The sequence below is a fragment of the Blastococcus tunisiensis genome (assembly GCF_900112815.1).
In the GTDB taxonomy this organism is placed as follows: Bacteria; Actinomycetota; Actinomycetes; order Mycobacteriales; family Geodermatophilaceae; genus Blastococcus_B; species Blastococcus_B tunisiensis.
This window is the reverse complement of record NZ_FOND01000027.1, coordinates 1-55,171: the sequence shown is the minus strand read 5'-3', so window position 1 is coordinate 55,171 and position 55,171 is coordinate 1. Positions and strand designations below refer to the sequence as shown.

At 73.4% G+C, this 55,171-nt stretch carries 61 protein-coding genes; 35 read left to right on the top strand and 26 right to left on the bottom strand.

The annotated features are described in order from the left end of the window. The 3 genes from BM142_RS25440 to ctaD form a co-directional block, all read right to left on the bottom strand. A partial coding sequence (locus BM142_RS25440; protein ID WP_139228993.1) for a helix-turn-helix domain-containing protein occupies positions 1 to 267 on the bottom strand: 267 nt, incomplete at its 3' end. 76 nt (positions 268 to 343) lie between these two features. Next, on the bottom strand, positions 344 to 1,600 hold the full coding sequence (serB, locus tag BM142_RS22420; RefSeq protein WP_092203464.1) for a phosphoserine phosphatase SerB: 1,257 nt from the start codon (positions 1,598 to 1,600) through the stop codon (positions 344 to 346). Between the two features lie 156 nt (positions 1,601 to 1,756). Next, positions 1,757 to 3,514: an aa3-type cytochrome oxidase subunit I gene (ctaD, locus tag BM142_RS22415; RefSeq protein ID WP_092203462.1), complete on the bottom strand. Its 1,758-nt coding sequence runs from the start codon at positions 3,512 to 3,514 to the stop codon at positions 1,757 to 1,759. A gap of 216 nt (positions 3,515 to 3,730) precedes the next feature. On the opposite strand from ctaD, the gene BM142_RS22410 reads away from it, so the two are divergent. Next, entirely contained in the window at positions 3,731 to 3,994 is a 264-nt protein-coding gene (locus tag BM142_RS22410; protein WP_092203460.1) for a GlsB/YeaQ/YmgE family stress response membrane protein, read from the top strand. Here BM142_RS22410 and BM142_RS22405 read toward each other — a convergent pair. Both BM142_RS22405 and BM142_RS22400 read right to left on the bottom strand, forming a co-directional pair. Then, on the bottom strand, positions 3,964 to 4,836 hold the full coding sequence (locus tag BM142_RS22405) for a putative RNA methyltransferase (RefSeq protein WP_092203458.1): 873 nt from the start codon (positions 4,834 to 4,836) through the stop codon (positions 3,964 to 3,966). The genes BM142_RS22410 and BM142_RS22405 overlap by 31 nt on opposite strands. Further along, complete coding sequence (locus BM142_RS22400) at positions 4,833 to 5,342, bottom strand: metallophosphoesterase family protein (protein ID WP_092203456.1); 510 nt, start codon at positions 5,340 to 5,342, stop codon at positions 4,833 to 4,835. The genes BM142_RS22405 and BM142_RS22400 overlap by 4 nt, the downstream gene beginning before the upstream one ends. Positions 5,343 to 5,420: 78 nt before the next feature. On the opposite strand from BM142_RS22400, the gene BM142_RS22395 reads away from it, so the two are divergent. Further along, positions 5,421 to 7,013 carry an MFS transporter gene (locus BM142_RS22395; protein ID WP_254791161.1) on the top strand — a complete coding sequence of 531 codons (1,593 nt, stop codon included), beginning with the start codon at positions 5,421 to 5,423 and terminating at the stop codon, positions 7,011 to 7,013. Positions 7,014 to 7,067: 54 nt separating this feature from the next. Here the strand turns inward: BM142_RS22395 and BM142_RS22390 are convergent, their stop codons facing one another. From BM142_RS22390 to BM142_RS22380, 3 genes are all read right to left on the bottom strand, one after another. Further along, positions 7,068 to 8,045: a cytochrome c oxidase assembly protein gene (locus tag BM142_RS22390; protein WP_254791159.1), complete on the bottom strand. Its 978-nt coding sequence runs from the start codon at positions 8,043 to 8,045 to the stop codon at positions 7,068 to 7,070. 95 nt (positions 8,046 to 8,140) lie between these two features. Continuing rightward, positions 8,141 to 9,052, bottom strand: coding sequence for a cation diffusion facilitator family transporter (locus tag BM142_RS22385; RefSeq protein WP_092203452.1), 912 nt, complete (start codon positions 9,050 to 9,052; stop codon positions 8,141 to 8,143). Positions 9,053 to 9,144: 92 nt separating this feature from the next. Then, on the bottom strand, positions 9,145 to 10,050 hold the full coding sequence (locus BM142_RS22380; protein WP_254791158.1) for a M23 family metallopeptidase: 906 nt from the start codon (positions 10,048 to 10,050) through the stop codon (positions 9,145 to 9,147). Here BM142_RS22380 and BM142_RS22375 point away from each other — a divergent pair. The 4 genes from BM142_RS22375 (at position 10,025) to BM142_RS22360 (ending at position 14,610) form a co-directional block, all read left to right on the top strand. Next, positions 10,025 to 10,828: a hypothetical protein gene (locus BM142_RS22375; RefSeq protein WP_092203450.1), complete on the top strand. Its 804-nt coding sequence runs from the start codon at positions 10,025 to 10,027 to the stop codon at positions 10,826 to 10,828. The two genes, BM142_RS22380 and BM142_RS22375, sit on opposite strands and share 26 nt — an antisense overlap. A gap of 270 nt (positions 10,829 to 11,098) precedes the next feature. After that, entirely contained in the window at positions 11,099 to 12,280 is a 1,182-nt protein-coding gene (locus BM142_RS22370) for a zinc-dependent alcohol dehydrogenase (protein ID WP_092203448.1), read from the top strand. Positions 12,281 to 12,472: 192 nt separating this feature from the next. Continuing rightward, on the top strand, positions 12,473 to 13,684 hold the full coding sequence (locus BM142_RS22365) for an MFS transporter (RefSeq protein WP_092203446.1): 1,212 nt from the start codon (positions 12,473 to 12,475) through the stop codon (positions 13,682 to 13,684). Positions 13,685 to 13,719: 35 nt separating this feature from the next. Then, on the top strand, positions 13,720 to 14,610 hold the full coding sequence (locus BM142_RS22360) for an aldo/keto reductase family oxidoreductase (protein WP_092203444.1): 891 nt from the start codon (positions 13,720 to 13,722) through the stop codon (positions 14,608 to 14,610). A 2-nt stretch (positions 14,611 to 14,612) separates the two neighbouring features. Here the strand turns inward: BM142_RS22360 and BM142_RS22355 are convergent, their stop codons facing one another. Genes BM142_RS22355 through BM142_RS22345 form a run of 3 tightly spaced genes read right to left on the bottom strand, consistent with a single transcriptional unit; the run spans position 14,613 to position 17,786 of the window. After that, the gene (locus BM142_RS22355; RefSeq protein WP_254791156.1) at positions 14,613 to 15,872 is read right to left on the bottom strand and encodes an MFS transporter; all 1,260 of its coding nucleotides are present in this window, start codon (positions 15,870 to 15,872) and stop codon (positions 14,613 to 14,615) included. Then, positions 15,869 to 16,462 carry a TetR/AcrR family transcriptional regulator gene (locus BM142_RS22350; RefSeq protein ID WP_139228992.1) on the bottom strand — a complete coding sequence of 198 codons (594 nt, stop codon included), beginning with the start codon at positions 16,460 to 16,462 and terminating at the stop codon, positions 15,869 to 15,871. The genes BM142_RS22355 and BM142_RS22350 overlap by 4 nt, the downstream gene beginning before the upstream one ends. A gap of 10 nt (positions 16,463 to 16,472) precedes the next feature. Next, complete coding sequence (locus BM142_RS22345; RefSeq protein ID WP_092203440.1) at positions 16,473 to 17,786, bottom strand: D-arabinono-1,4-lactone oxidase; 1,314 nt, start codon at positions 17,784 to 17,786, stop codon at positions 16,473 to 16,475. 120 nt (positions 17,787 to 17,906) lie between these two features. Between BM142_RS22345 and BM142_RS22340 the strand changes: the two genes are divergently transcribed. Both BM142_RS22340 and BM142_RS22335 read left to right on the top strand, forming a co-directional pair. Continuing rightward, positions 17,907 to 19,142, top strand: coding sequence for an amino acid deaminase/aldolase (locus BM142_RS22340; RefSeq protein ID WP_092203438.1), 1,236 nt, complete (start codon positions 17,907 to 17,909; stop codon positions 19,140 to 19,142). A gap of 142 nt (positions 19,143 to 19,284) precedes the next feature. Continuing rightward, positions 19,285 to 20,121 (top strand): DUF4190 domain-containing protein, encoded by an 837-nt coding sequence (locus tag BM142_RS22335; RefSeq protein ID WP_092203437.1) that lies wholly within the window; start codon positions 19,285 to 19,287, stop codon positions 20,119 to 20,121. A 56-nt stretch (positions 20,122 to 20,177) separates the two neighbouring features. Here the strand turns inward: BM142_RS22335 and BM142_RS22330 are convergent, their stop codons facing one another. Beyond that, on the bottom strand, positions 20,178 to 21,797 hold the full coding sequence (locus BM142_RS22330) for an ABC-F family ATP-binding cassette domain-containing protein (protein WP_092203435.1): 1,620 nt from the start codon (positions 21,795 to 21,797) through the stop codon (positions 20,178 to 20,180). 393 nt (positions 21,798 to 22,190) lie between these two features. On the opposite strand from BM142_RS22330, the gene BM142_RS22325 reads away from it, so the two are divergent. Then, positions 22,191 to 23,651, top strand: a complete 1,461-nt coding sequence (locus BM142_RS22325; protein ID WP_092203433.1) for a transposase — start codon at positions 22,191 to 22,193, stop codon at positions 23,649 to 23,651. A gap of 21 nt (positions 23,652 to 23,672) precedes the next feature. Here BM142_RS22325 and BM142_RS22320 read toward each other — a convergent pair whose 3' ends face one another. The 4 genes from BM142_RS22320 to BM142_RS22310 all read right to left on the bottom strand — a co-directional run bounded on the left by BM142_RS22320 (position 23,673) and on the right by BM142_RS22310 (position 25,213). Then, entirely contained in the window at positions 23,673 to 23,882 is a 210-nt protein-coding gene (locus BM142_RS22320; RefSeq protein ID WP_092203431.1) for a three-helix bundle dimerization domain-containing protein, read from the bottom strand. Between the two features lie 161 nt (positions 23,883 to 24,043). Next, positions 24,044 to 24,469 carry a DUF1801 domain-containing protein gene (locus BM142_RS22315; RefSeq protein ID WP_092203472.1) on the bottom strand — a complete coding sequence of 142 codons (426 nt, stop codon included), beginning with the start codon at positions 24,467 to 24,469 and terminating at the stop codon, positions 24,044 to 24,046. Positions 24,470 to 24,479: 10 nt separating this feature from the next. Beyond that, the gene (locus BM142_RS25435) at positions 24,480 to 24,605 is read right to left on the bottom strand and encodes a hypothetical protein (RefSeq protein ID WP_256381326.1); all 126 of its coding nucleotides are present in this window, start codon (positions 24,603 to 24,605) and stop codon (positions 24,480 to 24,482) included. Positions 24,606 to 24,634: 29 nt separating this feature from the next. Further along, entirely contained in the window at positions 24,635 to 25,213 is a 579-nt protein-coding gene (locus BM142_RS22310; RefSeq protein WP_092203429.1) for a class I SAM-dependent methyltransferase, read from the bottom strand. 38 nt (positions 25,214 to 25,251) lie between these two features. Between BM142_RS22310 and BM142_RS22305 the strand changes: the two genes are divergently transcribed. Beyond that, a complete protein-coding gene (locus BM142_RS22305; protein ID WP_092203427.1) occupies positions 25,252 to 26,313 on the top strand; it encodes a winged helix DNA-binding domain-containing protein in 1,062 nt (353 codons plus the stop codon). Positions 26,314 to 26,317: 4 nt separating this feature from the next. On the opposite strand, the gene BM142_RS22300 is transcribed toward BM142_RS22305, so the two are convergent. Genes BM142_RS22300 through BM142_RS22290 form a run of 3 tightly spaced genes read right to left on the bottom strand, consistent with a single transcriptional unit; the run spans position 26,318 to position 28,430 of the window. After that, positions 26,318 to 26,764 carry a nitroreductase family deazaflavin-dependent oxidoreductase gene (locus BM142_RS22300; RefSeq protein ID WP_092203425.1) on the bottom strand — a complete coding sequence of 149 codons (447 nt, stop codon included), beginning with the start codon at positions 26,762 to 26,764 and terminating at the stop codon, positions 26,318 to 26,320. Positions 26,765 to 26,773: 9 nt separating this feature from the next. Beyond that, entirely contained in the window at positions 26,774 to 28,027 is a 1,254-nt protein-coding gene (locus tag BM142_RS22295) for a glutathionylspermidine synthase family protein (protein ID WP_254791155.1), read from the bottom strand. Position 28,028: 1 nt separating this feature from the next. Then, entirely contained in the window at positions 28,029 to 28,430 is a 402-nt protein-coding gene (locus BM142_RS22290) for a hypothetical protein (protein ID WP_139228991.1), read from the bottom strand. Between the two features lie 128 nt (positions 28,431 to 28,558). Here BM142_RS22290 and BM142_RS22285 point away from each other — a divergent pair, with 128 nt between their 5' ends. The 13 genes from BM142_RS22285 to BM142_RS22230 all read left to right on the top strand — a co-directional run bounded on the left by BM142_RS22285 (position 28,559) and on the right by BM142_RS22230 (position 38,627). After that, entirely contained in the window at positions 28,559 to 29,248 is a 690-nt protein-coding gene (locus tag BM142_RS22285) for an SIMPL domain-containing protein (RefSeq protein WP_092203421.1), read from the top strand. A gap of 25 nt (positions 29,249 to 29,273) precedes the next feature. Next, on the top strand, positions 29,274 to 30,194 hold the full coding sequence (gene ypfJ / locus BM142_RS22280; RefSeq protein ID WP_092203419.1) for a KPN_02809 family neutral zinc metallopeptidase: 921 nt from the start codon (positions 29,274 to 29,276) through the stop codon (positions 30,192 to 30,194). A gap of 11 nt (positions 30,195 to 30,205) precedes the next feature. After that, entirely contained in the window at positions 30,206 to 31,024 is an 819-nt protein-coding gene (locus BM142_RS22275; protein ID WP_092203417.1) for an enoyl-CoA hydratase/isomerase family protein, read from the top strand. Positions 31,025 to 31,266: 242 nt separating this feature from the next. Further along, the gene (locus tag BM142_RS22270) at positions 31,267 to 32,064 is read left to right on the top strand and encodes a hypothetical protein (protein WP_092203415.1); all 798 of its coding nucleotides are present in this window, start codon (positions 31,267 to 31,269) and stop codon (positions 32,062 to 32,064) included. A 3-nt stretch (positions 32,065 to 32,067) separates the two neighbouring features. Beyond that, positions 32,068 to 32,577 carry a phage holin family protein gene (locus BM142_RS22265; RefSeq protein ID WP_092203414.1) on the top strand — a complete coding sequence of 170 codons (510 nt, stop codon included), beginning with the start codon at positions 32,068 to 32,070 and terminating at the stop codon, positions 32,575 to 32,577. Positions 32,578 to 32,601: 24 nt separating this feature from the next. Then, on the top strand, positions 32,602 to 33,237 hold the full coding sequence (locus BM142_RS22260) for a DUF3618 domain-containing protein (RefSeq protein WP_092203412.1): 636 nt from the start codon (positions 32,602 to 32,604) through the stop codon (positions 33,235 to 33,237). 202 nt (positions 33,238 to 33,439) lie between these two features. Beyond that, positions 33,440 to 33,871, top strand: a complete 432-nt coding sequence (locus BM142_RS22255; protein ID WP_254791153.1) for a response regulator transcription factor — start codon at positions 33,440 to 33,442, stop codon at positions 33,869 to 33,871. Beyond that, positions 33,868 to 35,181, top strand: a complete 1,314-nt coding sequence (locus BM142_RS22250) for a sensor histidine kinase (protein ID WP_092203411.1) — start codon at positions 33,868 to 33,870, stop codon at positions 35,179 to 35,181. The genes BM142_RS22255 and BM142_RS22250 overlap by 4 nt, the downstream gene beginning before the upstream one ends. A gap of 307 nt (positions 35,182 to 35,488) precedes the next feature. Next, positions 35,489 to 36,106: a TasA family protein gene (locus BM142_RS22245; RefSeq protein ID WP_092203409.1), complete on the top strand. Its 618-nt coding sequence runs from the start codon at positions 35,489 to 35,491 to the stop codon at positions 36,104 to 36,106. 32 nt (positions 36,107 to 36,138) lie between these two features. Further along, positions 36,139 to 36,768, top strand: coding sequence for a signal peptidase I (locus BM142_RS22240; protein ID WP_217640844.1), 630 nt, complete (start codon positions 36,139 to 36,141; stop codon positions 36,766 to 36,768). Next, positions 36,765 to 37,178, top strand: coding sequence for a hypothetical protein (locus BM142_RS24760; protein ID WP_175527408.1), 414 nt, complete (start codon positions 36,765 to 36,767; stop codon positions 37,176 to 37,178). Before BM142_RS22240 ends, BM142_RS24760 begins: the two co-directional genes overlap by 4 nt. Next, positions 37,172 to 37,849, top strand: coding sequence for a response regulator (locus BM142_RS22235; protein WP_175527407.1), 678 nt, complete (start codon positions 37,172 to 37,174; stop codon positions 37,847 to 37,849). The genes BM142_RS24760 and BM142_RS22235 overlap by 7 nt, the downstream gene beginning before the upstream one ends. A 37-nt stretch (positions 37,850 to 37,886) precedes the next feature. Beyond that, the gene (locus BM142_RS22230; protein ID WP_092203405.1) at positions 37,887 to 38,627 is read left to right on the top strand and encodes a response regulator; all 741 of its coding nucleotides are present in this window, start codon (positions 37,887 to 37,889) and stop codon (positions 38,625 to 38,627) included. 66 nt (positions 38,628 to 38,693) lie between these two features. Here BM142_RS22230 and BM142_RS22225 read toward each other — a convergent pair whose 3' ends face one another. Then, complete coding sequence (locus BM142_RS22225; RefSeq protein WP_092203403.1) at positions 38,694 to 39,401, bottom strand: response regulator transcription factor; 708 nt, start codon at positions 39,399 to 39,401, stop codon at positions 38,694 to 38,696. 191 nt (positions 39,402 to 39,592) lie between these two features. Further along, the gene (locus tag BM142_RS22220) at positions 39,593 to 40,375 is read right to left on the bottom strand and encodes an isocitrate lyase/PEP mutase family protein (protein WP_092203401.1); all 783 of its coding nucleotides are present in this window, start codon (positions 40,373 to 40,375) and stop codon (positions 39,593 to 39,595) included. A gap of 141 nt (positions 40,376 to 40,516) precedes the next feature. Here BM142_RS22220 and BM142_RS25720 point away from each other — a divergent pair, with 141 nt between their 5' ends. Together BM142_RS25720 and bfr are read left to right on the top strand one after the other, a co-directional pair. Beyond that, entirely contained in the window at positions 40,517 to 40,750 is a 234-nt protein-coding gene (locus BM142_RS25720; protein WP_092203399.1) for a (2Fe-2S)-binding protein, read from the top strand. Beyond that, the gene (gene bfr, locus BM142_RS22210; RefSeq protein ID WP_254791152.1) at positions 40,683 to 41,219 is read left to right on the top strand and encodes a bacterioferritin; all 537 of its coding nucleotides are present in this window, start codon (positions 40,683 to 40,685) and stop codon (positions 41,217 to 41,219) included. The genes BM142_RS25720 and bfr overlap by 68 nt, the downstream gene beginning before the upstream one ends. A 100-nt stretch (positions 41,220 to 41,319) precedes the next feature. Here bfr and BM142_RS22205 read toward each other — a convergent pair whose 3' ends face one another. After that, complete coding sequence (locus BM142_RS22205) at positions 41,320 to 42,273, bottom strand: ABC transporter substrate-binding protein (protein WP_092203395.1); 954 nt, start codon at positions 42,271 to 42,273, stop codon at positions 41,320 to 41,322. A 146-nt stretch (positions 42,274 to 42,419) separates the two neighbouring features. On the opposite strand from BM142_RS22205, the gene BM142_RS22200 reads away from it, so the two are divergent. Beyond that, positions 42,420 to 43,358, top strand: coding sequence for a siderophore-interacting protein (locus tag BM142_RS22200; protein WP_092203393.1), 939 nt, complete (start codon positions 42,420 to 42,422; stop codon positions 43,356 to 43,358). Positions 43,359 to 43,415: 57 nt separating this feature from the next. Then, on the top strand, positions 43,416 to 43,622 hold the full coding sequence (locus BM142_RS22195; protein WP_139228990.1) for a hypothetical protein: 207 nt from the start codon (positions 43,416 to 43,418) through the stop codon (positions 43,620 to 43,622). Here BM142_RS22195 and BM142_RS22190 read toward each other — a convergent pair. Beyond that, a complete protein-coding gene (locus BM142_RS22190; protein WP_139228989.1) occupies positions 43,600 to 44,373 on the bottom strand; it encodes a MerR family transcriptional regulator in 774 nt (257 codons plus the stop codon). The two genes, BM142_RS22195 and BM142_RS22190, sit on opposite strands and share 23 nt — an antisense overlap. 110 nt (positions 44,374 to 44,483) lie before the next feature. Here BM142_RS22190 and BM142_RS22185 point away from each other — a divergent pair, with 110 nt between their 5' ends. The 4 genes from BM142_RS22185 to BM142_RS22170 all read left to right on the top strand — a co-directional run bounded on the left by BM142_RS22185 (position 44,484) and on the right by BM142_RS22170 (position 48,608). Continuing rightward, positions 44,484 to 46,328, top strand: a complete 1,845-nt coding sequence (locus BM142_RS22185; protein ID WP_092203387.1) for a hypothetical protein — start codon at positions 44,484 to 44,486, stop codon at positions 46,326 to 46,328. 36 nt (positions 46,329 to 46,364) lie between these two features. Next, positions 46,365 to 46,811, top strand: a complete 447-nt coding sequence (locus tag BM142_RS24755) for a cupredoxin domain-containing protein (protein ID WP_092203385.1) — start codon at positions 46,365 to 46,367, stop codon at positions 46,809 to 46,811. A gap of 10 nt (positions 46,812 to 46,821) precedes the next feature. Further along, a complete protein-coding gene (locus BM142_RS22175; RefSeq protein ID WP_092203383.1) occupies positions 46,822 to 48,126 on the top strand; it encodes a hypothetical protein in 1,305 nt (434 codons plus the stop codon). Positions 48,127 to 48,260: 134 nt separating this feature from the next. Next, on the top strand, positions 48,261 to 48,608 hold the full coding sequence (locus tag BM142_RS22170) for a flagellar FlbD family protein (protein ID WP_092203381.1): 348 nt from the start codon (positions 48,261 to 48,263) through the stop codon (positions 48,606 to 48,608). A 12-nt stretch (positions 48,609 to 48,620) separates the two neighbouring features. On the opposite strand, the gene BM142_RS22165 is transcribed toward BM142_RS22170, so the two are convergent. Beyond that, on the bottom strand, positions 48,621 to 49,163 hold the full coding sequence (locus BM142_RS22165; protein WP_092203379.1) for a gluconokinase: 543 nt from the start codon (positions 49,161 to 49,163) through the stop codon (positions 48,621 to 48,623). Positions 49,164 to 49,263: 100 nt separating this feature from the next. Here BM142_RS22165 and BM142_RS22160 point away from each other — a divergent pair, with 100 nt between their 5' ends. Further along, complete coding sequence (locus tag BM142_RS22160) at positions 49,264 to 50,487, top strand: aminoglycoside phosphotransferase family protein (protein WP_175527406.1); 1,224 nt, start codon at positions 49,264 to 49,266, stop codon at positions 50,485 to 50,487. Positions 50,488 to 50,581: 94 nt separating this feature from the next. Here the strand turns inward: BM142_RS22160 and BM142_RS22155 are convergent, their stop codons facing one another. After that, positions 50,582 to 51,202 carry a hypothetical protein gene (locus BM142_RS22155; RefSeq protein ID WP_092203375.1) on the bottom strand — a complete coding sequence of 207 codons (621 nt, stop codon included), beginning with the start codon at positions 51,200 to 51,202 and terminating at the stop codon, positions 50,582 to 50,584. Positions 51,203 to 51,406: 204 nt separating this feature from the next. Here BM142_RS22155 and BM142_RS22150 point away from each other — a divergent pair, with 204 nt between their 5' ends. Next, positions 51,407 to 51,742 (top strand): hypothetical protein, encoded by a 336-nt coding sequence (locus BM142_RS22150; protein ID WP_092203373.1) that lies wholly within the window; start codon positions 51,407 to 51,409, stop codon positions 51,740 to 51,742. A 142-nt stretch (positions 51,743 to 51,884) separates the two neighbouring features. Here the strand turns inward: BM142_RS22150 and BM142_RS22145 are convergent, their stop codons facing one another. Continuing rightward, on the bottom strand, positions 51,885 to 52,640 hold the full coding sequence (locus BM142_RS22145; RefSeq protein ID WP_092203371.1) for a leucine-rich repeat domain-containing protein: 756 nt from the start codon (positions 52,638 to 52,640) through the stop codon (positions 51,885 to 51,887). Positions 52,641 to 53,579: 939 nt separating this feature from the next. Between BM142_RS22145 and BM142_RS22140 the strand changes: the two genes are divergently transcribed. Continuing rightward, positions 53,580 to 54,530 (top strand): hypothetical protein, encoded by a 951-nt coding sequence (locus tag BM142_RS22140; protein ID WP_139228988.1) that lies wholly within the window; start codon positions 53,580 to 53,582, stop codon positions 54,528 to 54,530. Further along, positions 54,527 to 55,099 (top strand): hypothetical protein, encoded by a 573-nt coding sequence (locus tag BM142_RS22135; RefSeq protein ID WP_139228987.1) that lies wholly within the window; start codon positions 54,527 to 54,529, stop codon positions 55,097 to 55,099. Before BM142_RS22140 ends, BM142_RS22135 begins: the two co-directional genes overlap by 4 nt. Positions 55,100 to 55,171: the final 72 nt, after the last annotated feature.

Below are 55,171 nucleotides of genomic sequence, written 5' to 3'. Positions count from 1 at the left end.
CGACCGGCCAAGGCGGCGGCCGATCGCCCGCAGGGATTCCCCCCGTTCCAGACCGCAGGCGATTTCCTCCCGCTCGGCCAGGTCCAGATATCGGCCGGTCGGCTCGCTCAGTTCGACAGGTGACACCCCGCCACACTCACGGAACCACCGAAATCCACGCGCCTGCGACACGCCTGATCGCTTCGCCGCGGCAACGGTCGGCAGCCCGTCCCGGATCCCGGTCCAGAACGCCCGCCGCTGATGCTGGAGCTCCGCCGTCCTCGCCATACCCGACCCCCACTCAGTCAGGGTGTTGCGACGACCCCCTGAGCCCGGGTTCCCTGATCATGGCGGGGGCGGCGGGTCACTCCGCGTCGAGGACCTCGTCGCGGGTGAAGCCGAGCACCTGCAGCACGGCGTCCAGGTAGGGCTGGTTGAGCGCGGTGTGCGCCTGCTCGCGGACGAACGGCTTGGCGTTGAAGGCGATGCCCAGCCCGGCGGCGTTGAGCATGTCGAGGTCGTTGGCGCCGTCGCCCACGGCCACGGTCTGGTCCAGCGGGATGCCGTACTGCTCGGCGAACCTGGCCAGAGCCCGCGCCTTGCCCGGCCGGTCGACGATCTCCCCGACCAGCCCGCCGGTGAGCTTCCCGTCGACGACCTCGAGGGTGTTCGCCGCCGAGAAGTCCAGCCCCAGGGACTCCGCCAGCGGGCCGGTGATCTGGGTGAACCCGCCGCTGACGATGCCGCAGCGGAACCCGAGCCGCTGCAGCGTGCGGATCAGCGTCCGCGCACCGGGGGTGAGCACCAGGTGCTCGCGCACCTCGTCGAGCACCTCCACCGGCAGACCGGCCAGGACGGCGACCCGCGCGCGCAGCGACTCGGCGAAGTCCAGCTCGCCGTTCATGGCCGCGGCGGTGATCCGGGCGACCTCGGCGGCCCGCCCGGCCCGCGCGGCCAGCTCGTCGATGACCTCGCCGCGGACCAGGGTCGAGTCGACGTCCAGCACGATCAGCCGTTTGCTGCGCCGGGCCAGACCGACCTGCTCGACGGCGATGTCGGCCCCGGTGGCGGCGGCGACGGCCGCCAGCGCCGAGCGCAGGCTGGTCGCGTCGGCGCCGGAGACGGTCAGCTCGAAGCTGGTCACCGGGTAGTCCGACAGCCGCCGGATCGCGTCGATGTTGCCGCCCACGTCGGCGATCGCCCGGGCCGCCCCGGCGACGGCGTCCGGGGGGACGGGGCGGCCGAGCACGATCACGTGGTGCGGCCGGCCGGGCAGCGGCAGCGCGCCCCCGTTCGACGCGCCCTCGACCGCCACGTCCATCCGGGTCTCGGCGGTCACCCGGTCCGCGAGTTCCCGCAGGCGGGCGACGAGCGCCGGCTCCGGCTCGGGCTCGACCCCCTCGGCGGGCAGCGCCGCGACCACCACCCCGAGCACCAGGTGCCCGTGGACGACGACCTGCTCGACGTCGATCACCTCGACCGGGGCGCCGTCGCCGTCGGCGAGCGCGGCGAACAGCCGGGCGGTGACGCCGGGCCGGTCCTCCCCGGTCACGGTCAGGACGGCGCGCGCACCGGAGGGGTGGTCGTCCACCGGGAGGAGGGGGAAGGGCTCGAGCGGCACACGATCATCGTGCCGCACCGCTCCCCCGCTACCTGCACCCGGACCGCGGGGTGCGGAGAGGCCCAGGACCACGACGGTCCTGGGCCTCCCCGGTGCACGGCCTCGTCCCGAGGCTCGCCCCGAGCGTGCGAGGGGTGAGAAGGACGGGGTCCTTGTTCAGGTGGGGTCGGGGTCCTTCGGTCCCTGCCGCGGGCCGGTGCCGTCCACCAGCTCGCTGACGCCGCCGTACGGCGTGTGCCGCTTGCCCGCGTGGGCCTCGTCCTGGAGCCGCTGGACGAGGTGCGGGTAGTGCGCCTCGAACGCCGGGCGCTCCGAGCGGATCCGCGGGATCTCGACGAAGTTGTGCCGGGGCGGCGGCGAGGACGTGGCCCACTCCAGCGAGTTCCCGTGACCCCACGGGTCGTCGCGCACGGCCAGCTCCCCGTACTTCCAGGACTTGACCACGTTGTAGATGAACGGCACGACCGAGGCACCGAGCACGAACGAGAACAGCGTCGAGACCATGTTCAGCGTGGTGAACGTGTCGGTCGGCAGGTAGTCGACGTACCGCCGCGGCATGCCCTCGTTGCCCAGCCAGTGCTGGACGAGGAACGTGCCGTGGAAGCCGATGAAGGTCATCCAGAACTGCAGCTTGCCGATGCGCTCGTCCATCATCCGGCCGCACATCTTCGGGAACCAGAAGTAGATGCCGGCGTAGGCGGCGAAGACCACGGTGCCGAACACGACGTAGTGGAAGTGCGCGACCACGAAGTAGGAGTCGGTGACGTGCCAGTCCAGCGGCGGGCTGGCCAGCAGGACACCGGTCAGGCCACCGAGCAGGAAGGTGACCATGAAGCCGAGCGAGAAGAGCATCGGCGTCTCGAAGGTCAGCTGGCCGCGCCACATGGTGCCGATCCAGTTGAAGAACTTCAGCCCGGTCGGCACGGCGATCAGGTAGGTGAGGAAGGCGAAGAAGGGCAGCAGCACCGCGCCGGTGGCGTACATGTGGTGCGCCCACACGGCCAGCGAGAGGAAGCCGATGGCCAGGGTGGCGCCGACCATGCCCTTGTAGCCGAACAGCGGCTTGCGGCTGAACACCGGGATGATCTCGGTGACGATGCCGAAGAACGGCAGCGCGATGATGTAGACCTCGGGGTGCCCGAAGAACCAGAACAGGTGCTGCCACAGCATGGCGCCCCCGTTCTCCTCCGAGTAGATCAGCGACCCGAGCGTCCGGTCGGCCAGCAGCGCGAACAGCGCCGCGGTGAGGATCGGGAAGGCCAGCAGGATCAGCACGCTGGTGATCAGCGCGTTCCACACGAAGATCGGCATCCGGAACATGGTCATCCCGGGCGCGCGCAGGCAGACGATCGTGGCGATGAAGTTGACGCCACCGAGGATCGTGCCCAGACCGCTCACGGCCAGGCCGGCGATCCACAGGTTCCCGCCCGGCCCCGGCGTGTGGACGACGTTGGACAGCGGCGTGTAGGCCGTCCAGCCGAAGTCCGGCGCCCCACCGGGGGTCAGGATGCCCGACAGCACGATCAGGCTGCCGAAGAGGAACAGCCAGAAGGAGAAGGCGTTCAGCCGCGGGAAGGCGACGTCGGGGGCGCCGATCTGCAGCGGCATGATCAGGTTCGCGAAGGCGAAGAACAGCGGCGTCGCGAACATCAGCAGCATCAGCGTGCCGTGCATGGTGAACAGCTGGTTGTACTGCTCCGGCGACAGGAACTGCAGACCCGGGCGGGCCAGTTCGCCGCGGATCAGCATGGCCATCAGGCCGCCGATCACGAAGAAGGCGAACGACGTGGTCAGGTACATCAGACCGATGGTCTTGTGGTCCGTGGTCCGCAGCAGGTTCGTCAGGCGCGAACCCTTGGTGGCCACGTGGACCGGACTCGGCCGACTCACGATGGGCGCCGGTGCAATCGTCACGCAGCGCAGCTTAGACCGTGCCCGTGCGGCATCTCCGACCGACGACCCAGGCGCGCCGGTCGGTGTCACCCACTGCCCGGTCGGCAGCGAGCCGCACGTCCCACTGTGACGTCGGACACGGTAGACCTGCCGCGGGAGGACGACCAGTGGAGCCGGCCCGATCCCCTACGGTCCTGGCACGAGGTCCGCACGGCGTGGACCAGCGGAGGAGGCCCGGTGGACGTCGGCGGCATCGTCGCGACCCTCGTGATCGGCCTGGTGGCCGGGCTCGTCGCCCGCGCCGTGGTCCCGGGCAAGCAGGACCTCGGCATCCTCGCCACGCTCGCGCTCGGCCTCGTCGGCTCCGTGGTCGGCAACCTGGTCGCCGGCCTGGTCCGGGACGGCGAGGTGCAGTTCGACCTGGGCGGCTGGTGGGCCTCGATCCTCGGCGCCGTGCTCGTCCTGGCGCTCTACGTGTCGGTGGCCGGCCGCCGCCGGTAGGTGGTGACGTCGACCGACACGGTGACGACGACGGGTTCGGCGAGCCCGGCCAGCCCCGCCTCGACCGCCTCGGCCGACGTGTGCCGCGCGTGCGGGCCCATCCCGACCAGCGTGGCCGCCGTCGACCGGGGCAGCGCGAGCTCCCGGCGGTGGACCACCGTCCGGACCGGCTCCAGGTCCGGTTCGAGGGTGGCCGCCAGGCGCGCCGCCTTGTCGGGATCGACGCGCAGCAGGCCCAGCGGCCCGACCAGCTCCCGGAGGTGCTCGCCGGTCGGTGTCACGACGACCAGCCGGCCCTCCGGCCGCAGCACCCGCGCGATCTCCGGCCCGTTGCGGGGCGCGAACACGATCAGGACCCGGTCGACGACCCCGTCCCGCACCGGCAGCCGGGCCCAGGTGTCCGCGACGACCGCGACCGCGCGCGGGTGCGCCCGCGCCGCCCGGCGCGCGGCGTAGGCCGAGGAGTCCAGCACCACGCCCACCGCGCCCGGGATCCGGTCGAGGACGCCGCCCAGGTGGTGCCCGGTCCCCCCGCCGAGGTCGAGCAGGGACGCCGGGACGCCGTCCACCGCGACCGCCTCGGCCACCGCCGCGGTGACGCCGGCGTAGTGCCCGGCCTCGAGGAAGGCCACCCGGTCGGCGACCATGGCCGCGGAGTCGCCGGACGGCGCCCGGTGCCCGGGCGGCAGCAGGGTGACGTGCCCCTGGCGGGCCCGGTCGAAAGCGTGGCCGGCGCCGCAGCGCAGGGCGGCGTCGTCCGCCGTCGCCTCCAGGGGCCGACCGCACACCGGGCAGGCCAGCAGGGCGACCGCGTCCGGGCACAGCGGCGGGCGGGCGCTCACCGCCGCGGGGGGACGGCGTGGAAGGTGACGTCCCGCAGCTGCCCGGCGTCGGCGACGGCGGTGACGAAGGTGCCGTGCGGCTGCCGGCGCCGGTCGGTGGGCGAGCCGGGGTTGAGCAGCCGCAGGCCCGACGGCGCCGTGGTGTCCCAGGGGATGTGGCTGTGCCCGAACACCAGGACGTCGGTGTCGGGGAAGCGGGCGGCGCAGCGCAGCTCCCGGCCGGTGGCGGCGCCGGTCTCGTGCACCACGGCGAAACGGATGCCCTCGATCCCGGCGCGGGCGACCTCGGGCAGCCGCTCGCGGAGCGGGCCGTGGTCGTTGTTGCCGTACACCGCCACGAGCCGACGGGCGCGGGCCTCGAACAGGTCGAGCAGCGCCGGGTCCACCCAGTCACCGGCGTGCACGACGACGTCGGCGTCGGCGATCGCCGACCACAGGGAATGAGGTAGGTCACGCGCACGCCTGGGGACGTGCGTGTCCGAGGTCACGACCAGCGAAACGGGCACGACGACATGGTTGCAGGCCGCTACGTTCTCTCCCGGCCGGCGACCCGGCCCGTTCCGCACGACCCGAGGACTCTTCCCGTGACCGAACCCGTTCCCTCCCCCGCTGCCGCCGCTCCGGCGGCCGCCGACGAGCCGTACGAGAAGCGCTGGCTCGCTCTCGGCGTGATCGCGATGACCGTCCTGCTGGTGATCCTCGACGCGACGATCGTCAACATCGCGCTGCCCGCCGTCACCGCCGACCTGGGCATCAGTGCGGCGTCCCAGCAGTGGATCGTCACCGCCTACACCCTGACCTTCGGCGGCTTCCTCCTGCTCGGCGGCCGGATCGCCGACTTCTGGGGCCGCAAGCGCACCTACCTGGTCGGCGCGGCCGGCTTCGCCGTGGCCTCCGCGCTCGGCGGTATCGCGCAGAACGAGGCGATGCTCTTCGGCGCCCGCGCCCTGCAGGGCGTCTTCGGTGCGCTGCTCGCGCCGGCGTCGCTCGCGCTGCTGACCGTCCTGTTCACCGACCCGAGGGAGCGGGCCAAGGCCTTCGGCGTGTACGGCGCCATCGCCGGCGGCGGCTCGGCGGTGGGCCTGCTGCTGGGTGGGGTTCTCACCGAGTACGCCGACTGGCGCTGGTGCTTCTGGGTGAACCTGCCGGTCGCGCTGCTCGCCATCGTGCTGGCCATCCCGATCGTCCCGGAGAGCAAGGCCCCCGGGGACACCAGCTACGACATCCCCGGCGCGGTCCTCGTCACCCTGGGGCTCGCGTCGGTCGTCTACGGCTTCACCCGCGTGGCCGAGGCCTCGCAGACCAACGCCGTGGAGGCGGCCGCGACGAACGCCGCGGTGGCCGCCCAGGGCGGTCCGTTCGTGACGCCGGCCAGCGGCTGGGCCGACGGCCTCGCCTGGCTGTTCATCGTCGGCGGGCTGGTACTGGTGGCGCTGTTCGTCCTGCTGGAGCTGCGCACCCGCAACCCCCTGCTGCCGATGCGCATCGTCCTCGACCGCAACCGCGGCGGGGCCTACCTCACCTCCACGCTGGTGGGTGCCGGGCTGATCGGGGCCTTCTTCTTCCTGAGCCTGTACTTCCAGCAGGTGCTGGGCTACGAGCCGGTGGTGGCCGGACTGGCCTCGCTGCCGACCACCCTCGGCGTCTTCGTCTCCGCGGGCGCCTCCAGCGCCCTGCTGCCGCGGGTCGGCCCGAAGCCGCTCATGGTCCTCGGTGGCGTGCTGGCCGCCGCCGGCCTCTTCACCCTGTCGTTCGTCGGCCTGGACACCGGGTTCTGGCAGCTGCCGTTCCCCGGCCAGCTGCTGCTGGGCCTCGGCCTCGGGTTCACGTTCGTGCCGTTGTCGAACCTGGCCCTGGTCGGCGCGGGGCAGCACGACGCCGGCGCGGCCAGCGCGATGCTCAACGCGACCCAGCAGGTCGGCGCCTCGATCGGCACCGCCGTCCTGGCGTCGCTGTCGGTGGCCGCGATCAGCGCGTACACCGCTGACGCGATCGCCTCGGGAGCAGACCCGCAGGCCCCGGGCGTCGGCCTGGCGGCCCAGGTCGAGGGGTACACCACGGCGTTCACCTGGGCAGCCGCGCTCCTGGTGCTCGGCGCGGTGGTCACCGCGGTGCTGATCAAGGCGACGAAGGAGGACCTGCCGGCCGAGGGCGACGCCGTCGTCCACGTCGGCTGAGAAGGCGCGTACGACGGGTCCGTCGCCCTCCGGGGTGGCGGGCCCGTCGTCGTCTCAGGCGCTGCTGCGCTCCGACAGCGCCCTGAGTCGGGCGTTGTAGGCCGCCAGCTCGGCGTTCCCGTCGCGGTCGGCCGCCCGGTCCAGCGCCCGCGCCCGCCGCTCGTCGGAACCCATCCACGAGACCAGGACGACGATCAGCACGAGCACGGTCGGCAGCTCGCCGAAGGACCAGGCGATCCCCCCGGCCACGTTCTGGTCACCGAGCGGGTCGATGCCCCACGCCGCCGGCGGGTTCGCGAAGGAGTCCACCAGCAGCGTGCTGGCGATCATCACCGCGACGCCGAAGAAGGCGTGGAACGGCACCGGGACGACCAGCTCCAGGATGCGCATCGGGTGGCTGTGCGGATTCGGCCACGGGTCCTGCGCCATCACCGGCCCGAAGAACAGCAGACCCGTGACGACGAAGTGCGCCAGCATGAACTGGTGCCCGGCCGGGTTGCTCATCAGCGCGTCGAAGACCGGGGTGAAGTAGATGCCGTAGAGGCTCGCGATGAACAGCGGCACGGTGAAGCCCGGCGAGGCGAGGAACCGGGCGACCCGGCTGTGCAGCAGCTCGAGCAGCAGCGCCCGCGGGGCGCCGGCCGCCCCCGTGCCGCGCGGGAGGGTGCGCAGGGCGAGGGTCACCGGCGCGCCGAGCAGCAGCAGGATCGGCGAGATCATCGCCAGGACCATGTGCTGGACCATGTGCAGGCTGAACAGCACCATGCTGTAGCCGTTCAGCCAGGTCCCCGTGACGACGAACACCGACAGGGTGCCGGCCACCCAGGCGAGCACCCGCCACCAGGGCCAGACGACGCCGGTCCGCCGCAGCCGCACGACGGCGGCCAGGTACACCACCAGCCCGACGACGCTCAGCATCGCCACCACCGACCAGCCGTCCAGGTGCGGGAGGAACACGCGGCCCCACGTGGGGGGCTCGTCGGGTACCCACATGCCCGAGTGCTGACCGTGGTCCACCGACTCCTCCTCCACGCCGCGACCGTGCTGCGGACACCACTGTCCCACCCGGCGACGGCCCCGTCCCGGGCCCCGGCCCGAGCGTGCGCAGGGTGGGGAGGACGGGGCCCCTAGTCGTGGACGGGCGCCTCGTGGCCGGCGTGCGCCGCGGCCTCGAGCTGGAACGTGCAGTGCTCCATGTCGAAGTGCTCGCCCAGGCACTCGCACAGCGCGTCGAGGACCCGGCCCCCGTGCCCGGCCGCCAGCGCCTCCTCGGTGACGACGACGTGGGCGGAGAGGACCGGCAGGCCGGACGTGATCGTCCACGCGTGCAGGTCGTGCACCCCGAGGACGCCGTCGACGCCCAGGATGTGCGCGCGGACGTCGTCCAGGTCGACGCCCCGCGGGGCGGCCTCGAGGAGGACGTCGAGCGCCTCGCGGAGGAGGTGCCAGGCGCGCGGCACGACGAGGACGCCGATGACGGCCGAGGCGACGATGTCCGCCGGCGTCCAGCCGGTGGTCAGGATGACGACGGCGGCCACGATCACGGCGACCGAGCCCAGCGCGTCGGCGAGCACCTCCAGGTAGGCGCCGCGCAGGTTCAGCGACGCGTCCTTCCCCCGGTGCAGCACCGCCAGCGAGCCGATGTTCACGACCAGGCCGACCGAGGCGACGACGAGCATCAGGCCGGACCCGATCTCGGGGGGCTCGCCGATCCGGCGCACCGCCTCCACCAGCACGTACCCGGCCACGGCCAGGAGCAGGAGACCGTTGGCGACCGCGGCGAGGATCTCCACCCGTTGCCAGCCGAAGGTGCGGCGGCCGCGCGCGGGCCGCTGGGCGAGGGTCACCGCCGCCAGGGCGAGGGCGATCCCGGCCGCATCGGTGGCCATGTGACCGGCGTCGGCCAGCAGGGCGAGGGAGCCCGACAGAAGCCCTCCGACGATCTCGGCCGCCATGACGGCGAGGGTCAGGGCGAGGACGAAGGCGAGTCGCCCGCGCTGGCCTCCCGCGGCCGTTCCCGGCGCGTGCGCGTGCCCCATGACCGTCCGCCTCCTTCCCCTCCTGCTGCAGTGTGCACCGACGACGACGCCCCCCGCCGGGATCCGGCAGGGGGCGTCGACGGTTCCGCCGCTCAGATCGCGACGCCGCGCTCCCGGAGCCACGGGAGGGGGTCGATCTTCTGGCCGTCGAGACCGCCGACGTGCACCTCGAAGTGCAGGTGCGGGCCCGTGGACTGGCCACGGTTGCCCAGCAGCGCGATGGTGTCCCCGGCCTGCACCACCTGGCCGGGCTGGACCAGGATCGAGTCCATGTGGCCGTAGACGGTGACGTCGCCGTTCTCGTGCTGGATGTAGACGACGAGGCCGAAACCGCTCGCCGGGCCTGCCTCGAGCACGACGCCGTCCGCGGCCGCGTACTCGGGGGTGTGCATGGGTGCGGCCAGGTCGATGCCCGAGTGCATGGTCCCCCACCGCGGGCCGAACTGGCTGGTGAGGCGAGCGCCCTGGACCGGGAGGACGGCCTTGGGGCGGGCGGCCTCCGCGGCCGCCTCGGCGGCGATCCGGTCGGCCTCGGCCTGGGCCTGGGCGGCCGCCGTCTGCTCGGCGTCACGGGCGTTGCGGCTGACCGCCAGGTCCCCGAGCAGTTCCGCGGCCTCGGTGTCGGTGATGGCCTCGGCCGGCGTCTCCTCGATGCCGAGCTCCTCCGCGACGCTGACCGAGTGGCTCATCGTCGCGGTCGCGCGAGCCACGGGCTCGTCGGTCGCGAACGCGCTGATGCCCATGGCGCCGATCATCGCGGCCGCCAGGTACAGCGCCGGACGACGCCGGACCGTCGGCGGACGACGGTGCAGGAAGCGAGCGGTCCGCACCTCCGGGGCGCCGGTCGGGACCGTCTCACCGGTGAGCGCGGGCGAGAGGACGGCCTTCGCCTCGGCCTCGGCCAGGGCCTCGAGGATCTGCGCCGCCGGGACGGTGCGCTTGCGGGGCGTCGGCCGGCTGCGGGCGGGGCGGGTGGCCGTCGCGTCCGGGGCAGTCACTGCTGCGGCGACCGCCGGAGCAGCCGCCTCCGCGGGAGCAGCCGCCGTCACCGGAGCGGCGTCCTTCGCCGCGCCGGCCTTCTGCGCCGGAGCCTTCGCGGCGGGCGCCTTCGTGGTGGGCGCCTTCTCGGCCGCCGTCTTCGCCGTGGGCGCCTTCTCGGCGGCCGTCTTCCCGGTCGCCGTCTTCGCGGCTTCCGTCTTCGCGGCGGCTGTCGTCGCCGTGGGCGCCTTCTCGGTCGCCGTCTTCGCAGCGGCCGTCCTCGCCGTGGGCGCCTTCTCGGTCGCCGTCTTCGCAGTCGCCGTCTTCGCCGTCGGCACCTTCTTCGCGGCGGTCGGCTTCGCGGCGGGCGTCTTCACGGCGGTCGCCTTGGTCGCCGCGGCGACCTTCGCGGCGGCAGCGGCCTTGACCGTGACGGCCTTCGCCGTCCCCGCCCGCTGCACGGCCGCCTTCGCCGTCGCGGCCCGGGCCGACGCGGCCTTCCTGGTGGCGGTGCCGGCTGCCTTCGCCCGAGCCGCCAGCGTGCCGCCGGCCGTGCCCGCGGTCTTCCGGCGCGCGCCCTCCGCGGTCGCCGTCGGGGTGCTGGTGCCGGTCGTCCCGGAGCGCTTCGCCGTCCCCTGGCGCTGCGCCGGAACCGTGCTGGTCGCCGTCTCGGCAGCCGGCCGGCGCGAGGTCCCGCGGGCCGGCGTGGAGGTCGGAGCAGACCCGGTGGCGGGCCCCGGTCCCTCAGCGAGGAGGCGGTCCTGGTCGTGCGAACTCATGCACCTGTACTTCCGTTGACGGGCATTCCACGTGAACTCCCGGGGAGAGGAGCGGGGCCCATGTAAACACGTCGTGATGTTTTCGTGATGTGGGCACCGGGGTATCCACGTGCAGCTTTGTGTCCTGGGCCACACAAAGCCCGCGATGTAACTCTGCATTAGGTAATCGGCAATTGACGGCGAGTGATCGCCACGCAGCGATTTGTTGAAAGTCGAGCGATCCACGTCACGAAGGGGCAGGAGTGCCCCGAAGGGGCCGAACCGCGGCCCGATCGAGGGAGATCCAGACATGCGCGCAGTGACATGGCACGGCCGGGGAGACGTCCGCGTCGACACCGTCCCCGACCCCGTCATCCAGGACCCGACGGACGTGGTCATCGAGGTGACGTCCAGTGGGATCTGCGGGTCCGATCTGCACCTCATCGAGGTCATGGCGCCGTTCATGACCGTGGGTGACGTCATGGGCCACGAGCCGATGGGCGTCGTCCGCGAGGTCGGTGCGCAGGTGACGGAGGTGAAGCCGGGCGACCGCGTCGTCGTCCCGTTCAACATCTCCTGCGGCACCTGCTGGACCTGCTCCCAGGGCCTGCAGTCGCAGTGCGAGACGACGCAGAACCGCGAGCAGGGCATGGGCGCCTCGCTGTTCGGCTACACCAAGCTCTACGGGCAGGTGCCCGGCGGCCAGGCCGAGTACCTCCGCGTGCCGTTCGGCAACACGCTCCCGATCAAGGTTCCGGAGGGGCCGGCCGACGACCGCTTCGTCTACCTCTCCGACGTCCTCCCGACCGCCTGGCAGGCGGTCCAGTACGCCGCGATCCCGAAGGACGGCACCGTGCTCGTCCTCGGCCTCGGCCCGATCGGCGACATGGCCGCGCGCATCGCCATGCACCTCGGCGCCAAGCAGGTGTTCGCCGCCGACGTCGTCCCGGAGCGCCTCGCGCGGGCGCGCGCGCGAGGAGTGACGGTGATCGAGTCCACGAAGCAGGACGACGTCGTCCAGGCCGTCCGCGACGCCACGGGCGGACGCGGGCCCGACGCGGTGATCGACGCCGTCGGCATGGAGGCCCACGGCTCACCGCTGGCGACCATGGCGCAGAAGGCGACCGCCGTCGTCCCGGACGCGATCATGGAGAAGGTCATGCAGGTGGCCGGAGTCGATCGGCTGGCCGCCCTGAACACCGCCATCGAAGCGGTCCGCCGCGGCGGCACGATCTCGCTGTCCGGCGTCTACGGCGGTGCCACCGACCCGTTGCCGCTGATGCGGATGTTCGACAAGCAGATCCAGCTGCGGATGGGCCAGGCCAACGTGTGGCGCTGGGTGCCCGACATCCTGCCGCTGCTCACCGACGAGGACCCGCTGGGCGTCGACACGTTCGCCACCCACCACGTGCCGCTGGCCGACGCCCGCGACGCCTACATGAACTTCCGGGAGAAGAAGGAGGGCCACGTCAAGGTGCTGCTCCGGCCCTGACGTGCCCGGGGCGCCGGCCCTCCCGGCGCCCCGGAGGCTCCTTGTGACCGGACCCACGGCGCCCCGAGGGCATGGCGGGCGGCCGGCGGGGCTTGCCCCCGAGTAGACGAACCATCCCGGCTCCGGGAGGACGACGAGGTCCGCCGGCCGCTCCCCCGCCCGCGTTCCCGCGTCCCTCTGGAGTTCCGCCTCGTGCCTCGCGCGCTGCTCGCCCTCGCCATCGGCGCCTTCGGCATCGGCACCACCGAGTTCGTGGTCATGGGGATGCTGCCCGAGATCGCCGCGGACCTCGGCGTCTCGGTGTCCGCCGTCGGCATCCTGATCTCCGCCTACGCGATCGGCGTCGTCCTCGGGGCGCCCACCCTGACCGCCCTCGGTCTGCGCTTCACCCCGCGGCAGACCCTGGTCGCGCTGATGGTGGTCTTCGTCGTCGGCAACACGCTGTCCGCGCTCGCCCCCGGCTACGGCGCCCTCGTCGCCGCCCGGGTGCTCACCGCGCTGGCGCACGGCTCGTTCTTCGGGGTGGGCGCGGTCGCCGCCCGGCGGCTCGTCCCGCCGAACCGGTCGGCCCGGGCCATCTCCCTCATGGTCACCGGCCTCACCCTCGCCAACGTCATCGGCGTCCCCCTCGGCACGTTCGTCGCGCAGCAGGCGAGCTGGCGGATCGTGCTCGCGGCCATCGCCGGGATCGGCGTGGTGACCATCGCCGGCCTGCTCGCCTGGATGCCCGGCGACGCCGGGGAGCCGACCGACCTGCGCGGGGAGCTGCGCGCGTTCCGCCGCGGCCAGGTCTGGCTGGTCCTCGGCCTGACGATGATCGGCTTCTCCGCGCTGTTCTCCGTCTACAGCTACGTGAGCCCGATCCTCACCGATCTGGGCGGCATCCCGGCCGGCTGGGTGACGCCCGTCCTCGCCCTGTTCGGGGTCGGTTCCACGGTGGGCACCCTCGCGGGCGGGCGGCTCGGGGACCGGTACGGCTTCTCCTTCGTCGCGGTCGGGCTGGCCCTGATGGCCTCGGTCCTCGTGGCCTTCGCCTTCCTGGCCCGGACGCCGGTGCTGGCCGTCACCCTGCTGGTGCTCTTCGGGACGCTCTCCTTCGCGCTCGGGCCGGTGGTCCAGAACGCCGTGATCGACGCCGCGCGGGTGCCGGGCGGGAGCCTCGTGTCGGCGGCCAACCAGGCGGCGTTCAACATCGCCAACGCCATCGGAGCCGCGCTGGGCGCGCTGGTCATCTCGCAGGGGCTGGGCTACACCGCCCCCATGTGGGTGGGAGCGGTGCTGGCGCTGGCCGGCGTCGCGCTCGCCCTCGGCGCCCGCGCCGTCGACCGCCGGGCGATCGCCGCCGGCGTCGTCCCAGTGCCGCCGCTGCCGGTCGGCCGGCTGCAATCGGCCGATGCCGCCTGACTAACTGCTGCGGCCCAGCGGGTAGGGAAGACGCCATGACGGTCATCGGCGCAGAGCGGTCAGGGCAGTTCCCTCTCGGCGGGAGGTCGGTCCACCGGATCGGCTACGGCGCCATGCAGCTGGCGGGACCGCACGTGATGGGCCCGCCGGCCGACCGGGACGCCGCGGTCGCGGTGCTCCGGCGGGCGGTCGAGCTGGGCGTCGACCACATCGACACCAGCGACTACTACGGGCCGCACGTCACGAACGAGATCATCCGGGAGGCGCTGCACCCCTACCCGGACGACCTGGTGCTGGTCACCAAGGTCGGCGCGCGCCGGACCCCCGACGGGCAGTGGCCGGAGGCGCTCTCCCCCGACGAGCTGCGCAGCGCCGTCCACGACAACCTCGAGCACCTCGGTGTCGACGTCCTGGACGTGGTGAACCTGCGGATGCCCGGCTTCGACGAGCCGGTGGAGCGCTCCCTGGCCGAGCCGTTCGGGGCCCTGGCCCGGATGCAGGAGGAGGGGCTGATCCGGCATCTCGGGATCAGCAACGTGACGACGCAGATGGTTGCCGACGCGCAGTCGATCGCGCCGGTGGTCTGCGTGCAGAACCACTACAACCTCGTCCACCGGCAGGACGACCCACTCGTCGACGCGCTGGCCCGCGAGGGCATCGCCTACGTGCCGTTCTTCCCGCTCGGCGGCTTCACGCCGCTGCAGTCGGCTGCGCTCGAGGCCGTGGCCCGCCGGCTGGAGACCACCCCGATGCAGGTGGCGCTGACCTGGCTGCTGGCCCGCTCCCCCAACCTGCTGCTGATCCCCGGGACGTCGTCGGTCGCCCACCTGGAGGAGAACCTGCAGGCGTCGGCGCGCGTGCTCGGCCCGGCGGAGCTCGAGGAGCTGGACCGGATCGGCGGCACCGGGCAGCCCGACCCCGCCTGACGTCAGCGGACCGAGCGGATCCGCCCGACGGTCAGCGCCCCGCAGACCGTGGCCAGCCCGGCGACGGTGAACAGCACGTCGTAGCCGCCGAGCTGGGCGATCAGGAGCCCGGCGAGCAGCGGGGCCAGCGCCTGGGGGGCGACGACGGCGACGTTCATGACGCCCAGCTCCCCGGCGACCGTGCGCGCGTCGGGCAGCACCTGGGTGACCAGCGCCTGGTCCACCGACGTGTAGGCGCCGTAGCCGGCGCCCAGCAGCAGGCCCGCCACCAGGGCGCTGGGCCAGCTCGGTGCCACCACCAGCACGGCGCACGCCGCCGCCTGCAGGACGGCGGCCCCCGCGACGAAGACCCGGCGCCGGCCGGTGCGGTCGGACAGGATGCCCCCGCCCCAGGTCGCCGTCACCGTGGCGACGAGGTAGACGAGCGTGAGGACCAGCAGCGACCCCTCCGGGTCGGCGACCCTCAGCCCGTCGGTGAGGAAGTACAGGAGATAGGTGGTGCCCAGCGCGTTGCCGAGGTTCACCAGCAGCCGCCCGGCGAACGCCCAGGCGTAGTCCGGCGACCGGGCCGGCGCGCGCCAGGTGCTGCGCAGCGCGGCAGCCAGCGACGGCGGCCGGCCGGCCTCGGCCGGGCGGGTGTCCCGCGACCGGAGCAGCCACGGCACCGCCACCACGACGAGCAGGGCGGCGAGCAGCGGGTAGCCGACGCCGGCCTCGCCCCCGACCGCCGTGACCAAGCCGAGCCCCACCACGATGCCGAGGGCCTGCGGCCCGTAGATGGCGGCGGAGACCGCACCGCGCTGCTCCGTCGGTACCTGGTCGGCGATCGTCGCGGTCAGGCCCGCCATCGCCGCGTACAGGCCCAGCTGCGCGAGCAGCCAGGCTCCGGCGACCGCGGTCCAGGATCCGGCGCCCCCGGTCAGCAGCAGGCCCGCGACGTAGGTCAGCACGCCACCGGCGACCCACACCCGACGGCGACCCAACGGGCTGCGGGAACGGTCGCAGAGCGCCCCGAACAGCGGGAGGGCGACCAGGGCGGCGAGGCCGGCGAGACCGTTGACCAGCGCGAAGTCGCGCACCTTGTGGTCCGGGTCGAGCTCGGCGAGCTGCAGCGGGAGCAGCAGCTGGATCGGGGCGAGCTGGGCCGCCCACAAGCCCAGCCAGATCAACCCGAACCGGGCGGTCCAGGCACGCCCCACCGGCGCGGCGGGGGCACCGCCGAGAGCCGGAGGCGGTATCGGGAGGGCCGGGTCGACGGTCACGGCGAGACCGACGAGTTGCCGGTCACGAACGCCTCGATCGCCACGTCCAGCGCGGCGCGGGTGGCGGCGGTGTCGCGGTCGACCAGCCAGGTCGTCGTCGCGCCGTCCACCAGGGTGATCAGCAACCGGGCCAGCTCCGGCACCGGCCGCGCCCACTGCTCACCGGTGAGCTCCGCGGCCTGCTCCAGCAGCCGGCTCGCCGCCACGGTGTAGGCGCGGTACTGCTCGCGGGCCAGCGGCTGCAGCGCCGGGTTGCGCAGGGCGTGGAACGTCAGCTCGAGCATCAGCAGCTCGTGACCGGGCTCCCGCTCGAGGTGCTGGAGGTAGCCGGCGGCCGCGTGCCGGAGGCAGCCGGCCAGTCCCCCGTCGGCGGTCATGCCGGCGGTGGCGGCGCTGAACTCCCGGCCGACGACGCCGCGGACGAGCTCCCGGAGCAGCTCGTCGCGCGAGTCGAACGCGTAGTGGAAGCTCGCCAGCGACATCCGCGCCTCGGCGACGATCGCCCGCGTCGTGCCGGCGGCCAGCCCGCCGCGGGCCATCACCCGCAGCGCCGCGTCGACCAGCGCCGCGCGCCGCTGCTGGACGGGCACCCGGGCCACGTCAGCCGCCGACCGGACCGAGCACGTGCTCGAGGTGGGCGTTGGTGAAGACCCCGGCCGGGTCGAGGCGGTCGCGCAGCGCGGTGAACTCGTCGAAGCGCGGGTACCGGCGGCGCAGCGTGCCGGCGTCCAGGCCGTGCAGCTTGCCCCAGTGCGGCCGGCCCGCCACGGCTCCGGCGATGGACTCGAGGGCGGCGAACCACGGCCCCGGCTCGACGCCGGCGGGGACGTGCGCGGCGATGTAGGCCGTCTCGCGGGCGCTCGCCGTGGACAGCGGGATGTCGTCGGCCGCGGCGACCCGCACCTCCACCGGGAACGCCGCGCGCCAGTCGTTGGCCTCGTGGACGCGGTGCAGCTCGGCCAGCACGGCCGGGGCGTCGGCCCGCGGGACCGCGTACTCCATCTCCTGGAAGCGCACCCGCCGCCGGCTGACGAAGACCCGGTGCGAGTGGTCGGTCCAGGTCCGCGGGCCCAGCGCCCGCGCCGACACGCGGGCCAGCGGGGGGATGAGCGCGGGCACCCGGCGGCCGGCCGCCACCACACCGCCGAACACCGCGTTGGCGAGGACCTCGTCGTCCCAGGCGGCCCGCCAGCGCCCGAGCGGCGCCAGCTCGTCGAGCGGCACGCGGGTGTTGCGCTTGGTCAGGCAGCGGTCGGTGTGCGGGAACCAGTAGAACTCGACGTGGTCGGCCGACGCCATGAACTCGGCGAAGCCCTCGATCAGCTCGGGGAGGCGTCCCGGGCCCTCCTCGGCCCGCAGGGCGAAGGCCGGTTCGGCCTGGAGCGTCACGGTGCTGAGCACACCGAGCGCGCCGAGCCCGATCCGGCCCGCGGCGAAGACGTCGGGGTGCTCGGTCGCCGAGCAGCGCAGCAGCGAGCCGTCGGCCAGCACGAGCTCGAAGCCACGCAATTGCGTGGCCAGCCCACCGAAGCCGGCCCCGGTGCCGTGGGTCCCGGTCGAGAGCGCGCCCGACACGGTCTGCCGGTCGATGTCGCCGAGGTTGGTGAGGGCCCAGCCCCGTGCGGCCAGCTCGGCGTTCAGCCGGTGCAGGGACATCCCGGCCTGCACGGTCACCAGGCCCGCGCCGTCGACGTCCACCATCGCCGCGTGCCGGTCGAGCACCAGCTGGACGTCCTCGGGCCGGCCGATGGGGGCGAAGGAGTGCCCGCTGCCGATGGGACGCACCCGCCGGCCGCGCTCGGCCGCCCGCCGCACCTCGGCCGCGATGGCCTCGACGCCCGCCGGGTGGACGACCTCGATGCCCGCGGCCCGCTGGTTGCCCGCCCAGTTGCGCCAGCTCTCGGTGCGCGGCACGGGTCCCTCCTCCTCTGCTGCCGCGGCGCGGCCCAGCGGGCAGCCTGGCCGCCCGGAGGGATCCGGTCAAGCGACTGAGACAGTTGACCCAGAAGTGTCGGGCACAGGATGCTGCCCGCCATGTACTCCGCGGCATCCCCCGGCCCCGACGACGCCGCGCGTGCCCGCGACCGGCTGGACCGGGCCACCGCCGCCCTCGATCCCCCGCTGGCCGTGCTCGACCTCGACGCGCTCGACGCCAACGCCGCCGACCTGACGCGCCGCGCCGCCGGGAAGCCCATCCGCGTGGCCAGCAAGTCCGTGCGCAACCGCGGCGTCCTCCGCCGGGTCCTCGCCCGCCCGGGGTTCTCCGGCGTGCTGGCGTACTCGCTGCCCGAGGCGCTGTGGCTGGCCGACGGCGAGGACCCGGTCAGCACGGACGTCGTCGTCGGCTATCCCTCGGCGCACCGGGCGGCGCTGCGCCGACTGGCCGCGGACGGGACGGCGGCCGCCCGGGTGACCCTCATGGTCGACTCGGTGGCGCAGCTGGACCTGGTCGACGCCCTCGTCCCGCCGTCGCGGCGACCGCACCTGCGGGTGTGCCTCGACGTCGACGCGTCCCTGCGGATCGCCGGCGGCCGGGTGCACGTGGGTGTCCGGCGCTCACCCGTGCACTCCCCCGCGGACGCCGCCGCGCTCGCCCGCGCGGTGGTCTCCCGCCCCGGCTTCCGGCTGGTCGGCGTCATGGTCTACGAGGCGCAGATCGCCGGGGTGCAGGACGCCCCGGCGCACCGCCCGCTGCGGGGGCTCGCCGTCCGGCGGATGCAGGCGGTGTCCGGCCGCGAGCTGGCCGGCCGGCGGGCCGCCGCGGTCGCCGCGGTCTCCGACGTGGCCGACCTCGAGTTCGTCAACGGCGGCGGGACGGGCAGCGTCGAGCGCACGGCCGCCGAGCCCGCGGTGACCGAGGTCGCCGCGGGGTCGGGTCTCTACAACCCGGTGCTCTTCGACGGCTACCGCGCCTTCACCGGGCGCCCGGCGACGTTCTCCGCCGCCCCGGTCACCCGCGTCCCGGCGCCGGGAACGGTGACCGTGGCCGGCGGCGGCTGGATCGCCTCCGGCCCACCCGGGCCGGACCGGCTGCCGGTGCCGACCTATCCGGCCGGCCTGCGCTGGCTGCCCGCGGAGGGCGCGGGCGAGGTGCAGACCCCGCTCAGCGGAGCCGCGGCCGCAGCGCTCACCGTCGGCGACCGCGTGTGGTTCCGGCACGCGAAGGCCGGCGAGATCTGCGAGCACGTGGACGAGCTGCACACCCTCGCCGGCGACGAGCTCACCGGCACCCTGCCCACCTACCGCGGCGAGGGCCGCTCCTTCGGCTGAGGCCGGCGGCGGGCCATCCGGCGGGTACTCCTGAGGCGGGTGGGAAGCGGCTGCCCGTGTCGCACGCGACCTCCGCGGCAGGATCCGGCCCGGACATACGGTCCCGTCCGTATCCGTGCGCCATCCCGAGGAGCGACCGACCATGTCCTACCCACCGCAGGCCCCGTACCAGCAGGAGTACGGCCCGCCGTCCTACGGCCAACCGGCCGGCCCGCCGCCGAAGCAGGGAGCGGGGCTCGCGATCGCTTCGATGGTGCTCGGCATCGTCGCGCTGCTGCTGAGCTGGATCCCGATCATCAACAACGTCGCCGCGATCGTGGCGATCGTCGGGCTGGGCCTCGGGATCCCGGCCCTGATCCGCGCCCGGCGAGGCACCCACAACGGCGCCGGTATGGCGATCACCGGACTGGTGACCTCCGTGCTGGCCATCGTGCTGGTCATCCTGACGCAGATGCTCTTCGTGAAGGCCATCGACGAGGTGGAGAAGAGCATCGACGAGAGCCTCGCGGAGGTCGAGTCCGCCCCGGCCGAGCCGGGCGCGGACAAGGCCACCGCCGAGACGACGGAGGTCGTGCCGCTCGGGGTTCCGGCTCAGGTCGGTGACTACCAGGTGACCCTCGACGCCATCGAGCTCGATGCCAACGCGACGGTGGCCGCTGCCAATCAGTTCAACGAGCCGCCGACCGGTCAGTACGTCATCACCCAGCTGACGGTCACCTACGTCGGCGCCGAGGAGGGCATGCCCGCATTCGACCTGACCGCGGTCTTCCACGGGACCGACTCCCGTCAGTACAGCGACAGCGAGTGCTCAGCGGTCCTGCCGGACGACGCCATGGACGCCCCCACCCTGAACAGCGGAGGGTCGGACACCTTCCAGTTCTGCATGGACGTCCCGCCGGCAGCCATCCAGGGCGGGCAGCTGTCGATCGAGCCGACCTTGAGCTTCACCGACGAGCGCGTGTACTACGCGATCGGCTAGAGCCGGCTCTGCGCCGCCGGTCCGCGCCTCTCACACGGGCCGGCGGCGCGGTGTCGTCAGCGGGCGCGCTGGACACGGGTCTCGTCGAAGACCGGCTCGGCCGACTCGTAGACCCGGCCGTCGGCGCCGAAGACCACGAACCGGTCGAAGGAGCGGGCGAACCAGCGGTCGTGGGTGACGGCGAGGACGGTGCCGTCGAACGCGGCCAGCGCCTCCTCCAGCGCCTCGGCGGAGAGGACGTCGAGGTTGTCGGTCGGCTCGTCGAGCAGCAGCAGGGTCGAGCCGGAGAGCTCCAGCAGCAGGATCTGGAACCGCGCCTGCTGACCGCCCGACATCGTCCGGAACGGCTGCTCCCCCGCGCCGGCCAGCCCGTAGCGCCGCAAGGCCGCCATGGCCCGCCCCCGGTCCACCCCCGGGCGCCCGGGCTCGCCGTGCCACAGCAGGTCGACCGGCGTGCGGTCCTGCCACTCCGGATGGGCGTGGGTCTGGGCGAAGAACCCGGGGACGACGCGGGCCCCGAGCCGCCAGTCGCCGGTGTGCGGGACGGACTGCCCGGCCAGCAACCGGAGGAAGTGCGACTTGCCCGCGCCGTTGGCGCCCAGCACCCCGACCCGGTCGCCGTAGAAGATCTCCAGGTCGAAGGGCCGCATCAGACCGGTCAGCTCGAGCTGCTCGGCGATCACCGCCCGCACGCCGGTGCGCCCGCCGCGCAACCGCATGGACACCTTCTGCTCGGGCGGCCGTTCCGGTGGCGGACCGGCCGCCTCGAACTTCGCCAGCCGGGTCTGCATCGCGTGGTAGCGGTTGGCCATGTCCGGCGAGTTCGCCGCCTGCTGCTGCAGCGTCCGCACCAGGTCGACCAGCCGCTGGTGCTCCTCGTCCCAGCGCCGGCGCACCTCGGCCAGCCGCTCGTGCCGCGCCGTCCGCGCCTCGTGGTAGCCGGCGAAGCCGCCGCCGTGCACCCACGCCGTGCCGCCCTCGACGGTCACCACCCGGTCGGCCACCCGCGCGAGCAGTTCCCGGTCGTGGCTGACGAACAGCACGGTCTTGCGGGTCTCGAGCAGCCGCTCCTCCAGCCACCGCTTGCCCGGCACGTCGAGGTAGTTGTCCGGCTCGTCGAGCAGCAGCACCTCGTCGGGTCCGCGCAGCAGCGCCTCGAGCGCCAGCCGCTTCTGCTCACCGCCCGACAGCGTGGTCAGCTCCCGGTACTTGCACCGCTCGTAGGGGACGCCGAGGGCGGCGACGGTGACGGTGTCCCAGGTGACCTCGATGTCGTAGCCACCGACGTCGCCCCAGTGCGCCAGCGCGTTCGCGTAGGCCATCTGGGTGGGCTCGTCGTCGTTCTCCATCATCGCCAGCTCGGCGGCCTCGACCGCGTGCCAGGCCGCCCCGACGGCGGGCGGCGCGAGGTCGACGAGCATCCGCTGGACGGTGGTGTCGTCGCGGACCGATCCGATGAACTGGCGCATCACACCCAGACCGCCGGTGCGCGCCACCGAGCCCGCCTCCGGGGCGAGGTCGCCGGCGATGATCCGCAGCAGCGTCGTCTTCCCGGCCCCGTTCTCGCCGACCAGTGCCGCCCGGGCGCCGTCGCCGACGCGGAAGCTCACGTCGTCCAGCAGCACCCGCCCGTCGGAGAGGCTGTGCCGGACGGCGCTCACGTCGACGTATCCCACCCGGACATCCTCCCGGGCCGGGCAACCGCGTTCGCGCGCGGTCGGAACTCATGTAAGGAGCCTCCGGTGTTGATCGCACTGGTGGTCTCGGGTTGCATGAGCGGCCCGGCTGGTCCGGTGGGTGGCGTCGAATGGAGCTCTGGGAGCCGCGTCGTCGAACGGCGTGGGGTCTCGTTGGTCTGATTGCCACCGCTGGCCCGGTCACGGAGTCCCGGATGAGGGAAGTGGGCCCGCCCGGGGAGGTGGGGCCCGCTTGCAGCACATGAGTGGGTGCCGCGATCGGGATCGTCTCGGCCGGCGCTCGTCGCGCGTGGGGCCGTGACCGTTGATCTTCGCGTCGCTCGTCGCGGCCGACCGGAGGCATCGATCCGGGTCGTCAGCGAGGAGGAGCCCATGTCAGCAGAACGTCGCCTGGTCGGAGTGGATCTGGGCATCGCCAGCGACCACACCGTCCGCGTGCTGCGCGGTGATGGCAGCGAGGTCTGCCGCCGGCGGGCCCGACCGACGGTGGAGAGCCTGGCCGCGGTGGAGGCCGCGGCGCTGGCCGGCGCCCCCATCGGCAGCCGGCTGGAGGTGGTGATCGAGCCGACCGGGCCGGCCTGGCTGCCGGTCGCGGTGTTCTTCCTCAACCGCGGGCACCTCGTGTTCCGGGTGGCCAGCGCCAAGGCCGCCGATCTGCGCCGGTTCCTGTCCCGGCACGCCAAGAGCAACGGCATCGACGCCGACACCCTGGCCCGGCTGCCACTGATCGCACCCGAGGGCCTGCAGCCGCTGGAGCTGCCCGGCCCGGAGGCCGCCGCGCTGGACCGCCGGGTGCGGGCCTGCGACCGGCTGACCCAGGAAGGTGCGCTGCACCAGCGGCGGATCAAGGACCTGGTCCGCCAGCTGCTGCCCGACAGCCCACTGACCGGGGACCTGTCCAAGACCGACCTGGCCGTCCTGGAACGCTGGGCAGACCCGCGGGCACTGCTGGCCGCCGGGCAGGCCCGGCTGCTCGTGGTGATCAGCAAGGCCTCCCACGGGCAGCAGGGCGCGGCCCGGGCCGACGCCTGGCGGGCCGCCGCGGCGGCCGCGCTCGAGCTCTACGGCGACCACCCCGCGATCGCCTTCACCGACCTGGCCGCCGAAGTCGCCACCGAGGTGCGACTGCTGCAGGCCGTCCGCGCCGAGCTGGCCGGCCATGCCGCGGCCCGGACGGAGGCCTACCGGTTCACCGACCCGAGCGCGCTGGCCGCCTCCCTGCCCGGGTTGGCCGAAATCGGTGCGCCGACGGTGACCGCAATCATCGGCCGCCCCGGCCGGTTCCGAACCGGCAAGCAGTTCCGCTCCTTCACCGGCCTGGCCCCCAAGGCCAGCGAGACCGGCAACACCGACCGCAAGGGCGAGCCGATGAGCAAGGCCGGCAACCGACTGCTGCGCACCACCCTGATCCGCGCCGCCGACAACGCCCGCCGCCAGGACCCGCAGCTGGCCCGGATCTACTACGTGCAGATGGTCGAACGCGGCGCCGGGCACCTCAAGGCCTGCTGCGTGGTCGCCGCCCACCTGGCCGAACGGCTGCACGCCGTCCTGACCCGCGGCATGCCCTACGTCCTCTGCGACATCGACGGCACGCCGGTCGACCCGGCCACCGCCAAGAAGATCATCGCCGAGCAGTGGACCGTTCCGCTCGAGGTCCGCGCCCGCCGGCGCAGCCGCAAGCCACCTTCCCCGAGGGGCAGGGCGGGGAAGGCCCCTCAGCAAGTCCACGCAGGACATGACAGGTCAGACACCCGAAGGGTCGACAAACGAGGCGGCCTTCCCCGCGACACCAGCGTGCTCGCCGCCGCAACCCCGGTCAAGGCAACGACTTGACCACGCAGCGGCCATAGGGAATCAGTCCAGGGAGACCCGGAGGCGCTGGCGGGCCAGACGCTCGACCAGCTCGGGGAGGGCACCGTCCGGCGAGCCGCGCAGCTCCTCGCGACAGGTGCGGACGACGAGCACGATGGGCGCAGGACCGAGTTCCGGGAATTCCTGCCTCAGCCGCTCGATGGCGGAACGGACGGACGGGTCAGGGACGGTGGGCGGGACGGCCAACGTCATGGACGGTCCTTCGGTGCGCGGCCGCGGTGCGGCGGATTCTTCCCCCCGAGGCCACCCAGACGAGGCGGCCGATGTCGTGCTGGAACACCGTGTCCCGCCCGGCGCACGCGGTCCAGGGACCAAGGTCCCCGCGGCTGTTCGCCCTCGGCGTGGCGCCCCGGTCAGCCGGCGGAGTAGGCGTTGTCCCCGGCCGTGGTGGCGGCCACCGCGTCCCGGACCAGGGCGCCCAGCTCCTCGGTGTCGACCTTCTCCAGCGAGGTGAACCGGATGCAGCTCTTCCCGCAGGAGACCTTCCCCAGCCGGTCGGCGCGCTGCTCGGCGAGGTACCCGCCGTCGACGACGGCGCAGACGTAGAGGGAGAGGTGCCGCTTCTGGGCCGCCAGCGCGATGAGCGGCCACGTCGTCGTCTCCTTCGCCGACCTCGGCCGGTACGGCATGAGCCCGTAGCCGAGCATCGCCGAGGAGCCCATGGGCACCAGCTGCCGGTCGATGCCGGGAGCCGCCGCCTTCACCAGCGCGTCGACCCGGCGCAGCTCGTCCGCGCGTGGGCCGGCCTCGTCGAACCACGCCTCGATCGCGTCGGCCATCGCGATCACCTCAGCCCAGCGTCAGGGAGATCACCGTCGCGGCCGCGGCCAGGATCATGCCGAACACGAGGACCAGGGCCACCAGGCGCCTGCGTCGTTCGGCTCTCGAGCCGCGGGGTCCACCCATCCCGGTCATGCGGCCACGCTACCGCCGCACCGGCCCGTTCAGGAGGCCTTCCGGCCCCACAGCAGGGTGTCCAGCGCGGTGCCGGCCGGGGTCGGCCGCCGCACCTGCTCCAGCCGGTCGACGGCGAGCAGCGCGGCGACCGGCGCCAGCCGCGCGACGCTGTGCAGGATCGCCGGTTCCTGGGGTCCGCCGACACCGGTCTCGACGTTGGCCACGTCGTGCCCCAGGACCAGCAGCCGGCCGCCGAGCCGCAGCCAGCCCACCGCACGGGTCAGGACGGCGACGGTCTCCGGCTCCGGCAGGTGCAGGTAGGCGACGACGACGAGGTCCAGGCTCGCCGCCGGCGCCGTCCAGGTGGTGACGTCGGCGGTCACCCAGCTCACCCGTTCCGCGCCGGGCTGCCCCTCGCCCCGGCCCAGGCCGACGGCGGAGAAGTCCACCGCCGTCACCCGCCAGCCGCGGGCGGCCAGCCACAGCGCGTGCCGGCCCTCCCCCGCCGCCAGGTCCACCGCGTCGCCGGGCGGCAGGTCGCCCAGCAGCTCGGCGATCAGCGCGTTGGGCTCGGCCGACCACTGCTGGCGCTCGGCGTAGCGCTCGTCCCAGTCCTCGGCCCGCATGCCTGGAGTCTGTCGCACCGACCTGCCACGGTGTCGGCGTGACGACGCTCCAGGACATCGGGCTGCTGCGGCTCGCCGCGCAGCACCTCGCCGGGCCCCGGTCCGCGACCCCGCTGGACGCCGTCCGCCGGTTGGCCGCCGTGCAGGCGCAGGACTACCCGGGTGCGCTCGTCTCGGTCGCCCTGCGCACCGCGAGCAGGACGCGGGCGGACGTCGACGCGGCACTGGACGCCGGGGACGTCGTCCGGTCCTGGCCCATGCGGGGCACCCTGCACCTCGTCGCGGCCGAGGACCTGCGCTGGTTCCTGGACACCGTGGGCGTCCGCGCCCTGAACGGGATCGGCAAGCGGTGGGCGAACCTGGAACTCGACGAGGCGCAGGCCGAGCGGGCGCGCGAGACGGCCCTGGCGGCCCTGGCGGGAGGTGGGCGGGCGACCCGCGCCGAGCTGCTCGCCGCGATCGCGGCGGGCGGCGTCCCCGTCACCGGGCAACGCGGCTACCACCTGCTCTGGTACCTCTCCCAGACGGGCACGCTGTGCCTGGGCCCCACCGACGGCGCCGGCGAGCAGCTGTTCGTCCTCCTCGACGACTGGGTCGGCGGCCGACCCCCCGAGCGGGAGGAGGCGCTGGCCGAGCTCGCCCTGCGCTTCTTCACCGGGCACGGGCCGGCCACCGTTCCCGACCTGGTCCGCTGGGCCGGCAGCACCGCCCGCGACGTGCGCGCGGGCCTCGCCGAGGTGCGGGACCGCCTGGAGGCCGTGACCGTCGACGGCACGGAGTACCTCATGGACCCCGGCACCCCGGCCCGCCTCGCCTCGGCACGCGCCGAGGCCGAGGGGGTGTTCCTCCTGCCGGGCTTCGACGAGTTCGTCCTCGGCTACGGCGACCGCACCGCGATCGTGCCCGCCGAGTTCGCCGACCGGCTCGTGCCCGGGAAGAACGGCATGTTCCGCGCGACCGTCGTGCACCGCGGGCGGATCGTCGCCGTCTGGCGCTGGGAGGGGCGAGGCGGCACGCGCGCACCGGCCGTCGAGCCCTTCACCGAGCTGCCGGCCGACGTCGCCGCCGCCGTCCCTTCGCTGGCGGCCGCCCTGCCCTGATCCCTCAGCCGCGACGCTCGAACAGGAAGACCGGGATCTGGCGGTCGGTCTTCTCCTGGTACTCCGCGTAGGCCGGGTAGGCGGCCACGGACCGCTCCCACCAGACCGCCCGCTCCTCGCCGGTGATCTCCCGTGCGACGCCGTCCCAGGGCTCCGGCCCGTCCTGCAGGGTCACCTGGTCGGGGTGGGCCCGCAGGTTGGCCACCCACGCCGGGTCGGTGGGTGCACCGCCCTGCGACCCGACCATCGCGTAGACCCCGTCGTGCTCGACCCGCATGAGCCCGAGCTTGCGGACCTTGCCGCTCTTCGCCCCGCGGGTGCTCACGATGACGATCGGCAGACCGGTGTCGCGGAGGGTGTTGGCCTCGCGCCCCCCGCTCGCCTCGTATCGTTCGACCTGCTCGCGGACCCAGGCGGCCGCACTCGGCTCGTACTCACCCTCCAGTGGCATGACCCGAACCTAGGGCGTCGGCCGGGCGGGCGCCCGCGGAGCGGCGTGGTCGATGGTGTGCGGCACGAAGTAGCTCAGGTTGTCCGTGATCAGCCCGTCGCTCTCCCGGATGCCGAGGCCGGCCGGCTCGCCGTCCACGACCCAGGCCCCGAGCACCGGGTGGTGCGGCCCGTCCACGCCCGGGAAGTCCGGCAGCGGGGCGAACTCCTGCACCACGAAGCCCTCGGTGCCGTACCGGCCCGGCAGCTCGGCGGTGACCACGCCGTCCCGGACGATCGCCACGTTGGCGCCCTCGCGGCCCCACAGCGGCTTGCGCACGTAGTCGCGCCAGGTCGACGGCATCTCGTCGGCGAAGTAGGCCGGGAGCAGGAACTCGCCGAGCACCGGGTCGGTGCCGAACAACTGCCACAGGACCGGCAGCAGGGCCTTGGTGCTCCAGAGCATCTTGTAGGCGGGCTCCACCCACGTCGTCCCGCCCGGGCGCATCCCGTCGGCGAGGACGGCCGGCCCGAACTCGTCCTCGATCAGCCACTCCCAGGGGTAGAGCTTGAAGACGACGTCGAGGTGGCGGCCCTGCGGGTCGTAGAACCGGCCGTCGCCGTCGTCGAGCACGATGTCCTCGACCAGCAGCTCGATGGCCTCGTAGCCGGCCTGGACGACGGTGTCCATGAGGTAGGCGACCGTCATCCGGTCCTCGCCGGACTTCTCCTCGCTGGTCCACGCCAGGTGCACCCGGGGCCGGATCCCGGTGCGGCGCTCCCACTTGAGCAGGTTGCGCTGCCACGCCGCGACGAGCGTGTCGTGCAGCGCGTTCCACTGGTCGCTGCCCTGACCGGTGAACAGGTGCCAGTTCCACTGGGTGACGGCGGACTCGACCAGGCCGGTCGGGGTGTCGGCGTTGAACTCCAGCAGCTTGGGCGGGCCCTCGCCGTCGTAGCGCAGGTCGAACCGGCCGTAGACGCTGGGCGGCTCGGCCTCCCAGGTGCGCCGGATGCTCGGCCGCGCCATCGGGGGGATGCGCAGCCGGTCGAACAGCTCGTTGTCGACGATGTGGTCACCGGCGGCCACGCACATCTGGAACAGCTGGGCCACGGCACCCTCGAGCCGCTGGACCTCGGCCATCGAGAAGTCGTAGAACGGGCCCTCGCGCCAGTAGCTGCGCACCTCGCCGCCGGGCAGGTCGGTCCGGTTGTAGACCAGCCCCTGCGCCTCGATCTCGGCCTGCCAGCCGGGCCGGACGATGCCGCTCTCGATCCGTCGCACCTCAGCTGCCGGCGCCGGTACCGGCCCGGTTCCCGACGCCGCTGCCGATCCCGCCGCTGACCCGCTGGCCCGCGCTCACCTTGCCGGTCGCCGGCAGGCCGGCCCGCTGGCGGGCGACGGAATCGGTGGGGTTGATCCGCGTGCCACCCGGCGGGAGCACGGTGCCCACGGGCAGCCCCGGCCGGAAGCCGCCGAGGTAGAGGAAGAACAGCCCTCCGCCGCCACCGACGCGGTCGTCGTCGCACAGGTCCGCGTCGACGATCTCGCCGTCCTCGTCGGTGCAGTAGGCGACCTGTTCCTCCTCCTCTGCGCCGTCGACCCCGCAGCCGGCCATGAAGCCGGTGGCGGCCGTGGTGAGCACGGTCGTCGTCAAGGCGGCACGGATGCGGTTGGAGACCGCCACGACCACTCCCCCTCCGTCGATGGACCCCGACAGTAGGACGTCCGCGCCGGTGCTGTCCGCGCACTCCCGTACCGCCCGGTGCGGCCGTCTGCCAGAGTCCGTGCGCCGAGCCGTCCGAGGAGGTCGCCGTGAACCGTTCCGCCCCCCAGGTCCCCGCCCCCGGGGCCGGGACCCCGCAGGTCGTCGTCCGCGGCGAGGCCGTGCTCCAGGTGGAGCCGGAGATCGCCGACGTCTGGGTCACCGTCCGCGTCCGGGCCCGCGACCGGCAGACGGCCCTCGAGCGCTGCCGGGCCGCCCAGGAACGGGTGTCGGCGGTGGCGGCCGAGGCCGCCGATGCGGTCGAGAGCCTGGAGACGACCGGCGCATCCGTGCACCTGGAGGTGCGGGACCGCCGGGCGCCCGGCGAGCCGGTCGCCACGGTGTCGACCCGGCTGACCGTCGCCCGGCTGGACGCCGTCGGCGACCTGGTCGTCGCCCTCGGGCGGCTCGACGACGTCGACGTGTCCGGCCCGACCTGGCGGCTGCGCCCCGACAGCCCCGCCGTGGAGCGGGCCCGGCTGGAGGCGGTGACCGACGCCGTGCGCCGGGCGCGGCAGTACGCCGCGGCCTTCGGGGCCCGGGTGACCGGTCTGCTGGAGGTGAGCGACGCGGGGCTGGGCGGCGGCGGACTCCGGGTCGCGGCCCCCATGGCGTCGATGGCACGGTTCGAGAGCGACGAGCTGCAGCTCGACCTCACCCCGCCCCGGCAGGAGGTGCACGGCGCGGTCGAGGTGCGGTTCGCCATGTCGGAGCCGGACGGCAGTCTGTGGAGCGCATGACTTCTCGGGAAGAGGACGCCGGAGCATGAGGTATCGCGAGGGCGGGAGCCTCGACGCGTCCGGGGTCTCCGACCGCCGGGGCCGGGGCGGCGGGCGGGTCGGCGGCCGCGGGCTCGCCGTGGGGGGCGGCGGGCTCGGCCTGGTCGGCCTGCTGATCGTGGTCGTCCTGCAGCTGGCCGGGGGCGGCGACGGGGGCACCGGCGCCCCCCTCGGCGGGCTGACCGGCCTGGGCCAGGGCGAGACGACGGACGACACCGCGCTGGCGGAGCGGTGCCGCACCGGCGCCGACGCCAACGACTCCGTGGAGTGCGCCGTGGTCGCCGACGTCGAGTCGATCCAGGACTTCTGGACGTCGGTGCTCGGCGCCGACTACCGGCCCACCGACACCGTGTTCTTCTCCGGGCAGGTGCAGACCGACTGCGGCGGGGCCACCAGCGGCTCCGGACCGTTCTACTGCCCGGCCGACCGGGGCGTCTACATCGACCTCAGCTTCTTCGACCAGCTGCAGCGGCAGTTCGGCGCCCGGGGCGGTCTGTTCGTCAACGCCTACGTGATCGCCCACGAGTACGGCCACCACGTGCAGAACCTGCTGGGCACCAACCGCCAGGTGACACCGGGCGACTCCGGACCGGCCAGCGGCACCGTGCGTCTCGAGCTGCAGGCCGACTGCTACGCCGGCGCCTGGGCCAACCACGCCGAGACGGTCCCCGACGACTCCGGGCAGCCGCTGATCGCCGAGATCACCCAGGACGACATCGACCGGGCGCTGGACGCCGCCGGGCGCATCGGCGACGACTTCATCCAGGAGAACCTGGGCAGCGGCACGGTCGACCAGGACGCCTTCACGCACGGGTCCTCCGAGCAGCGGCAGCGGTGGTTCATGACCGGCTACGAGACCGGCGACCCCCGCCGGTGCGACACCTTCGCCACGGACGACCTCGGCTGAGGAAGGACCCCATGCCCCCCATCGCCCGCGAGCCCGCGCCGGCCCCCTGCACGGAGGCCGGGTTCACCGTGTCCGTGGAGGGGCACGTCGCCGTGTTGACGATCGACCGGCCGGAGAAGCGCAACGCCATGACGGCGGCCATGTGGGCGGCGCTGCCGTCGGTGCTCGCCCCGCTGGCCGACGACGGCGACGTCCGCGTCCTGCTCGTCACCGGTGCCGGGCCCAGCTTCTGCGCCGGGGCCGACATCTCCGACCTGCTCGGCGGCGCCGACCCCGACGACCCCATGGCCGACCTCCGGCGCGACAACCTCGCCGCCCAGGCGGCGCTGCGGGAGTTCCCGAAGCCGACCGTCGCGATGATCCGCGGCCACTGCATCGGTGGCGGCGTCGAGCTCGCTGCCTGCTGCGACCTGCGCTTCGCCGACCCGACGGCCGTCTTCGGGGTCACGCCGGCGAAGGTCGGCATCGTCTACACGCCGTCGTCCACCAAGGCCCTGATCGACCTGGTCGGGCCGTCGATGACCAAGTACCTCCTCTTCAGCGGGGAGCTGATCGACACCCCCACGGCGCTGCGGGCCGGGCTGGTCGACCGGGTGCTGCCCGCCGACGAGCTGGAGCCCGAGGTGCGCCGGTTCGCCGACGTGCTGGCCGGCCGATCGGCGCTGTCCCAGCGGGCCACCAAGGACGTCGTCGCCGCCCTCGCCCGCGGTGGCGACGGCGAGGAGCAGGCCCGCCGCTGGTACCGCGAGACGATCACCGCGGGCGAGCTCACCGAGGGCGTGGCGGCGTTCGCCGAGCGCCGCCCCCCGCGCTTCCGCTGGTCGGGCTGAACAGCCGTTCTCGTTTCGATCTGCGTGGTCGAGGGGTACCGGGGGGCTGCGGCGCTCACCTCCGGGGACAGGGACCGGCGCGGCTTCGAGCCGCGCCGACGACTGCCTCCTCGCCGCCCGTGACGCATGGATGCGCCGGGCGGACAGCCCCCGCTCCACGCCACTCAGCCACCGGTGGCAGGTGTCGCGGGATGGCCCGGGGGTAGCGCACATCCGACCACGAACCCTGCCCAGGAGGACCGATGACGCACAGCATCGACGCCCCGCTCCCGCCCCCCACCACGCCGGGGGCCACGTCCCCGTCCGACACGACTCAGTCGAGCACCAAGGGCAAGGCCCAGGAGACCAAGGACGTCGCGATGGGCGAGGCCAAGAACGTCGGCCAGACCGCCCAGCAGGCCGGCGGCCGCGTGGCCTCGGTCGCGACCGACGAGGCCCGGAACGTCGCCCAGGAGACCCAGCGCCAGGCCAAGGACCTGCTCGAGCAGGGCCGCTCCCAGCTGAAGGACCAGGCGATCAGCCAGCAGCAGAAGGCTGGCCAGAGCCTGTCCTCCCTCGCCCAGGAGCTGCGCAGCCTGGCCGACGGGACCAGCGAGGGTGCTCCCGGGCCGGCGCGGGACCTGCTCCAGCAGGCATCGAGCTCGGTGGAGAGCTTCGCCTCGATGCTGCAGGACCGCGAGCCGGCCCAGCTGCTCGACGACGTCCGCAGCTTCGCCCGCCGCAAGCCCGGCCTGTTCCTGCTCGGCGCGGCCGCTGCCGGCGTGCTCGCCGGCCGGCTGACCAGCGGCGTCAAGGCCGCGCACAGCGACAGCGGCACGTCGGCCCAGAGCAACTACGTCGACCCCGCGCCGACGTACTCCGACCTGCCGGCGCCGGCCCCGGCGACGACCGACACCTACGCGACCACGGGCGCGGCCACCGGCGGGGCGCCGCTGCCGCCGCCGCCGTACGGCACCGTGCCGCCGGAGGGCAGCATGGTCCCGCCGGCCAGCCCGGCCGGCTGGGACGACCCGGCCCGTCGCCCCGGTGGGGTGGGCTGAGGCATGACGACCCCCTACTCCGGGGCCACCCCGGCCGGGGCGGCGTCCCAGGGTTATGCCGACCCGAACGCGCAGAACTACGCGGCCGACTACAGCGGCAGCATGGGCACGCCGACCACCGATGCCGGGCAGCCCGACATCGAGGGCGTGTCCGTCGGCCAGCTGATCGGTGAGGTCAGCAAGGACCTCTCCACGCTGATGCGCCAGGAGCTCGAGCTGGCCAAGGTGGAGCTGAAGGCCGAGGCCAAGAAGGCCGGCACCGGCGCGGGCCTGCTGGGCGCCGCCGGCTTCGCCGGATACATGGTCGCGTTGTTCCTCTCCCTGGCCCTCATGTGGGCGCTCGCGAGCGCCATGCCGGTCGGCTGGGCGGGACTGATCGTCGCCGTCCTCTGGGGCGTCGTCGGCGCCGTCGCCGGACTGATGGGCAAGAAGAAGTTCCAGCAGGTCAACCCCAAGCCCGAGCGCACCGTGGAGACCCTCTCGAAGGTCCCCGGCGCCATGAAGCCCAACTGACCACGAGATTTCCGAGGAGAAGCGATGACCACCAGTGACCCGGACGTCATCCGGCGGCAGATCGAGGACACCCGGCGCGAGCTCAGCTACGACGTCGACGCCCTCAACGAGAAGGTGAACCCCTCCCGCGTCGTGGACCGTCGCGTGACGGCGGCGAAGGGCCGGATGACCAACCTCAAGGAGAAGGTCATGGGCAGTGCCCAGGACACCACCGCGCAGATGCACGGGAAGGCCTCCGGCGCGGCCGGGTCCGTGCAGGGCACCGCCTCCGACGCGATGGGCGCCGTCCAGCAGGCCCCGGACCAGGTGATCCGCCAGACCCAGGGCAACCCCATGGCCGCCGGCCTCATCGCCTTCGGCGTCGGCTGGCTCGTGTCGAGCCTGCTGCCCGCCTCGGAGCGGGAGCGGCAGCTGGCCCAGCAGGCCGAGTCGGCGGTGAAGGAGCACAAGGACACGCTCCTCGAGCCGGCCAAGCAGGCGGCCCAGGACATGGGTGAGCAGTTGCGGCCGGCCGCCGAGCAGGCGGTGGAGTCGGTGAAGGCGACCGCCCAGGACGCCGCCGGCACGGTCACCGAGGAGGGCAGGTCGGCGGCAGCGGACGTGCAGGGCCAGGCCCAGCAGTCCAAGGAGTCGGTGCAGAGCAAGGCACCGACCTCCTGAACCGCGGGCCGATCCGGCCCACCCCGACGCCTGCGCCCCGCCCGGTCCGTCCCGGCGGGGCGCAGTGCTTCCCTCCGGCGCCCCCTCACCCTCCGGGGTGAGGGGGCGCCGCGGCACGCTGCAGGCCCCCGGTCGAGCGGCCGTTGTCCGTCGTGACGACGCCGCGCGGCTCTCCCGAGCCGCCTGACCGCCTGGAGCTCCCGTGGACGAGGCCGTGTCCGTGCTCGTCCCCCCGGTGCCCGCCCCGTCCGCTCCGCCCCTCCGCGTGCTGGTCGCCGACGACGAGGAGGACATCCGCGCGCTCGTCGGCCTCGCCGTCACCCGGGCCGGCTGCGCGGTCACCGGGTCGGTCGCGGACGGGAACGCCGCGCTGGCCCTGGCCCGCGCCGACACCCCCGACCTGGCCGTCCTCGACGTCTCCATGCCCGGCGCCACCGGGCTCGAGGTGTGCGAGGCACTGCGCGCCGACCCGTCCACCGCCGGTGTTCGGATCCTGCTGCTGTCGGCGGGCGCATCGTTCGAGGACGTCGCCCGCGGCCTGGCCGCCGGCGCCGACGCCTACCTGGCCAAGCCCTTCGGCGTCGCCGGCCTGGTGCACCAGGTCCGGGCGCTCACCGCCCGGCTGCCGGCATGACCACCGCCCGGGTGCCGGCCGCCGTGCGGCGGCCGCGGCTGGTGCACCGCCTGCTGGCCGGCGTGGCCCCACGGGCGGCCGAGATCGGCCGGCTGCGGCAGGAGAACGCCGCGCTGCTGGCCCAGGTGCGGACCCGCGCGGACGAGCTCGACCTCGCCACCCGGATGCTCGCGGCCCGCGCCCAGACGATGACCAGCGTCATCGACGCGGTGACGGAGCAGTCGATCATCGGTACCGACCGCGACGGCGTGATCCGCGTCTGGAACCCGGGCGCCGAGCGGATGCTCGGGCTGCCCCGGCCCGAGGTCGTCCGGAAGCGCTCGATCGTCGAGTTCCACCTCGCCGAGGAACTCGAGGCCGAGGCCGCGGCGTGCGGCGCGGCTCCCGGGCTGGGCGTCCTCGTCCATGCGGCGCAGGAGCACGGCAGCGACGTCCGCGACTGGACGTACGTGGCCGCCGACGGGCAGGAGCGGACCGTCTCCGTCGCCGTCACGCCGCGCACCGACGACCGCGGCGTGCACGCCGGCTGGAACTTCGTCGGCACCGACATGACCGAGGTGCGCGCCACCGAGCGGATGAAGGACCAGTTCGTCAGCCTGATCAGCCACGAGCTGCGGACCCCGCTGACCTCCATCCTCGGCTACCTCGAACTCGTCCTCGACGAGGACGGCGAGCCCCTCACCGACGAGCAGCGCAGCTACCTCGCGACCGTCGAGCGCAACGCCGACCGGCTGCTGCGGCTCGTCGGTGACCTGCTGTTCACCGCCCAGGTGGACGCCGGGCGGTTCACCCTCGACCCGCGGGACGTCGACCTCGCCGACGTCGTCCGGGCCGCGGAGGAGAGCGCCCGGGTGACCGCGGCGGGCGCCGGCGTCGACCTCGTCGTCGACCTCCCGGACGGCGGCGTCGTCGTGCCCGGTGACGCCGTCCGGCTCGGTCAGGCCTGCGACAACCTGGTGTCCAACGCCGTGAAGTTCACCCCGTCCGGTGGCCGGGTGACGCTGTCCCTGCGCAGCGGCTGGGCGACCGCCGACGGTGCGGTGAGCGCCGAACCACGCCCCGGCGCGGCCCCGGTGGCGCAGCTGGCGGTGAGCGACACCGGCATGGGCATCCCCACCGGCGAGCAGGGCGAGCTGTTCACCCGCTTCTTCCGGTCCTCCACCGCACGGCGGCACGCCGTTCCGGGGGTGGGGCTCGGCCTGGCGATCACGAAGGCCATCACCACCGCGCACGGCGGCACGCTCGGCCTGACCAGCGCCGAGGGCCGGGGCACCACCTTCACGCTGACGCTCCCCCGCACCGTCGCCTGATTCCCGCGCCGGGACGCATCCGCGCGCCCGTCGGGGCACCGATTCCCGCGCCGGGACGCATACGTGCGGCAGTCGGGCACCGGTTCCCGCTCCGGGGCGTCTGCGGGCGCCCGGTGGGACCGACGCAGGGTCGCGGAGTCCCGGAAAGGCCCGGAAAGGCGGGGAGAAGCGCCCGATTGCGCCGGGTCCGCCGATTCCTTGCGGATTCCTTGCGGAACGCTGGCGGGTGGCCTGCGGTACGGGCCGCAGAGTTCTCCCTGTCGCCGGAACGCCGGTCGACGAACCGGACACAGGGAGACCCACGGACATGAGCACCACGACCCTCGCCGCCAGCTCGACCGCCCGCAAGGTCGTCGGCTCGCTCGGCGTCATCGGCGCCGCTGCCGCGGTCGCCGGCATGGGCACCTTCGGCACGTTCACCGACAGCACCACCCCGGTGACCACGACCGTCGCCTCGGGCACCGTCGACATCAACCTCGCCGGCGTCGGCGCGGCCATCCCGGCCACCGTCGAGGGCTTCGTGCCCGGCGACTCGGTCACCCGGGCGGTCAACCTGGTCAACGGCGGCACCTCGCCGCTCGCGTCGGTCACGCTGAACACCACCGTCACGAACCCGAGCATCCTGACCACCGACGCGACCAACGGCCTGCAGCTGGCCGTCACGTCCTGCTCGGTCCCGTGGACCCAGGGCGGCACCGCCACCGCGCCGACCTACACCTGCTCCGGCACCACGCGCTCGCTGGGTCGCGGCCCGATCGCCAACAGCATGGTGCTCGACACCCCCGCCTCGGTGGCCGTGGGAGCGACGGACCACCTCACGTTCTCGATCTCCCTGCCGACCGGCGCCGGCGACAACTTCCAGGGCAAGTCCTCCGGGCTGAGCCTGGTCTTCACCGGCACCCAGCGCACCGGCACCGCCCGCTGATCGCCGTCCGACGACCTCCCGGAGATCCCGCCATGACCGCCGTCCTCCCTGTCCGTCGCCCGGGGGCAGCCGCACAGCTGCCCCCGGCCGAGGACACGCGCTCCACCACCGGCCACCCGGCCGGCCGGGCCGCCCGCGCACTGGGCCTCGTGTCCCGGTGGCTGGTCCGCGGAGTCGTGGGTCTGGCCGTCCTGGCGTTCCTCGTGCTGGCCGTCGGACCGCACCTGCTGGGCTACCGCACCATGACCATGCTGACCGCGAGCATGGCGCCGGAGATCGATCCGGGTGACGTCACCGTCGTCACGCCGATCGCGGTCTCCGAGGTCACCGAGGGCATGGTGATCACCTACCACAAGCCCGTCGACGACCGGAGCCTCGTGACCCACCGGGTCGTCTCGGTCGAGACCGGCCCCGACGGCGCCGTCCAGGTCCGCACCAAGGGCGACGCGAACGACGGCGTCGACCCGTGGACCGCGACGCTCCAGGGCGACACCGCCTACGAGGTCCGCGCCGTCATCCCCGAGCTCGGCCACCTGATCCAGGCCCTGCGCGCCCCCGTGGTCACGCAGGTGCTGCTCTACGGCGCCCCGGCCCTGCTGGCCGGCTGGCTGCTGCTCACCATCTGGCGCCCCACCCACGAGGACGAGGAGGACGAGTCGTGACCCGCACCCGCCGCATCCTGGTCCTGATCGGCCTGGCGCTGACCATCGTCGTCGGCTCGAGCATCCCCGCCTCGGCCACGTTCGCCGAGAGCGTCGCCCTCCCGCGGACCACCGTCACCGGCCTGACCGTCCAGGCCCCCACCAACCTGGTCGACCGGACCACGTGCTCCGGCTCCACGATGTACGCCAAGGTCACCTGGACGGCGAGCGCGTCGGAGAAGACCACCGGCTACATCGTGACCGCCCAGACCGGCGGCACGCCGATGACGTTCGCGGTCGGCAACACCACCACCTTCACGCACACCATGGGCCGGGTCTGGTCCGCGCAGTCGATCCCCGTCACGGTCACCACCGTCAGCAAGGGTGGCTGGACCAGGACCTCGGCCCCGGTCTGGGTGACGACGTGCTGACCGCCCTCGTCGTCGACCGCGACGCCCTCGCCCGCCGGCGGGTGGCCGGGCTGCTCCGCCTCGGCGGCTGGCAGGTCCGCGAGGCCTCCGACGCCGAGGCCGCGCACCGCGTCACCGCCTCCTCCGACGTGGACCTGGTCGTCACCGATGTGGCCGGATCCGCCGGGACCGGTCCGGCGATGCTCCGCCGGATGCGGCGCGACGGCTCCCGGGCGCGCTTCCTCGTGATCACCGCCGACCCGACCGACGAGGCCCGGGCCGAGGCGATCACCGCCGGTGCGATGGCCTGCCTGGCCAAGCCGGTCGCGGCGCACGTCCTCCTCGACTTCCTGCGCAGCCGGACCACGGGGCCGGCTGCGCAGGGCGATCTCCCCGAGCCGCACGGCCCGGCCGGCCGGCACGACGACGACGTCGACGCCGCGCTGATGGACCGGCTGCACGGGATGTACCTGGCGGCCCTGCCCGCCCGGCTCGGTGCCATCACCGCGGGCACCCGATCGGGGAACGCCCCGGCCGTCGCCTCCGCCGCGCACACCCTCGCCGGCACCAGCGGCCAGTTCGGTCACGCCGACGTCGCCTCGATCTGCCAGGCCATCGCCGCCGACGCCCGCCGCGGGGTCATGGCGCACGCCCGGGTCGAGGAACTGCAGGCCCTCGCCCAGGTGTCCTGACCCACCCACCCCCCTCGACCGGAACGGAGACCGGGCCATGTCCCAGCCCCACCCGAACGAATCCCCCGTCGTCCGTACCGCCCTGGTCGTCGACGACTCCGCCGCCGCCCGGCAGCGCGCGAGCACCCTGCTGCGGCTCGGCGGCTGGGAGGTCGTCGAGGCCGTCGGCACCGACGCCGCGCTCCGCATGGCCGCCATCGTCGACTTTGACCTCGTGGTCACCGAGATGGCCATGCGCAACGGCCACGGGGCGACCCTGATGCGCAAGCTGCGCGAGAGCGGCAGCCGCGCCCGGTTCCTCGTGACGACGACCCGCCGCACCCACCAGGTGCGGGCGCTGGCCGCCTCGGCCGGCGCCGTGGCCTGCCTGGCCAAGCCGGTGGACCCGCGGCTGTTCGTGGACGTGATGCACGGCCTCGCGCCGGTGATCGGCCGCCCCGTCGCGACCGTGGCCGCGGTGCGGGAGCCGGCCGCCGGCGTGCGCGAGCGCGCCGAGGAGATGTACGCCAGCGCCCTCCCCCACCGGCTGACCGCGATCGCGGCCGCCGCCCGTGAGGGCGACGCCGCCACCGTCGCCCACCTGGCCGGCCTGCTCGCCGTGGCCAGCGACCGGATGGGCTGCACCGAGGTCGCGGTGGCCGCTCGCGCGGTCGCCGACGACGCCCGCCGCGGCGTCGTGCCGCAGTCACGCCTGATGGAGCTCGTCGGTGCCTGCGCCCGTGTCGAGGGCACCCGCTGGGGCCCCGCAGCCACCCTCCAGGCGACGCACCCGGCCTGACCCCGTCAGGCCTCCTGCAGGGTCCCGCCGCGAGCGTGCGAGCGGTGGGGGGCAGGGGGTCCTTTCTCAGGCGACGAGCCGGTAGCCCACTCCCCGCACCGTGCGGATCTCGGGCGAGTTCAGCCCGGCCGCCACGAGCTTGCGGCGCAGGTTGGACATGTGCGCCTCGACCAGGCGGAGGTTGCCCTCCCAGTCGGTCTGCCAGACCTCGCGCAGCAGCGTCTCCCGCTGCAGCACCCGGCCCGGCCGCGACGCCAGCGCGGCCAGCAGGTCGAACTCGGTGCGGGTCAGGTCGACCACCGAACCGTCGACGCGGACCTCCCGCGTCTCCTCGTCCACCTCCAGCTCGGCGAGCCGGCGCACCGACTCCTCCGCCGCTGCGGTCGACTCCACCGGAGCGGGTGGGGTCCGGGGGAAGCGCAGCATCGCCTGCACCCGGGCGACCAGCTCCCGCGGGGAGAACGGCTTGGCCATGTACCCGTCGGCGCCGACGGCCAGCCCGATGAGCAGGTCGACCTCCTCGGCGCGGGCGGTCAGCATCAGCACGTAGCACTGCGTCTCGGCCCGGATCTGCCGGCACACCTCGGTGCCGTCGGCGTCCGGGAGGCCGAGGTCGAGCACGATGAGGTCGGGGGTGTCGCGGCGCACCTCGTCGAGGCAGGCGGCTCCCGACGCGGCCTCGCGGACGTCGAACCCGGCCCGGCGCAGCACGGTGGTGACGAGCTCGCGGATCTCGTCGGTGTCCTCCACGACGAGCACGGACTGTGCGGGCACGACCTCCTCCTTCCCGGCAGCAGCGGTGCGGAGGCAGTCCTCCGTTCACCTGACCGGGTGATCGGCAGGCGTGCGCCCGGCCTTGAGCCGAGGCCGCGCCACCGGGGCCGGCTCCCCCGGAGGGGTGAGGCGCACCGTCCCCACAACTCGACCGCCGCCGATCCGATGGGGGCCGTGGTCCCCGTTTCGCGCTAGTTCAGCAGCCGCGTCCCGGCGGGCAGCACGCCGCCGGCCACGAGGTCGGCGGTCGCGTCCTGCAGGGCGGTGAGCGCGACCCGCTGGGTGAACGGCCCGGTGGACAGCCGGGCCACGCCCAGCTCCTGCAGCTCGCGGGCCGGCGGCGTCTTCCCGGGGACGGCGATCAGTGACACCCGGCCCCGCCCGATCCCCTCGACGAGGGCCGCGATCTCCTCGCGCGCCACGACACCGGGCACGAAGACGACCGGGGCACCCGCGTCGAGGAACGCCCGTCCGCGGCGGACCGCCTCGGCGAGCAGCTGCCCGCGGTCGGCGTCCGGGGCGGCCAGCAGGAAGGCGTCGGTGCGGGCGTTGAGCACGAACGCGATCCCGGCGTCGCGCCCGGCGGCCAGCACTGCCTCGACGGCGGCCACGGCGTCGTCCAGAGGCCGCATCCCGTCCTCGAGGTTCCCGCCGACGACGCCCACCGCGATCGCCCGGCGCGCCGTCTCCCCCGGATCGCCGTAGCCGGCCTCGAGGTCCATCGTCACCGGCAGGTCCACGGCGGCGACGATCCGGCCGACCATGTCCAGGTGGAGGTCGAGCGGGATGTTCTCCCCGTCGGCGTAGCCGAAGGTGGCCGCGACGGAGTGGCTGGCGGTGGCGAGGGCCCGGACACCCTCGGTGCCGGCGACCACGCGGGCGGAGACCACGTCCCAGACGTTGGCCAGCACGAGGATCTCCGGTGCGGTGTGCAGGTCGAGCAGCGTGCGGGCGCGGGTGGCGAGATCGGGCACGTGGGGAACCTAGGACACCGGTACGACACCTGACCAGCGCACTTGACGCGAAGCGTTCAGGTAAGGCTAACCTGCATCCCAACGCCCAGGGTCGAGCCTCTGGGAGGGAGACCTGTTGGCACGACCGGTGAGGCGGCCGTCATGTACGTGTGCCACTGCAACGTGGTGACCGATCGCGACATCCTCGAGTCGATCGCGAACGGCGCCCGCTGCGTCGCCGACGTGGCGCGCGACACCGGTGCCGGCCGCACCTGCGGCGACTGCGTCAGCTCACTCCGCGACCTCGTGTGTCAGCATTGCCCGGTCCGTGCCGAGCGCCGTACCGAACGATCTGCGGCAGAACGAGAAGTGGGAGTGGCTGGTGCAGCCCGTTAGCCCCCGTGTAGTCGAACTGCTCAATGACGCGCTCACCTTCGAGCTGACCGTCACCAACACGTACTTCCTCAACGCCCGCATGCTGGACGCCTGGGGCCTGCCGAAGCTCGGCAAGGTCTACTACGACCTGTCGATCGACGAGATGCGCGACGCCGACGCGATCATCCAGCGCGTCCTGCTCTTCGACGGCCACCCCAACGTGCAGCGCCTCGGCGCCATCCGCGTCGGGGAGACCGCCGAGGAGATGCTGGTCCTGGCCCTGGACAGCGAGAAGGCGGCCGTGGCCCAGTTCAACGCCTCGGCCAAGGAGTGCCACGAGCTCGGCGACCACGGCACCGCCGCGGTCTTCGAGGAGATGGTGCGCGACGAGGAGAAGCACGCCGACTGGTTCGAGGCCCAGCTGGCCGCCATCGAGCGGGTCGGCGCGCAGCAGTACCTGGCGGCGCAGATCTCCACCGAGACGCCCTGAGAAAGGACCCCGCCTCGCAGGTTCGGCGCGGGACTCTGTAGAGGGGCCGCGTACCGAGGGCCGCCTCCCATCCGGGAGGCGGCCCTCGTCGCGTTGCGCGTCAGTCGACGAGCAGCTCCTGCAGGCTGTCCAGCTGCAGCGTCGCCGCGCGCAGGCCGATGCCGGTGTAGAAGACGTCGTCCTCCACGGCGTAGGCCCGCCCCTCGGCGACCGCGGTCAGCCGCGGCCACAGCGGGCCGGCCACGACGGCGGCCTCCCCGGACTCGTCGGCCGATCCGTACGAGGAGTACAGCAGGATGTCGGCGTCGGCCGTGGTCAGCTGCTCGGGGCTGAGCTCGGCGAAGGTGGACCGCCCGGCGTCGAGCTCGACCTGGTCCAGGCCGATGTCGGCGAGCACCGTGCCGATGAACGAGTCCGGCTGGTACGCCCGGATGACGCCGCCGCTGAAGCGGAGGGGGCTGATCGTCGTCGCCTCCGGGTCGCCGATCGCCTCGCCCAGCTCGGCCGCCCGCTGCTCGTACTCGTCGAGCAGCTCCCGGGCCTGCTCCTCCTCGCCGAGCGCCTCCGCGTCGAGCAGGAAGTTCTCCTTCCAGGTGTCGCCCAGGTCCGCGGCGAACACGGTGGGGGCGATCTGCGCCAGCTGCTCGTAGATGTCCTCGTGCCGGACGGAGTTCGACAGGATGAGGTCCGGCTCGAGGGCGGCGATCTCCTCGAGGTTCGGCTCCTGGATCGTGCCGACCACCTCGATGCCCTCGGCGTCCTCGGCCAGGTAGCTGAGGAACTCGTCGTCGACCGCCGTGGTCACGGCACCCACCGGCGTCACGCCGAGGGAGAGCGCGGAGTCCAGCTCCCCGGTGTCCAGGACGACGACCCGCTCGGGCCGCTCGGGGATCTCGGTGCTGCCCATGGCGTGCTCGACGGTGCGCGGGAACCCGGCGTCGGAGGCCGCCGGAGAGCCGGCGCCCGCGGCCTCGTCGTCACCGCCTCCGCAGGCGGGAAGGGCCAGGGTGGCCGCCAGGGCCAGGCACGTCGCTGACAGGGCTGGGCGTCTCATCGTCCTCCTCGTGGGTGGGCACGCACATCGCTGTGCCGCGCCTCTGGATCCGCCCGCGACGGTGTGCAAGACTCCGACGCGACGCCAGGTGAGGCTAGCCTAAGTGGGCAGCGCGGTTCACCTGTCCACCGACCGGGAGAGGGCGCATGACCGTCGAGGCAGTCCAGGTCCCGGTCTACCGGCCGTTCGCGGTCCAGGTCTCCCGGCTGCAGCGGCTGAGCCCGAGCTTCCTGCGGGTCACCTTCACCGGGCCCGACATGGCCGACTTCTCCTCGAACGGCCTCGACCAGCGGATCAAGGTCATCCTCCCGCTCCCCGGCCGGTCCGTCGTCGACTTCCCGGCCGATCCCGACTGGTACGGCGCCTGGCGGGCCCTCCCCGTCGAGGAGCAGATGCCGATCCGCACCTACACGATCCGGGCCCTCCGCCCGGAGCTGGGCGAGGTCGACGTCGACTTCGTGCTGCACGGCGCGACCGGTCCCGCATCGGCCTGGGCGGAGACCGCGGCCCCCGGCGACGAGGTGGTGCTCATCGGCCCCAACGCCCGCTTCCCCGGCCCGACCGGGGGTTTCGAGTGGCACCCGCCGGCCGACGCGTCCTGCCTGCTCCTCGCGGGCGACGAGACCGCCGTCCCGGCCATCTGCGCGATCGTCGAGACCCTGCCCGCCGGACGGCGGGCCCGCGTCCTGCTCGAGGTCCCCACGGCCGCCGACGCGCTGAACGTCGCGGCCCCGTCCGGCGTCGAGATCAGCTGGCTGCCCCGGTGGCCCGACGACGGCACGGCCCCGGCGCCCCGCGGCGCGCTGCTCACCGCCGCCGTCGTCGCCGCGGTGGACGAGCTGGGCGACGAGCTCTCCCCGACCCCGGGCGTCGACCTCGACGACGTCGACGTGGACGCCGGCATCCTCTGGGAGGTGCCCGAGGAGGACGCGCTCCCCCGGCGCTCGTCGGGCGTGTACGCCTGGCTGGCCGGTGAGGCCGGTGTGGTGAAGGGCCTGCGCCGCCACCTGGTGCAGGAGCGCGGGGTGGACCGCCGGTCGGTGGCCTTCATGGGCTACTGGCGGGACGGCAGGACGTCGGACTGAGCCCGTGCGGCCGCGTTCCGTTTGACACCTCGACATCGATCGGTGTCGCATGGACGGATGACCCGTTCCGTGGACCTGCTGACGATGGACGGCCTGAGCATGATCGGGACTCTTGGCTTCTTCGTCCCGGCGGCGCTCCTGATCGCGCTCGTGGTCGGCGCCGTCGTGCGCGACCGCCGGATCAGCGCCCGCGAGGACGCCGCCGAGACCGACCGGGCCGCGATGCAGCGCGAGGAGATCCCTACTCCGCCTCGAGCTGACTGAGCACCGTCTCCAGCGCCGCCCCGACAGCCGCCGCCATCTCCGTTCGGAAGGCGGCCAGCACCGCCTGCGCCGCGGCCGGCTGCAACCGGGTGACGGTGTCCCGGACGGCGTCGACCTGGTCCCCCGGCGCCCCGGCGTCCACGAAGGCCTGCCATCCGGTCTTCACGAACATCTGCACGTAGGTCTGCGCGATCGCGCGCACGTGCTCGTTGACCGTGGCCTGGGCGTCGATCAGGTCGTCCGGCGGGACGCCGAGGCGGACGACCTGCAGGCCCGCCGTCAGCAGGGCGGGGTCGAGGACCCGGAGCGCGCCCTCCTCGTCGAGCCGCTGCACGACCCCGATCTCGACGAGCCGGTCGACCAGGGTGGAGTCCTCGGGCACGCCCGCGCGGGCGGCGAGCTCGGCGCCGGTGATCGTCTCGGGCTCCGGCGGCAGCCACGGCGCCAGCAGCGCCCGGTGCAGGGCCAGGGTCGCGGTGCTCGCGTTCGCCGGCGCGGAGGCCAGCGTCCGCTCGATCATGGCCAGCGAGTAGCCCTCGGCGAGCATCTCGCGGACCAGCATCAGCCGGGCCACGTGCTCGCGGCCGTAGTAGCCGGTCCGCCCCACCATGCGCGGCGGCGGGAGCAGCCCCCGGGCGGAGTAGGCGCGCAGATTGCGGACGGTGACGCCGACGCGGGCGGCCAGCTCGTCGACGGTCAGTTCCCGGGCCGATCCGTCCCCGGGAAGGGGGGAATCCGCCGCCGTGGTCACGAACACATCCTCGTCATCGTGACCCCACGGTAAACGCCTCGTTCTATGTATCAGTTGTCGATGTCACCGTGATGGGTGTTCCATAGCCCGCATGGCCTCAGGAGGTTCCCGTGCTGCTCGCCGCTGATACACGTCCCGCCGGGGGCGCCGCGATCGGCGAGGTGATCCTGGCGACCGGGATCGGCCTCGGCCTGACCGCGGTGCTGCTCGGCCTGGTGTTCCTGCACCGGACCCGGAGGTCGACCGTGCTCACGCGGGTGGGCGATCGCCTCGGCACGGCGATCGGGGTGCCGGCCTGGGTGGCCCTGCCGACCATCCTGACCACGGTCTCGCTGCTGGTCGCCCTGCTCGGGATGCTCTGGGACATCGCCCTGCACATCGGGGTGGGCCGCGACGAGGGGCCGCTGGCCAACCCCGCGCACTTCCTCATCCTGTTCGGGCTCTTCGGCGTCTTCGCCGGTGGCGTCCTGGCCTGCGCCATGCCGCTGGACGAGAAGCCCGGCCCGTCGTCCGTGCGCTTCCTGCGCGGCTGGGACGTGCCGGTCGGCGGCATCATCCTCACCGCGGCCGGCTTCTACGCCCTGCTCGGCTTCCCCCTCGACGACGTCTGGCACCGGATGTTCGGCCAGGACGTCACCCTCTGGGGCCCCACCCACCTGATGCTCATCGGCGGCGCCGGGCTGTCCATCGTCGGGCTGCTGCTGCTGGAGCAGGAGGGCCACGGCGGGCTCTCCACCGACGACGGCGACCGCAAGGTCGGCCAGCGGGCCCGGTTCATCCGGCAGGCGTCGGCCATGGGCGGGCTGCTCTTGGGCATGTCGGTGTTCCAGGGCGAGTACGACTTCGACGTCCCCCAGTTCCGGCTGGTGCTCGAGCCGCTGATGATCGCCGGCGCCGCGGGCATCGCGCTGGTCGCCGCCCGGCTGTTCATGGGCCGCGGGGGCGCGCTGGCGGCCGCCACCTTCTTCGTGGTGATCCGTGGGGCGATCGCGCTGATCGTGGGGCCCGCGTTCGGCGAGATCGTGCCGAGCTTCCCGCTCTACCTCGGCTCGGCGATCGTCGTCGAACTGCTCGCCCTCTTCCTCGCCGCCCGCAGCCCGTTGGCGTTCGGTGCCGTGGCCGGGGTCGGCATCGGCACCGTCGGGCACGCGACCGAGTGGGGCTGGACGCAGGTCACCCAGACCCTGTCCTGGCGCAGCGACATCCTCGTCGAGGGCACCCTCATGGCGATCACCGGCGGCGTCGTCGGCGGCCTGCTCGGCGCGCTCCTGGCCTCGGGCCTGCGCCGTCGTCTCCCCCGCCCCGCCGTGGCGCGGATGGTCCTGGTCGGCTCCCTCGTGGTGCTGGCCGCCGCGGTCACCAACGGCCTGCTGGCCACCGTGCCCGACGACCTCGAGGCCACCTTCGGCATCGAGGAGGTCCAGGCCGACCCGCGGACGGCGAACGTCACCGTCCAGCTCGACCCCGCCGACTTCACCGACGACCCCGCCTGGGTGCAGATCACCTCGTGGCAGGGCGACGGGCTGGTGGTCACCCCGCTCGAGCGGACCGGCGAGGGGGCCTACCGGACGACGGAGCCGGTTCCGCTGCACGGGACGTGGAAGACGCTGCTGCGGGTGCACGACGGCCGGGTCCTGACCGCGATGCCGATCTACCTGCCCGCGGACGAGGCGCTCGACGAGGAGGAGATCCCGGCCGAGGACGGCATGACCCGCGCGGCCATCCCGGAGATCGACATCCTGCAGCGCGAGCTCAAGGACGCCGAGGGTGGCCTCTGGACGGCGTCCAACCTCGTGGTGCTGTTCTGCACGCTGGCGCTGATCGCCGCGATCTCCTGGGGTGTCGGGCGCTACTCCCGGCGGGCGAGCGACCGCGAGCCCTACCCCGACGCCCCGGCGGACCCCCCGGCCGACGACGAGACCGCCCGGCCGGCCAGCGAGCTCGGCAGCCGCTGACCCCGCCCGCCCCCTCCCAGATCCGGAGATCCCACCGTGTCCTCCCGTTCCGCTCGACTGCCCGCTGCCCTGGCCGGGATCGCCCTGGCCGCCACCCTGACCGGCTGCGCCGGCACCGATGCCGACGCCACGGCCGCCAGCAGCTCGCCGTCCTCGCCGTCGTCGTCCTCGGCGACGTCCCCCGCCCCGTCCTCCTCCGCCCCGGCGTCGGCCAGTGCGGCCGGACAGCGGATCGAGGTGACGGTCACCGGCGGCGGGGTCAGCGGCGACACCGGCCGCGTCCCGGTGGCGGCCGGCGAGCAGGTCACGCTGGTGGTCACCTCCGACACCGCCGACGAGGTGCACGTGCACGGGTACGACCTGGGCGTGCCGCTCACCCCCGGGCAGCCCGGGGAGATCACCTTCGCCGCGACGATCCCCGGGGTGTTCGAGGTGGAGCTGCACGAGTCGCACACGGTGCTCCTCTCGCTGCAGGTCGGCTGAGCGCGGTCGGGTGACGCTCCTCGCGCACGGGGTCGGCTCGCGGACCGACCTGCCGATCCCGCTCGGCCTCGCGCTCTACGGCGCCGGCGCCGCCATCCTGATCAGCTTCGTCGTGCTGCTGCTCTTCTGGCGGACGCCGAAGCTCGGGGGCGCCGACTCCGGCCGGCCGCTGCCGGACGCGGTGCAGCGGGCCGCCGACAGCCGCGCCGTCCGGACCGTGCTCCAGGCGCTGGCGCTGGCCGTCGCCGTCCTGGTGACGGCGGCGGCGTTCGCCGGGCCGCAGGAGACGGCGCGGAACCTGGCGCCGTGGGCGCTGCACGTGACGTTCTGGGTGGGCCTGGTGCCGGCGAGCCTGCTGCTGGGCCCGGTCTGGCGGGTGGTCAACCCGCTGCGTCTGCTGCACCGCGCCCTGCGCCCGCTGGTCCCGGCGCCGGTGGCTGCGGCCCGGCTCCGGTCGCTCGGGCTCTGGCCGGCCGCCGGCTTCCTCGTCGTGTTCCTGTGGCTGGAGCTGGTCTACCCCGGCCGCGCCGAGCCGACGACGGTCGCGGTGTTCCTGCTGGGCTACGCCGTCGTCCAGGTCGGGCTGGCGCTGCGCTTCGGCGCGGAGTGGTTCGCGGCCGGCGACGGCTTCGAGGTGTACTCGACGCTGATCGCCCGGCTGTCCCCGTGGGGACGGCGCGAGGACGGCCGGCTGGTGCTGCGCAACCCGCTGGCGAACGCGACGGCGACCCCCGCCGTCCCCGGGCTGGCGGCCGTGGTCGTCGTCCTGCTCGGGTCGACGGCGTTCGACGGGCTCTCCCGCACCGTCTTCTGGCAGACCGGGCCGGGCGCCGCGAACGACACGTTCTCCGGGACGGTGGGCCTGGTCGCCTGCATCGCGCTGGTCGCGGCGCTGTACGTGCTGGGTGCCCGGCTGTCGGGCCGGCTGGCCGGGCAACCGGAGGCGGTGCAGCCGCGCCGGTACGCGGCCACGGTCATCCCGATCGCGCTCGGCTACACCGTGGCGCACTACTTCAGCCTGCTGGCGCTGGACGGCCAGACGACCTGGATCCTGGCCAGCAACCCCTTCGGGCTGGCCGGCGTGGACCTGTTCGGCACCTACGGCAACGAGGTCGACCTCACCGCCGTCAGCTCGGACGCGATCGCGCTCGTCCAGGTCGGCGCCGTGGTGCTGGGCCACGTGCTGGGCGTGACGCTGGCGCACGAGCGGGCGCTGCTGTCGGCGCGGCGGGCCCGGGCGTCGGACCAGCTGCCCCTGGTGGTGGTGATGGTGCTGTTCACCGTCGGCGGGCTCGGGCTGCTGTTCGGCTTCTAGACCGTCCGCCCCGACCGCAGGAGTGAGACGCGGGCGATTCGGCTACAGCCGGGCGCCTACCGGGCCGATGCAGAGGATGCCGCCCATCGGCGCCATCGGGGTCCGCTGCCCCGCCCGAGCGGAAGGACCGCTCCGTGATCGCTGTGACCTGCCGCAACGGCGAGTACTTCTCCGTCGACCCGACCCACATCGAGCGCGTCGAGACCGACCCCGACACCGTGGTGCACCTCGTCGACGGCACCAAGTACGTGGTCAAGGAGAGCTTCGACGAGGTGCTGCTCATGATCCGGGACCACCGCTCCGCGCTGACGGTGGCGCTGAAGCGGCTGTCCGGCGGGACGGCGGAGATCGCCGACCACGCCTCCTCGATCCGCAACGACACCCTCTTCGTCGAGCGCCGCCTGTACCGCCGCGACGGCGACTCGCCGGGGTCGGCCGCCGACCGGCGTCCGGTCACCGACCCGGAGACCGCGACCGACTGACCGCCGGCGGGCTCAGGTCCCGGCCGGCCCGCGGTCGGCGGCCAACCTGGCGAGGACCTCGTCGACGACGGCGTCCGGAGTTCCGGCGCCGGAGACACTCACGCCCTGCTCGTCGTCCTGCAGCGGCTGCAGCGTGGCCAGCTGGCTCTCCAGCAGGGACGGCGGCATGTAGTGGCCCGCGCGCTTCTGCACCCGGTCCCGCAGCAGCTCGGCGTCCACCGTCACGTGCGCGAACCAGACGGAGGGATGCCCGTCGCGGAGCAGGTCCCGGTAGCTGCGCTTGAGCGCCGAGCAGGTGACGATGGCCGAGGTCCCGGCCTGCTCGTGCTCCCCGATCCAGCCGGCGAGCGTCCGCAGCCACGGCCATCGGTCGTCGTCGTCCAGCGGCTGCCCGCTGCGCATCTTCTCGACGTTGGCCTTCGGGTGGAAGTCGTCCCCTTCGGCGAAGTCCCAGCCCAGCCGGTCGACGAGCCCGGCGGCCACGGTGGACTTACCCGAGCCCGAGACCCCCATGACGACGATGGACGTGGGCGCCACCTGCGCGTTCGGCTCCATGGGCTGACCGTAGCCGGGCCCGGGCAGGCATGCTCGCGGGATGGGAACGGGCTCGTCGGCCGCTCCCCCGCCGCTTTCCGGCGGGGGGCATCGTGCTCCGGTGACCTCCGTCCCTGCCGTGCCGGTCGACCGGTGGCCGGACTCGCTCCGGCTGCTGCTCGCCGAGCCCGCCCGCGGGCTGTGGTCGGCGGTGCTGGGGCCGCTGGGCGGCCGGCTGCAGGACCTGCGGCCGAGGAGCGTCTCGGTGCAGCCCGACGGCGCCGCGACGGTGCAGTTCTCCGCCGGCGTCGTCTGGTCGGGAGGGCGGGAGAGCCGGGAGTCGCTGGTCGCGGCCACCGGGTCGCGGATCCCCCACGGCGCCGACGTGCTCGAGCGTTCCGCGGCCGGCCGCGCCCTGCGGGTGGGCGTCTGGCGGTGGCCGTCGGACCCCGCGCTGCCCGGGCTGGCCTGGGCAGCATCGGCCCGGGAGGTCGGCACCCGGCTGGCCGGGCTCGTGCCGGCGACGGGCGGGCCGCGGCTGCGGCTGCGCTCCTACCGGCCGGGCCGGCGCGCGGTGATCGAGGCGCGGTACCCCGACGGCCCGCGGTACCTGAAGGTGGTTCCGCCCTCGGCGGTGGACCGGCTCGTCGCCCGGCACGAGCTCCTCGCCGGCCCGGTGCCGGCAGCACCGGTACTGACGGCCACCGCGGACGGCGTCCTGGTCCTGCCCGGGCTGCCGGGCACACCGCTGCGCGCGCTGCTGAGCGGAGAGGCCGGCCGGCTCCCCTCCCCCGAGGAGCTGGAGCGGGTGCTCGACGCGCTCCCCTCGGGGATGGCGACCCTGACGCCGAGGGGACGCCGGGCGCCCGCGGACGGTCTCGTCCGCGCCGGCAGCTACGCGGCGGTGCTCGGCCTGGTCTCCCCGGAGCTGCGCCCGCGGCTGGACGTGCTGACCGCGGCCCTCGCCGCCGCCGATCCCGGGGTGCACGAGCCGGTGCCCGTGCACGGGGACTTCTACGAGTCCCAGCTGCTCGTGGACGACGGGGCGGTGGTCGGGCTGCTGGACGTCGACACCGCCGGGTGCGGCCACCGGATCGACGACTGGGCGACCCTGCTGGCCCACCTGGTGCTGCTGGAGCAGGTGCTGCCCGACCCGGCCGTCGCCGTGCGTTACGCCCGGGAGATCGAGGACGCCGTCCTCCGGCGCTGGCCGGCCGAGCAGGTGCGGCCGCGGGTGGCCGCGGTGCTCCTCGGGCTGGCGACCGGGCCCTTCCGGGTGCAGCAGCCGGACTGGCCGGCGCTGACGTCGGCCCGCCTGGCGCTCGCCGAGGAGTGGGCCGGCTGAGACCGCGCGGTCGGGTCGGCGGCTTGCGCCGGCCGGTCGGGTCAGCGGGTCGCGCCGATCCGGTCGGGTCAGGGGGTTGCGCCGTCCGGTCGGGTCAGCGGGCGGCGCCGTCCCGCTGCACGGCGGTGAAGGCGAAGGCGAGATCGGTGGTCTTGTTCTCGTGGGCGTCGCCGGCGGTCTCCGGGAAGGTGACCGTGGCCAGCACGTGGTCGACGCCTCCGGGAACCAGGGCAGCGGCGCCGACGAGCGGCTCGTCGGTGACGATCGGCCCCGCGTACAGCTGCTGGGCGGTGCCGCCGCATTCGTAGCCCGCGCCGGCCACGGTCCAGGACACCGGGCACGACTCGAGGGTCAGCTGCAGGCCGTGGATCGGATCGGTGTCGAGCACGCTGGACCGGGTGGCCCAGGAGGTGAAGGTCACCGACGCCCACTCGACGTCCCCGACGTTGGCGATGTCGAACGGGGTGGCGGTGGAGTCACCGGGGAGCAGGCCGCCCGGGCTCATCGGCACGGTGCGGTAGGCCGCAGCCGGGGAGAGCTCGATCGCCACCGTGCCGGCCGCCACGTCGGTCTGCACGGGCGTGGTGCTGTCGGTGAAGGAGCCGAACGTGCCCAGGCCCGCGACGGCGCCGGCCGCGGCGAGGACGCCGAGCGAGGCGACCGCCTTGGGAAAGGCTGCACGACGGGCCGACGAGAGGTCGGGACGGATCGACACGGGGAGCCTCCTGCTGCCGGCCGGGCGAGGAGTTCACCCGGCGTCACAGGGCACGCTGCCCGGCCCGGCGCACGGTTCCCTCGGTGGCGCCGCAACGTTTCCGCAAGAACCCCGTAATGGGGACTGCCCTTCAGCCGACCCCGTTGCGTGCCGATCCAGCACCAGGAAAGAGAACATGTTCGTCCGCAACAGGGGGCACCACCAGTGATCATCACCAGCAAGGCATCCCTGCACGCCGGGGACCTCGTCGTCGCCGCCGAGGTCACCGACGTGCTGCACCGGCGCGGCCAGCTCGACAACCCGCCGGTCTCCCTGGTGGTGTCCGACGCCGTGGCCCTCGGCATCGCCGGCCTCTTCCGGAGCGACAGCGAGTCCGGCCGGGTGATGCAGCGCTTCTACCGCAGCGGCAACGCCGACAGCGACGAGCTGATCGAGGCGGCGCGGGTGGAGCAGGTCTTCGCCTCCCCCGAGGGGCACGCCGCGCTCTACTGCCTCATCGGCTGGGTCCGGAGCCGCCTGCAGGAGAACCAGCTGGTCTGACCCCCGAACGCGAGCCACCAGCGGGCGGCGCCTGGTTGCGCGGCTCCGGCAGCGCGCGCTGCAGCCACGGCCACGCGCCTGAAGGCGGCCTTAGGGCGAGCCGCCACGCTGTTCCACCGCTCTGCACTGAGGCATCACAGGGCTAACGCGATCCGACTTCTCCTACGGAAGCACGGACCTCTTGCCGACCGCTGAGCGCATCAAGTCCCACAAACTCAGCGGGGTTCTTGATCCCGATGGTGACGAACCTGAGGGCAGGCATGTGGGCAAGCGGTCGCAGGTCGACCGGCCCTGACGCGTAGGCCCCGTCGATGGTGATGTTCTCCAATTGGGGGGCGTTCAGTCCTGCGAAGGAGCTAAGACTTCCTTTGAGCACCATCAGGCTTCTGAGTTCTGGTAGCTCTGCCGCCAAGCTGATTGGGTGCTTCCCGACCATCTGCAGTTTCAGTTCTCTCAGGTTGGGGGCGGTCGCGAAGAACGACACGGGACGCCTGGTCGAGCTGAGGGTGACCGCGGTGAGACTCGGGGAGCTAAGCCCTCGGATGTCGTTCCGGTCGTCGATTGCCAGTTGCTCAAGCTGCCTGAGGCGCACGAATTCCAACGCATCCTTTCCACGGTTCAGGCAATCGAGAAATCGAAGGCTCGTCAGCTCCGAAAGAGAAGCGTCCGACATTCGCTTCGCCGCGCGAAGCGAAAGGAAGGTCAGGTTCGCGCCAACCTCCCGCAGTAGGTCGCAGGAGTCATCATCTTCTGTCGCGTACCACTGCACGCCGTTACATGCCTTAGCGAGGTATGTCTCCGTCGCCCGCGCATCCCATCTACCCCTCAGGGCGAGGCACCTGACGGGGCCGACGACGGTCTTCTGGTCCTTGACGTAAAGGTTCTCCGACATCGGCACCGCTGGCAGCTCCTGGCTCGGGACGACTTGTAAGGCGTAGGTCCGCAGCCCTGACGGGGCGCGTCCACACCGGGCCGCTCGGGACCGATGGGAATGGTGCCATGTGTCCCTAAGTGGGCCGCTTGAGGACACTCAGGCCGAGAGTCGGACGTTCCCACTGGAACGTCGTCAAGCCAGCCGACTTGACCGCGCTCCCGCGGGAACGCGGCCAGCGTGTACCGCAGTGGGGCGCGCCGGGACAGCGACGCAGGCCCGGCCACAGGCTGTTCGCGATGAACGGCGGAGCGAGCATCAAGACTGGGACGCCAAGGCTTGAGCGCGGACTGAAGTCGGTCCCCGGCGTCCGGCACCTACGGCTCCACGACGATGGACATCTACAGCCACGTCATGCCGGCGCTGGCCCGCGAGGCCACCGACCGGATGCGCGCCCTGCTGTGGCCAGGCAGGGGTCCGGACACTGCAACTAGAGACGACTCAGGCCGCTCCCCCGAAGGGGCACGGCCTGGTCATCGGGGTGGAGCTGAGGGGACTCGAACCCCTGGCCCCCCACACTGCCAGGCCGTCATGATCGCGTTCGGGGACGACCGCCAGAGTCCGGAACACGCCTCTGAACAGCAAGTTCACCCTGTTCCGGGACAAGAGCGGACGTAGGCGTACGGCCACGGATTCACTGCAACTGCAACCAGAATTGCCACCAGCGGAAGCCGCCTCCGCAGGGTTGCGGCCGATCGTGGCGGCGCGCCTATCGCCTTGAGTAAGAGCCTTCCGCGTCTTTCACGCAACTGGTCTTCGACAGCCGTCCTACGTCCGCGAGGCTGGCGAGGTCGGATCAAATACGAAGCGCTGTGGATCCGGGTGGCCGCTGAGCGCCGCCAGCGGGCCTGCTTCGGCTAGCCTGCGCGGCACAGCGACTCGCTACAGGGGGAAAGCAGTGAGCCGATGACTGGGTCCACCGATGACGGCGTCGAGTCGCCGACCTCAAGCGTCGAGTTGTCTGGAGAGCCGTTCCGAACAGACGACGAACATCAGGTGGACCACCTCATGGTTCCCATTCCGGAGGCGCCAACGAGCAGGGCCCCCGAGACGGCGCCACTGCATGCACGCAGGAGTTCCGACACGCCATCAGTGGCGCCGCCCTCCGAGATTGAATCGCTTCCTACGCGAATCCGAAGCCTCCGCTCGGGATTGGGTCAGGAGTTTCATAAGAGCCCTCTTGCCTTCATCGTCGCGGCACTCGGGCTCATCACAATCGCATTTGCGCTCGTCCAATGGCTGACAGAAGACGACATCCGCATTGATTCATCGAACGTCGACTTCACAAACGGACAGTGGACTTCGCCCGACATGGTGGTTCCCCTGTCGCTCGCGGAGCTGAACCGCCCTCCTTATCCCGGAGACGCCGCGGGACGGGCCGCCTTCGAGCAGTGGGCCGAGAACCATGACGCCGTGTACGCCAACCAGATGTCGGTCAGCTTCCTCGCGCGCAGCGACAAGGAGGAGCCCACGATCATCGTGGGTGCTCGAGTCGTCGTCGTCGAACGACGTGAGCCCTTGGGCGGAACCTGGATCGCACCGGACGGAGCCGGCCCCGCGCCGGAGCGCGTGCTCAACGCAGACCTGGATCCGTCACCGCCGGAGGTGATGAAGGATCCCGGGTGGGAATTCCCGCTGACCGTTACAAGCGCAGAAGTAGAAGCATTCACGGTGGTCGCAACGACCAGCACCTGCCATTGCCTGTGGGAGATCGAACTCGACGTCATAACCCCCGATGGCGACAACGAGACCATCACGGTCGATGACGAAGGCGCGCCGTTTGAGCTGACCGCGCCGAGCGAGGGAGTGGACAGGGTCACCCTTCCCCGCAGCGAAGAAGCCTGGCCGCCACGATGAGCGACGATTTCCGGAGCCGATGGCCCGTGCCGCTCCTACCGAGACGTTTGCATGCGGTCACGATCGTTGCGGCCCTGATGGCCGTCGGGGCCTGCTCCGATTCCAACCGGGAGGCCTCGGTGGAGGTGGAAGTTTCAGCCACCGCAGGCGATCAATTGGTCGACCGGTCTTTCGCGGTCGCGCGCCAGTTGGTGGACCTTTCGACAGGCTTGACGCTCACGTCGGTTCCACTATTCGAGGATATCGGAGGATTCCTGACAACGGCTGGCATGGACCATGGGGAGTCTGATCAGAGGTTGCTCCGCCCGCAGATCGACCTCGCGCGCGACTACGACATTCTGCCGGACGGGATGGACGCCACAGGCGGCAACCAGCTCACGGTCCAGGCCAGCGCACCGATGGACGGCGACCGCTACTGCTTTCTCGCCCTGCGCTTCTCTTTCCCACAGCAGAGCCGCCTCGCCCGGTATGAAGCCCTGACTGTTGAGACGGTCAGCCAAGCCTTCGACCGCGAGGCCGACAACATGAAAATGCTGGACGTCGGACGGGACTGCTGCGCGAGTAGGTGACATCTGATCTGTGGTGCCGACAGGTGCCGCTGGAAGGATGTTCACCGTGCCCAAGCCCTACCCCAAGGAGTT

Excerpts from the sequence above, each read along its gene's own strand:
- BM142_RS22140 (WP_139228988.1), top strand. The coding sequence starts at position 53,580 with ATGACTGGGTCCACCGATGACGGCGTCGAGTCGCCGACCTCAAGCGTC.
- BM142_RS22230 (WP_092203405.1), top strand. The coding sequence starts at position 37,887 with ATGTCCCAGCCCCACCCGAACGAATCCCCCGTCGTCCGTACCGCCCTG.
- BM142_RS22360 (WP_092203444.1), top strand. The coding sequence starts at position 13,720 with ATGACGGTCATCGGCGCAGAGCGGTCAGGGCAGTTCCCTCTCGGCGGG.
- ypfJ (WP_092203419.1), top strand. The coding sequence starts at position 29,274 with ATGAGGTATCGCGAGGGCGGGAGCCTCGACGCGTCCGGGGTCTCCGAC.
- BM142_RS22165 (WP_092203379.1), bottom strand. The coding sequence starts at position 49,163 with ATGGAGCCGAACGCGCAGGTGGCGCCCACGTCCATCGTCGTCATGGGG.
- BM142_RS22335 (WP_092203437.1), top strand. The coding sequence starts at position 19,285 with ATGTCCTACCCACCGCAGGCCCCGTACCAGCAGGAGTACGGCCCGCCG.
- BM142_RS22385 (WP_092203452.1), bottom strand. The coding sequence starts at position 9,052 with ATGGGGCACGCGCACGCGCCGGGAACGGCCGCGGGAGGCCAGCGCGGG.
- BM142_RS22270 (WP_092203415.1), top strand. The coding sequence starts at position 31,267 with ATGACGCACAGCATCGACGCCCCGCTCCCGCCCCCCACCACGCCGGGG.
- BM142_RS25720 (WP_092203399.1), top strand. The coding sequence starts at position 40,517 with ATGTACGTGTGCCACTGCAACGTGGTGACCGATCGCGACATCCTCGAG.
- BM142_RS22260 (WP_092203412.1), top strand. The coding sequence starts at position 32,602 with ATGACCACCAGTGACCCGGACGTCATCCGGCGGCAGATCGAGGACACC.
- BM142_RS22245 (WP_092203409.1), top strand. The coding sequence starts at position 35,489 with ATGAGCACCACGACCCTCGCCGCCAGCTCGACCGCCCGCAAGGTCGTC.
- BM142_RS22370 (WP_092203448.1), top strand. The coding sequence starts at position 11,099 with ATGCGCGCAGTGACATGGCACGGCCGGGGAGACGTCCGCGTCGACACC.
- BM142_RS22205 (WP_092203395.1), bottom strand. The coding sequence starts at position 42,273 with ATGAGACGCCCAGCCCTGTCAGCGACGTGCCTGGCCCTGGCGGCCACC.
- BM142_RS22310 (WP_092203429.1), bottom strand. The coding sequence starts at position 25,213 with ATGCGGGCCGAGGACTGGGACGAGCGCTACGCCGAGCGCCAGCAGTGG.
- BM142_RS22320 (WP_092203431.1), bottom strand. The coding sequence starts at position 23,882 with ATGACGTTGGCCGTCCCGCCCACCGTCCCTGACCCGTCCGTCCGTTCC.
- BM142_RS22250 (WP_092203411.1), top strand. The coding sequence starts at position 33,868 with ATGACCACCGCCCGGGTGCCGGCCGCCGTGCGGCGGCCGCGGCTGGTG.
- BM142_RS22195 (WP_139228990.1), top strand. The coding sequence starts at position 43,416 with ATGACCCGTTCCGTGGACCTGCTGACGATGGACGGCCTGAGCATGATC.
- BM142_RS22275 (WP_092203417.1), top strand. The coding sequence starts at position 30,206 with ATGCCCCCCATCGCCCGCGAGCCCGCGCCGGCCCCCTGCACGGAGGCC.
- BM142_RS22340 (WP_092203438.1), top strand. The coding sequence starts at position 17,907 with ATGTACTCCGCGGCATCCCCCGGCCCCGACGACGCCGCGCGTGCCCGC.
- BM142_RS22265 (WP_092203414.1), top strand. The coding sequence starts at position 32,068 with ATGACGACCCCCTACTCCGGGGCCACCCCGGCCGGGGCGGCGTCCCAG.
- BM142_RS22315 (WP_092203472.1), bottom strand. The coding sequence starts at position 24,469 with ATGGCCGACGCGATCGAGGCGTGGTTCGACGAGGCCGGCCCACGCGCG.
- BM142_RS22200 (WP_092203393.1), top strand. The coding sequence starts at position 42,420 with ATGACCGTCGAGGCAGTCCAGGTCCCGGTCTACCGGCCGTTCGCGGTC.
- BM142_RS22240 (WP_217640844.1), top strand. The coding sequence starts at position 36,139 with ATGACCGCCGTCCTCCCTGTCCGTCGCCCGGGGGCAGCCGCACAGCTG.
- BM142_RS22325 (WP_092203433.1), top strand. The coding sequence starts at position 22,191 with ATGTCAGCAGAACGTCGCCTGGTCGGAGTGGATCTGGGCATCGCCAGC.
- BM142_RS25435 (WP_256381326.1), bottom strand. The coding sequence starts at position 24,605 with ATGACCGGGATGGGTGGACCCCGCGGCTCGAGAGCCGAACGACGCAGG.
- BM142_RS22135 (WP_139228987.1), top strand. The coding sequence starts at position 54,527 with ATGAGCGACGATTTCCGGAGCCGATGGCCCGTGCCGCTCCTACCGAGA.
- BM142_RS22300 (WP_092203425.1), bottom strand. The coding sequence starts at position 26,764 with ATGCCACTGGAGGGTGAGTACGAGCCGAGTGCGGCCGCCTGGGTCCGC.